We start from the raw sequence: 55,721 nt of genomic DNA on the forward strand, positions 1-55,721 counted from the left end.
GGCCAAGGACGCCTGGCGGCGGAGGCTGCTTGGGGTGTGGGATGAAGCGCCGATTCCCTTCCGCCACCAGAACGGCGGCGATTACCCGGACGGCCACACTTTGGGCGAGCAGGTCGCCGCCTGCGCCAGCGGCCTGACGGCGCATATCGCCGGCTGACGGCAGCTACAAACGCCAGCCCAGCCGCATGCCTTCATAGATGGCTTCTTCCGCGGTGCGCGGCGCCAGGCAATCGCCTATCGCGTGCAGTTCGGCGCCGCAGTCGCTCAATTCCTCCAATAAACCATCCTCGGCCTGGTGCCCCTGACACAGCACCAGGCAGTCCACATCGCTTTCCACCATGGCTTCCTCGCTGGCGGTGTGCAGCAGATACACGCTGTCGTCGTCGTGACCGTACAGCCGCGCGTACGGCGTTACCGCCACGCCGGCGCGCTGCAGTTGGCCGGCCAGGTGGTCGCGCACATACATTTGCAGCGCTTCGCCGGCGTGGGTGCCGTTGACCGCCAGCCTCACCTGATGGCCGGCGGCGGCCAGCCGCAGCGCGATGCCGGGGCCAATCCAGTCGCAGCGCCAGTCCGCCACCAGTACCTTGCCTCCCCTCACCGCTTCGCCGCGCAGCACTTGCCAGGCGTCCAGCACTTGCATGGCGCCGCCGCCTTCCAGCGCCGGCCAGCGCGGCCGCGCGCCGGTGGCCACCACTACCGCGTCCGGGGCCAGCCGCCGCACTAGTTCGCGGTCCACCCTAACGTTGCGCCTCACTTCCACGCCAGCCAGTTGCAGCTCCCGTTCCAGATTGGTGATCAGGCCGCCGAACTCGGCTCGGCCGGGCAGCAGTTGCGCCAGCAGCGCCTGGCCGCCCAGTTGCGGGCCCGCTTCGTACAGGCTGACCTGATGGCCGCGCTGCGCCGCGATCACCGCCGCCTTCATGCCGGCCGGGCCGCCGCCGGCCACCAGCACTCGCCGCGGCGCGGCGGCCGGCCGCAGTTCGCCGTATTCCAGTTCGCGGCCGCTTTGCGGGTGTTGGATGCAGGAGATGGGCAGGCCGCGGTGGAAGCGGCCGATACAGGCCTGGTTGCAGCCTATGCAGGCGCGGATGTCGTCATGCCGGCCCTGCTCGGCCTTGGCCGGCAGTTCCGGGTCGCAGATCAGCGCGCGGGTCATGCCGCAGCCGTCGGCCTGCCCGCCGGCCAATAGTTGTTCTGCTTCCTGCGGCTGGTTGATGCGCCCGGCCAGCAACACCGGGATGCTCAGCGCGCGCTTGAAGCGCGCCGCTTGCGCGGCCAGGTAGGCGGCCGGCAACGCCATCGGCGGCGCGATGTGGATGGCCGCGCCCAGGGTGGCGGAGCTGCCGGCCACCAGGCTGACGTAGTCCAGTTCGCTCTCCTGCGCCCGCGTCGCCGCCAGCGCCAGCTCGGCGTCCATCCCCTCGCCTTCTTCCTCGCCGGCGGAAATGCGCAGACCCACCACAAAGCCAGGCCCGCCGCCGGCACGGGCGGCGGCCACCGCTTCGCGCAGGAAGCGCAGCCGGCCGGCGTCGTCGCCGCCATAGCCGTCTTGGCGGCGGTTGACTTGGGGGTTGAGGAATTGCGCCGGTAAATAGCCGTGACTGGCGACGATCTCGGCGCCGTCCACGCCGGCGGCGCGCAGCCGCCGCGCCGCCGCTCCGTAGCCAGCGATGATTTCGTCTATCATTTCGCGGCTCAGCGCGCGCGGCTGCACGTGGAAGCGCTCGCTGGGCGTCGCCGACGGCGCGTAGGCCACGCTCAGCAGGCCGTCGGCGCTTTCCATGATTTCGCGGCCGGGGTGGAACAGCTGGGCAAACAGCTTGCAGCCTTCGGCGTGCACGGCCTCGGCCAGTTGGCGGTAGCCGGGCACGCAGCTGTCGTCGGTGGCCATCAAGGCGTGCGAGGTGTAGCGCGCGGTTTCGTGAACGCCGGAGACTTGCAGCACGATCAGGCCGACGCCGCCGCGCGCCCGCGCCCGGTGGTAGGCCACCAGCGCCGGGCTGACCCGGCCATCCTCCGGCAGCACGGTGTCGTGGCCGGTGGACATGATACGATTCTTCAGCAGCGCCGGGCCGATGCGCAGCGGGGAGAACAGCAAGGGGAACAAGGTGCTCATCGCGTGGACCTTTGATCGGGTTGGCGGACGCCATCGCAGTGGCGCTTTGATTTTGCTTAAATTAAAATTTATTGCAAATTTTTTTAATAAAATTCAAGCATGAACCGCGGCCAAGCGCCGTCGCACAGGATTTCATCGTGAGCAAAAACGCAACATCCGCCGCCGAGGCCCCGCTGCAGCTGGGCGCCCGCATCCGCCAACTACGCAAGCGCCAGGGCCTGACGCTGAGCCGGCTGGCCGCAACCAGCGGCCTGTCCGTGGGCCACATCAGCCTGATAGAACGCGAGCTGGCCCAGCCGTCCATCAATGCGCTGGTCAATATCGCGCGCAGCCTGGGGGTGACGGTGCAATGGTTTTTCAATGACTCCGCCGAGCAAGCCGAGGATGAGAAGGACTACATCGTGCGCCGCGAGCAGCGGCCGCGGCTGGACTACCAGAGCGGCTTCGTCGATCACTTGCTGACGCCCCGGAACCAGCGCCAACTGGAGATGATCCATTGCCTGATCCCGCCCGGCGCCAGCTGCGACGAGGGCTATAGCCACAACGGCGAGGAAGCCGGCTTTGTGCTCAAGGGCTCGCTGGAGTTGTTTGTGGGCGAGCGCCAGTTCCATCTGGAACAGGGCGACAGCTTCGCCTATTCCAGCAGCGAGCCGCACCGCTACCGCAACCCGGGCAGCGGTGAGACCATTGTGATATGGGTGATTACTCCGCCCAGCTTCTGAGGACCTGTTCAAAGTCTGCTGCGCTGCCTCGCTCTTGATCGCTAGATCGTAAACACGTTCCCAAAGCCTGTTGAATCTCCGCTGCGCCTCGTAAAGCGTCCACGGCGAGTGCCGCTTCGACAGACTCACCCCCCAGCAAAGCCGCTCGCTCAGCGGCTTTCGCCTTCTCCCGCGCTGGCTTGCGCAGCGCCTGTCCCGCTCAAAGCCGGCCAGTGCCGCAACAAATTTTTAATAAAATCAAAAATAAAATTTACAGTTTTTTGATCGCTTCCTAGACTGTTCAATCCGGCAAGGCTAAAAGCCGCTAACAAAACCACGCAGAGAACCTGAGCCAAGGCGCGCCGACGCAGAAAACGAAGTTTCTGCGAAGCTACAGTACAAGTCGTACGACAAGTCGGCGCAACGCAGGATCAGGGGTTGGGTTAGCGGATCTAAGCCGGCTCCGCAGCACAAGAGGAGATTGGTCATGAAACTGACGTATCTGAGCATCGCCGCCAGCCTGCTGGCCGGCGGCGTCGCCTCCGCCAGCGAACTGGTGGTAGTGTCCTATGGCGGCGAGAACCAGGCGGCGCAGTCGCGCGCCTATTACGCGCCCTATCAACGCCAAAGCGGGGTACGCATCGTCGCGGACGCCTGGAACGGCGAGTTCGCCAAAATCAAGGCGATGGCGGCCACCGGCCGTGCGCGCTGGGACGCGGTGGAGGTGGACGCCGCGGCGCAGGGACGCGGCTGTGAGGAGGGCCTGCTGGAAAAGCTGGATTACAAACGGATAGGCGACAAGGCCGACTTCGTGCCGGGCGCGGCCCAGCCTTGCGCCATCGGCATGTTTCTGGCCTCCATGGTGCTGGCTTACAACGAAGACAAGCTGAAAACCGCGCCGCAAAGCTGGCGCGATTTCTGGGATGTGAAGCGCTTCCCCGGCAAGCGGGCTTTGCGCCGCGGCGCGGCCTACACGCTGGAGATCGCGCTGCTGGCGGACGGCGTGCCGCCCGCCCAGGTCTACAAAACCCTATCCACGCCGGCCGGAGTGGACCGCGCCTTTCGCAAGCTGGATCAGCTCAAGCCTTATATCCAATGGTGGGAAAGCGGCGCGCAGCCGCCGCAATACTTATTGTCCGGCGACGTGGTGATGAGTTCTTCCTACAACGGCCGCATCAGCCTGGCGCGGCGAGAGGGCCGCAAGCTGCGGATGGTATGGCTCAACAACATCAGCGAGTTCAGCTACTGGGCTATTCCCAAGGGCTCGCCCAACAAGGACGAGGCCTTGAAGTTCATCGCCTTCGCCAGCCGGCCGGAACAGCAAAAGCTGTATTCGGAGCAGATGCCTTACGGCCCCAGCAATCGCAAGGCGCTTAGCCTGCTGCCGGCCGCGGTCCAGGCGGACTTGCCCAGCCACCCGGCCAATATGGCCGGTTCGCTGGCAATGGACGCCGCGTTCTGGACCGATAACGGCGAGGCGCTGGAGCAGCGCTTCGCCAGTTGGGCGGCCAAGCGGCCGTAAACGGCGCCGCTCATCCCGCAAACCTTAATCGGCCCGCCGCCGCAACGGCGGGTCCGTCAGGCTCAACTCAGGCCAGACCCCAGGGCGTAAAAGCCACGCCCGGCGTCCAGCGGGGTTGGACCGATAAGCTTGCCGGCAGCGGTAAAGCAGGCCCTGATAGCTGACGCCGTCGCCCACTTGCCAAGCGTACTCGTTCAGCCGCTCAGAACCTGTTTACGATCTGCTACGCGTCGTGAAACGCGGCTCGGTGAGTGCAACTTCAAAATGCTTCCGTTCATGGTCTAGCGGCTTGGCCAAGCGCCACAGCGCCTGGTCCAGCCGCGCGCTGTCTCCACGAGGCGTTGGCAGCGCCGGCGCGGGTTCCGCCGCCGCCAGTTGTTGTTCGATGAAAGCATGGATCCGCGGGCGGCGCGGTCCGCGCATGGACTCGCCGCAGGCGATCTTCACCGCCAACAGGCGGTTGATCTCAACCGCCAGCTCGGCATCGTCCACAACCCCGGCAGCCAGTTGGGCGAAGCGCGTCGGCGGCATGCCTCGCCCGGCGTCCAGCCAGCGCACGGCCAGCAAAGCCCTCAGCACGTACAGGTATTTTTTCAGACAGATACTGTCGCCCTGCAGGTGAGCGTTGAAGTTCTTGCGCGCCATCGCCAGGTAGTGCCAGCGACACTTGAGGTCCGAGCGGAAGTCCGGCGCCAGCCCGCGCAGCAGGCGCAGGGCCTGCGGGTCCGCCCGGTACACCAGCGGCGATTGCAGCCATTCGCACAGCGTGGGATTGGAGCCTTGCAGCAGACGCAGCGCTTTGCGCAGCTCCCAACCGCTGATGTCCAGCTCATCGTTGATCGGCAGTTCGATCACGTCGCGCTGCGGCATCACGCGCAGATACCATTCCGGCTCGTGCACGTAGATGAAGCGCACGTCGTAATCGCTGTCGGGCGACGGAAAGCCCCAGGCGCGGCTGCCGGATTCGCAGGCATAAAGCACCCTCACCCGATGCCGTCGTTCCAGCGTGTCCAGTTCACGCCCCACCCGCTCGCGCATCGCGTCTTCCAGCGGGTGCTGAAATAAAAAATCTTGCATTGTCTCTGTCTCCAGGCAGCCGCAGAGCTTCCAACCCTGTTGGCGCCTTTCTTTAGAACCTGTTTCCGATCCGCTCCGCGCAGGGAGATGTCACACAGCGAACGCCGCCGCGAAATGCCGATACACCACTTGAACATTCCGCTTTTTCCCTGGTTTCGCCTTGTTTCGCCCTTGCTCGCAAGATCGCAAACACGCTCTTTGAACCTGTTCAATGTCCGCCGCGCACCCGCCAAACGGCTAGCAAAGGACGTTAAAAAACGCGCGCGCCGGGCCGGGAATGGGCCTTCATCCTTTCACGCAGACCACCTGGCGCAAGGTATGCACCACTTCCACCAGGCTGGACTGCGCCGCCATCACCGCGTCGATGTCTTTGTAAGCCATCGGGATTTCGTCGATCACGTCGGCGTCCTTGCGGCATTCCACATGGGCGGTAGCGCGCCGCTGGTCTTCCAGATCGAAACGGCGCTTGGCTTCGGTGCGGCTCATCGCGCGGCCGGCTCCGTGGCTGCAGGAACAGAAGGCCTCCTCATTGCCCAGGCCGCGCACGATGAAGCTCTTGGCGCCCATGGAACCGGGGATGATGCCCAGCTGGCCCTTGTGGGCGGCCACCGCGCCCTTGCGCGTCACTAGCACGTCTCGGCCAAAGTGGGTCTCGCGCTGCACGTAGTTGTGGTGGCAGTTCACCGCTTCCACTTCGGCGTCGAAGGGCTTGGCGATCACGCCGCGCGCGGCGTCCACCACATGGCGCATCATCAGTTGACGGTTTTGACGCGCATAGTCCTGAGCCCACCCCACGGCTTCCACGTAGTCGTTGAAATGAGAGCTGCCTTCTTCGAAATAAGCCAGTTCGCGGTGCGGCAAGTTGGCGATGTGCCGGCGCATATCCGCCTGGGCCAGTTCAATAAACAGGTTGCCGATGGCGTTGCCCACGCCGCGCGAACCAGAGTGCAGCATGAACCAGACCCGATCCGCCTCGTCCAGGCACACTTCGACGAAGTGATTGCCAGTGCCTAGCGTGCCCAGGTGGAGGTAGTTATTGGTTTTCGCCAGCTTGGGATATTTGGCCGCGATGGCGTCAAAGCCCGGCAGCAGCCGCGCCCAGGCGGCGTCCACGCCGGCCGGCGGCCGCTGCCAGGCGCCCTTGTCGCGCCCGGAGCGGGGGGAACTGCGGCCATGCGGCACCGCGGCTTCGATGGCGCCGCGCAAGCCGCCCAGTTGGTCCGGCAAATCCGCGGCGCTCAGCGTGGTACGCGCAGCCATCATTCCGCAGCCAATATCCACGCCCACCGCCGCAGGAATAACGGCACCCACGGTGGGGATCACGCTGCCGATGGTGGAGCCCTTACCCAGATGGACGTCCGGCATCACCGCCAGGTGCCGGAAGATAAAAGGCAGCTGCGCGGTTTGCAGCAGTTGCTCGCGGGCGGCGTCCTCCACCGGGACGCCTTGCGTCCACATCTTGATTGGCGCGCCATTGGGCGCTTGCAGGGTTTGGTAGGGATTCACGGTCATATTTTTGTCTTTCTTTGTGCATATCTGTTTTTAGAGCGGCTAACAAAACCCCTGATGCTGCGTTGCGCCTCCTTGCCGTACTCAATGTACTGTCTGCGTCGGCGCGCCTTGCCTCTGCCGTAAAACTGAGTTTTGTTAGCCACTCTTAGAGCCGCTAACAGAACCGCGCAGCGTACCTGAGCCAAGGCGCGCCGACGCAGAAAACAAAGTTTCTGCGAAGCTACAGTACAAGTCGTACGACAAGGAGGCGCAACGCAGCATCAGGGGTTCTGTTAACGGGTCTTAGAGCCTGTTCACGATCTCGCGAGCAAGAGCGAGACAAGGCGAAAACGAGCGAAAAAGCGGAATGTACTCGTGGTACATGAGCATTTTGAGCTTGTACTCACCGTGCAACGCTTCACGACGCGCAGCAGATCGTGAACAGGTTCTTAGCGCGCTGCCGGCGCGCTTCGCCCCAAGGGCGGACAGGCTTGCGCCTCCGCACCCATTTCGCTTATTGCCAGAATCGTGCCAGCTTGATGACAACTCAAAATAGAACCAACAAGCCATTGATTAAACAATAACAAACCTTCCACGAGGCAACCAATCTCCGGATTTTGAAGAAACACAGCCAAGTCTTTTTTGATAAAATATTCTATTCAATTATCCAAATAGATAAGATATGCGCGAAAGAGTGGCGATTGGTTTCCTGGGTACGGTGCTGGACCGGCGCGGCCACGGCGCCGAGCGCTGGAAAAAATGGCGGCCCTCGGTGGGCATTTGCGCCCAGCCCGAAATGCCGCTGCGGCGGCTGGAATTGCTGCACGACAACCATCATTCTCGGCTGGCTCAGCTGACGGCGCAGGATATCGCCGCGGTGTCTCCGAGTACCGAAGTGCGGCTGCATGCAGTGAATCTGCAAGACCCGTGGGATTTCGAGGAGATGTACGCGGCGCTGCACGATTTCGCCTTGCGCTACGCCTTCGACACCGAACGCGAGGATTACCTGGTCCACATCACCACCGGCACCCATGTGGCGCAGATTTGCTGGTTTCTACTCACCGAATCCCGTCACCTGCCGGCGCGGCTGCTGCAAAGCTCGCCGGCGCGCCAGGGCCAGCGGCTGGCCGGCGAGGTCAGCCTCATCGACCTGGATCTGTCGCGCTACGACCAGATCGCGCAACGTTTCCGCCAGGAGAGCGACGACACCGTGTCCTTTCTCAAGTCCGGCATCGCCACCCGCAACCCCCGCTTCAACCGCCTGATCGAGCAAATCGAGCGGGTGGCAGTGCGCTCCGACGCGCCCATCCTGCTCAGCGGCCCCACCGGCGCGGGCAAGAGCCAGCTGGCGCGCCGGCTCTACCAGCTGAAAAAAACGCGTCATCGGCTGGATGGCCGCTTTGTTGAAGTCAATTGCGCCACCCTGCGCGGCGACAGCGCGATGTCTGCCCTGTTCGGTCATGTGAAGGGCGCCTTCACCGGCGCGCACGCGGAACGCTTCGGTCTGTTGCGCAGCGCGGATGGCGGCATGCTGTTTCTGGACGAGATAGGCGAACTGGGACTGGACGAACAGGCGATGCTGCTCAAGGCCATAGAAGAAAAGCGCTTCTTCCCCTTTGGCAGCGATTGCGAGGTGCACAGCAATTTCCAGTTGATTTGCGGCACGGTGCGGGACTTGCGCCAATGGGTGCGCGCCGGCCGTTTCCGCGAGGATTTGTACGCGCGCATCAATCTATGGAGCTTCGACTTGCCCGGCCTGGCCGAACGCCGCGAGGACATCGAACCCAATCTGGAGTTCGAACTGGCGCGCCACGCCGAGCAACATGGCCAACGCGCCCGCTTCAACGCCGAGGCGCGCCGCGCCTACCTCGCCTTCGCCGCGTCTCCGCAAGCGCGCTGGCAAGGCAATTTCCGCGAACTGTCCGCCTCGGTCACGCGGATGGCCACGCTGGCCGACGCCGGCCGCATTGACGAGGAAGGCGTCAACGAGGAAATCGCGCGGCTGCGCCACGGTTGGCAAGAGCAAGCGTCGGACGAGGCCCTGGCGGCGCTGGACCCGGAGCGTCTGACGCGGCTAGACCTGTTCGACCGCATGCAATTGGAAGGCGTGCTGCGCGTCTGCCGCGACGCCGCCTCGCTGTCCGAGGCCGGCCGCCGGCTGTTCGCCGCCTCGCGTCAGCTCAAAAGCCAGCCCAACGACGCGGACCGGCTGCGCAAATATCTGGCGCGCTTCGGCCTGGATTGGAAGCAGGTGCGCCGCCGCGATTTAGGCTGAACGGCCTATTGCCCGTCCGCCGCCGCCAGCGTAGCATTCATAAGGTGTAAAAAATATATACCTTAAAAGGCGACCACCATGCCGGACCCGCTCTCAACCGAACAGCAACAGGAAGTGGACTTGGCGCGCAACTTGCTGCGCCAGGTCATAGACCCGGAAATCGGCGTCAACATCATCGACCTTGGCCTGGTCTATCGCATCGACCCGCAAGCCGAACATTTGTTGATCGAGATGACCATGACCTCGCCCGCCTGCCCCATGGGCGAAATGATCATGGATGAAGTGGAATTCGCGCTCACTCACGGTCTGCCGCCGCAGCGTCGCATCCATGTCAACCTGGTTTGGGAGCCGGCCTGGTCGCCGGAAAGGATGAGCGAGGACAGCCGCCGTCATTTCGGCTGGCGGGCATGAGCGCCCGGCAGCCCTGGCTGGGCCTGGCCGCGCTGTCCCTGTTCTGCGGCGCGCTGGCCGGCCTGGCGCGCCTGGGCTGGGCAGTCCCCGCCGCGACCGCTGCGCTGGCCGGTTGGCACGGCGCGCTGATGATAGGCGCGTTTTTCGGCGGGGTAATCAGCCTGGAGCGGGCAGTGGCCTTGAACCGCCGGTGGGCCTTGCTTGCGCCGGCGGCCGCGGGACTGTCCGGCCTGAGCCTGATCACCGGCCTGCCGCCGCTGACGGCGCAGTTGCTGCAGACGCTGGCCGCGGTTGTCTTGCTGGCCGGAGGTGTCCAGGTGCTGAGGCGTCAGGCCGCCGCTTTCACTCTGACCCTGGCCGCCGCCGCGCTGTGCTGGCTGATCGGCAACCTCGCCTGGCTGCTGGGCAGCGATTTGCAAGCGGCCATCCCCTGGTGGCTGGCCTTCCTGATTCTGACCATTGCCGGCGAACGGCTGGAGCTGACCCGCTTACTGCCGCTTGCGCCCTCGGCCCGGCGCGGCTTCGCGCTAGCGGCCTTGGCGCTGGGCGGCGGCGCGGCGCTGTCCCTATGGCAGCCGGACGCCGGTCTGAGATTGTACGCGGCGGCCTTGTTGGCGCTAGCCGTCTGGTTGCTGCGACACGACATCGCCCGGCGCAACGCGCGCCAGCGCGGGCTGACCCGCTACATCGCCGTCGCCCTGCTCTGCGGCTACGGCTGGCTGGCGGTAGCCGGCGCCTTGGGCCTGGCCGGCGCGCTGCTGCCCGGCCACCCTTGGCGAGACGCGGCCTTGCACGCGGTGGGCCTGGGCTTTGTGTTTTCCATGGTATTCGGCCACGCGCCCATCATCATCCCCGCGCTGACACGGCTGAAGCTGCCTTACCGCCCGCTGTTCTACGCGCCGCTGGCGGCCCTGCACCTGTCCTTGCTTCTGCGGCTGTACAGCATGCTGGACGGCGCTTTCGGCTGGCGGCGCGCGGCAGGCCTGCTCAATGCGCTGACCCTGCTGTTTTTCGTCGTCCTGCTGTTAAGCAGCTTGCGACGCGGCCGCCCCCCGGGGGATAGACTCCGGAAAGAAACCACATCATGAGGCGACACCCCGCCTTGCAGGAATTGTCCCGCGAACACCACCTTGCCTTGAAAATGGCTCGCCAGGCCCGGCTGGCCGTCGAGTCCGACAATCCGGAACGGCAAGCACAATTAGGCGTCGCGCTGGCCCGCACTAAAATCGCCCATTTGTCATCAAACAGGGGCTTTTGTCTGGCAAACTGCCATGCAGTGAACCATCACGCATAACGGACAAAAAATGGTCATACCGGGGACTCTCATCCGCCCGCTGCTGGCGGCGCTTGGCGTATGCTGGGCGCTGTCCGCCGCGGCGGCCGACATCAACGCCTATACCGAGGATTTACCGCCGCTCAGCTATGTGGAAAACGGCCGGGTCAAGGGCTATGCCGCGGAGGCCTTGCGCCTGGTCGCGGCGGAGGCCGGGCTCAGCCTGGAAATTGAAGTTCAGCCCTGGCTGCGCGCATACGCCACGGTGCGGAAGACGCCGGACGCGCTGTTGTTCGCCATGGTGCGCACGCCGGAGCGGGAAACACAGTTCCAATGGGTGGGGCCGATAGGCCCGCGCCGCGTCTTCCTGTACCGGCTGTCCGCCCGCCGCGATATCCGCCTGGGCAGCGCGGCCGACGCGCGGCGCTACCGGGTGGGCGCGCTGGCCGGCTCCGCCGCCTTCAACCGGCTGGCGGCGCTAGACCCACGGCGCGAAGGGCTGGACGCCGGCCAGGACGACGCGGCCAATCTGAACAAGCTGCTGCTGGACCGCGTCGATCTGGTGGCGATGCTGGATTGGGCAATGCGCTGGCATCTGGACAAGCTGAAGCTGCCGCCGCGCACGGCCGCGCCGGCTTATTTGCTGGACGGCGGGGGGCAATACTGGTTCGCGCTCAATCCGGACACGCCGCCGCAGCGCGTCCTGCGTTTGCAGAAAGCCTTGAACCGCGTTGTCGCGGATGGCCGGCTGCGGCTGTTGCGCCGGCGCTATCTGGGCGATTAAGAGCCGCGAACAAAAACCTCGCAGAGAACCTGAGCCCAGTACCCGTAGCACGCCAAGGAGGCGCAACGCAGGATCAAGGGTCTTGTTAGAACCTGTTTACGATCCGCTGTGCGTCGTGGAGCGGGTGAGTACGGCTTCGAAATGCTCATGTACCGTGTGTACACTCCGCTTTCTCAGCCGTTTTCGTCTTGTCCCGCCTTAGCTCGCGAGATCGTAAACACGTTCTTAGCGGGTCTAAGCCGGGTCGAAGCCCGGCGGCGCCAGCTTGTCGCTGCTGGACCTGGCCGCGTCCTTCGCCCTGCTCTACCACGGGCTGTCGGCCAGATTGGGATGGAGGAGGAAGTGGAGTCGCAGCACTTCGCCTATAGCACGCTGTGCGCCGACGCGGCCGCCTGGGCCGTGTCGCTGGCCTTGCTTGCGGCTGCCTTTGTTCGGCGGCGGGCGATTCAAGCGGGCGGCGGCAACCGCGTCACGGTTTCGATACGGGCGATGCCGCCCTCGTCGCAATGGTGGACCACCGCCACTTTGGCGGCCTGGCCCTCGCGCAGCTCGTCCGGCGGCAAGCCCAGGTCTTCCGCCAATTTCTCCAAAGCGACGTTGGGGATCGGGCTGCGTTTCTGCTTGCCGGTGAAGCGCCAGTAATTGATGCGCGACCAAAGTAGCAGGCATAAGCCAATCAGCGCGATCTCTAAGCCGTAGTCGCGCAGCTTGTCCAGATGTTCCGGAGCGTCCTCCGCGCGGAGCGCCGCCGGCAATACGTCCCGGCCCCAGATCAGGTAGCCGACATAGGCCAGGGCCGGCAGCCACAGATAAAGCCACGCCAGCCAGCACACCAGGGTCATCAGCCAGGACAGCAGCCGCTGCAAGGCGCTCATATTGTGCGAGGCCTGGATAATCAGGCCGTCTCCCAGCCGGCTCATGCCCTCACTCCCCGGTCCGGGCTGACCCAGCGGGCGCGCTTGCCCTTTTTGCGAAACACGGCCTGCGGGAAAGCCACGATCGTGGTGCAGACGTTCAGCAGCCAGTAGACCAGCGGATACCACACCATCCAATAGTAGTTCTTGCCCAGTTTGGCGTCGTACTGGCTATCCATCATCTTGCTGATCATGAACTGCAACATGCAAGTGCCGCCCAGCACCATGCCGTGCCAGCGCGGGATCAGCGGCGTGCCGATCTGGGGCAGCCAGTCGCCCAACACCAGGCTCAGCAGCCAGTACGCGATGATCCCGGCCATGGTGTAGGACCACACCACGCTGAGGAAGTATTCGGAGTATACCGGCCACATATGGCGGTGCCGCCAGGTGCGCAACACCCAGGCGTTGCGCATCAGCGCCTGCGTGCCGCCCTTGGCCCAGCGCAGCCGCTGCTTCCACAGCCCGCGCAGGGTTTCCGGCATCAATATCCACACCAGCGCGCGCGGTTCGAAGCGCACGTTCCAGTGCTTGAGCTGGAGTTTCCAGCTGATGTCGATATCCTCGGTCAGCATGTCCTCGCTCCAGTAACCCGCCTGGTAAACCGCGGTCTTGCGAAAGGCGGTGATCACGCCGGACACGGTGAACAATCTGCCGTAAGTGCGCTGCGCGCGCTTGATCAAGCCAATGATGGCGGTGAACTCCCCCACTTGCAGCCGCCCCAGCAAGGTGGTGCGGTTGCGGATGCGGGGATTGCCGGTGACCGCGCCCACGCGAGGCGAGGTCAGGAAATGGCGCATCAGCCATTTGCCCGCGTACGGGTCCAGCAGCGCGTCGCCGTCTATGCACAGCAGGTATTCGTGGCGTGCCAGCGCCAGCGCGGTGTTGAGCCCCACCGCCTTGCCCTGATTGGTGGCCTGGTGCACTACGCGCAGCCTTGGATGCGCGGCGGCCAATTCGTCCAGGATGGCTCCGGTGGCGTCCCGGCTGCCGTCGTTGACCGCGATCACTTCGAAGTCCGGATAGTCCAGCGCCAGCGCGTAAGCCAAAGTCTCGCGCACGTTGTCTTCCTCGTTGTAGCAAGGCACCACCACGCTCAGGGGCGGATAATCCAGCACTGGCGGCTGGTTCAGCGGCGGATCTTTTCTTTCGTAGTGGAGGTAGTAATGCACCGCCCCCACCATCCACAAATACGCCATGAACAACGGATAAAAAAAGGCATATGCCAGCAGCAATATCAATGCCAGGTCCACAACACGTCTCCTCGCCCCTTGATGCGATGAATCATCAATCGCCTAATGGTTCCACCGCCTCATGGGCGGGGCCCGCCTCCAGCCGCGGCGCGCCTTGTAGCAGGCGCTTGGCCCCCGCCGGAGGCCTTTATTCTTCCGGATGCGCCGTCATCGAAAATACCCGCCTGAACGCTTTCAGCCTGGGTTGATCGTGGAACAAGTCGTCCGGGTAGTAGGCGATATGCCGCGCCCCCAGAGTGTTGAGTTCTCGCACCGTGGCGGCCAGCTCCGCGGTGGGGATAGGCTTGCGGCTGCGCCAGTCCACCGCCTGTAGCTCGAACACGGTTTTTTCCAGCGCGCCCGGCTTGGCCGCCACTTTGTCGAACAGGCGCCGCATCCAGGCCTTGGGATCGGCCGCGTTTTCCATATAAGGCATCGCCATCACCGCCACCCGGTCGTAGCGTTTCAGCGCGCTGTCGAAGGACTGAGCGAACCAGGTTTCCGAATCCGGGTTGAGCACCACCTCGGCGTAAAGATTGCGCGCGGTGCGCAAGTCCGGCTGGTATTGGCGCACCACGGCCGCCAATTCCATGCTGAAGTCGTCCAGCAAGGCGGTTTTGGCTCGCGTCCAGCGCGCCATTTGTTCCGGATCGGCGCGCACTTCGGCCACACCGGCAGCCAGGCCCTGCCCTTGCCGCGCCAGACGGGCCGCCTGGCCGGCGTCTTCGAAATCGGACAGAGTGGCATCGTCATGGAACAACAGGCCGCCAAAGCGGGAGCTGCGCGCCAGGTCTTCGTAAATCTCGCGAATCAGCTGGCGCACCGGCGGGGAATACGGAGTCAACCGCGCATAGCCCTGTGTCTTGGCCTGAGCGCCTCCGGCCTGCTCCGCCAGCACCCGCTCGCCTGCCAGCGGATGGCCCGCCGGCAGTACGAAGCCCAAAAGCGGCATCCAGGCGTAGACCCTGACGTTGGCCCGGGTCTGCAATTGCCAGGCGGCGCGGTTGAAGAGGTCCGCGCGCATCGGCAGATGGCGGTTGGGGAAATACAGCGCCTGCGCCACGCCGTCGCCGTCGGGATCGGCGAAAGCCTGCAGGTAGACGGTGCTCACGCCCATCGCCTTGACCCGGTCCAGCAGCCGGCCCAGGTTTTCGTCCTGCCGCTTGGGGTCGGGATCATAGATATAGTCCAGGTCCACGTGCATGATGCGGCTGGGTTCGGGCCGGATGCCGTCCGGCCAGCCGTTCAGCTGCTTGAATTGATAAGCCAGATCGGCCAGGTCCATATTGGCGTCCAGCAGCACCCGGCGCAGCGAGGACAGCGGTGTATCCCGGTCGTTGATGCCCGCGCCCAGCCCCATGGTCACCGGCATGCCCTCCTTCGCCGCCACCTTCGCCGCCTGCGGCGAATAGCTGCCGTAAGGCCACACCATCGCTCTGGGCGCAACGCCCAGCCGCGCCTTGAGCAGCGCGCTGTTGCGGCGCAAATCGTCCTGGATGCGCGCCAGATAAGCCGATTCGCTTTCATAACCGCCAGCGCGGTAGGCGCGGGCAGTCAAGGCCGGCTCAAGATTGCCCTGGGGATTGGCCAGCACGCCCAGGTGAGAGGCATAGCTGTGGCTGGCCACTTCCACCAGGCCGCTGGCCCGCATTTCGCGGATTTGCTCCCAGCTCAGGAATTTGCTCCGCCCCGCCATGCCGTCGCCATAGCTGACTTGGCTACCCTCGGGCGCTTCCAGCCAACTGCCCACCAGCGCAATCACGGCCGGCGCCTGGAACAGCTTCAGCACCGGATAGACATTGGTGTACACGCTGCGATAGCCGTCGTCGAAAGTCAGCAGCACCGCCTTGTCCGGCAAGGGCTTGCCGCCGGCGCGGTCATCCAGCACCTGCTGCAAGCTGACAAAGCTGTAGCCCTGGCCCCGCATCCATTCCATCTGTTTCACCAGCGCGCGGGCGTCCACCGCGAATGGGTCCGACGCGCCGCTGTCGGTCTTGTCCACCTCGTGGTAGCACAGGATCACCAACCGCCCGGCCGCCGCTTGCGCCCAGCCGCTCCACAACAGGCAGGCCGTCATCAGGGCCGCCAGCCATTGTTTCATTTTCATCAGAAGCGCCAATCCAGATTGAGATAAACCTTGTTGCCGGTTTCAGCCTTGCCGTCATAGGGATGACGCACTCGGGTGAAGCCGTAGCGCAGGCTGCCGCGGCTGCCCCAGCGCCACTCTTGTTCCAGCAGCAGACCCCATACGCCGCCGGCGCCGAAATCGCGCTGGGTATAGCTGCCCAGCGTCAAGCCCAGGCGCTGATGCCAGGTGGTTTCGTATTCGCCCCACAGCTTCCATTCCTGCATCGCCGTCACCGAAGCCTCGCCATCGGCGCGCGGGTTGAAGTAGCGGGCGGACGGCACCGCGTCGTTGGCGCTGGCCGCCAGCGTCAGAATGGTGTTGAGCTTGTAGCGCGGGCCGCTGACCCAGCGCTGGTCCCAGTTGGCCGACACCGCGCGGCGCAGATTGCCGTCGGACAAGGACAGCGCTTCGGCTTGCAAGGCGTAGCTGCGATAGTCGTCGGCTCGGTATTGCAGGCTCAGTTGGGACCGGTTGCCGCGCACATCGTCCAAGCGGCCTTTCAACGGCGCTTCGGCGCTGTTCAGCTCGAAGCGAGCGCCCAGCGTCCAATAGTCGTCCGGCGTCCAGTCGTAGCCGGCGAAAGCGCCGCCGCGCCGCCCGCCGTCTATCTGGCCGGTAAGGCCGAATTCGCCGCGCCCTTGTTCGCCGCGCCATTCCGCGCCCATGCCCAGCGCCTCGTAACGGGCCGAGGCCGTCTCGTTCACATAGCTGGCGCGTTGCAACTGGTGCAGACCAAACAAGCGCCAGTGGCCGAACGGCGAGGAATACAGCCGCGCCGAGCTTTCCCAGGCGTTTTGTTCGCCCGCGCCCTGGCCGCCGCTCAAATCCTTCTTCCCCTCCAGCACCAGCTCCGGCCTCCGTTCCAGCCGGGCCCGTTCCCTCAGCTGGCGCACGCCGGCGTTGTCCACATCCAGCTCGTTCAGCCTCAGCAGCTGGCGGTCCGCCTCGTCCAGCTCCTGCAAGTCCAGCGCGGCGCCGGCCAAGCCGGTTGCCGCCGCTTCCGGCTGGTCCGGTTCGTCCACGCTCAGCCGAGTGAATACGCCTCGCGCCAGCCGCGGCCAGCCGCGCATCAGAGCCAGGCTGCCCTGGTTCTGTCGCAATTCGGGATTAAATGACGCTTCGTCCAGCAAAGCCTCCATCTTCTTCCAGCCCCCGCGGGTGTCCTCTTGGTAGGCGGTCACCATCGCGTCCAGCAAGGCCACGCGCTGGAACGCCGGATTGAACACGCGCCGGCCGCTGGCGCGGTCGGTTTTCAGCCGGGGAGCGGCGGCTTGCAACGCGGCCAGCTCCCGGCGGCAGGCGGCGTGCTGGCCGGACTCCAACAAGGCGTAAACCAGGCCGATGCGCCAATCCAGCGCCTCGTCCGCCTGCGGCGCGTCGCGCAGCGCCGAGCGGTACAGCTCCTCTGCGCGCAGCGGCTGGCGCTGGTTGAGATAAGCGTCGGCCAAGGCCGCTCGGGCATACGGCGACCACGCCTGGCCGGCCCGCTGCCGGTCCAGGGCGATGGCCTGCGCCGACAAGCCGCGCTGCTGCAACATTTGCACGCGGTCGTCCGCCGCCAGCGCGGCGAACGGCGGCCGCGCGGCTTCAGGCCGCGCCGTGATGTCCTGATTAAGCTTCAGCGCCGCGTCGGTTTGCGCGTGCCGGCCAGGTCCGCTGTCCTGGCTTTCCTGGATGCGTCCCCAACGGCTCAAAGTCGCCGCGCGGTCAAAATCAACCTGCAAGGCCAGCCGGGGATCCGCGATGGACGCCTGACCTGCCTGCCACGGCGCGCCCAAACGGAGCAAGCAGCCCAGATAACTGCGCTCCAGCTCCGGGTCTCCGGGAAAGCGCGCCCGCGCGCGGATCAGATAGTCCAGCGCCCGGGTCAGGTCCCCGCTTTGCAGCAAGACGTATGCACGCGCTCGGGTCAACTCCAGTTCGTCGGCCGACGAGCCGGCCGGCGCGGCGTCCAGAGTGGCCAGCGCCGCCGCGCCGTGTCCGGCCTCGGATTGGGCCATCGCCAGCCCGGCGCGGTAGCCCGCCGCCGGCTGACGCGCCAACAACAAACGGTACAACCGTTCGGCCTCCGCGGCATCGCGTTGGTCGCGCGCAACACGCGCCAGCCGTGCCAGCGTGTCCGCCGACATGTCGGCTTCGTGGCCAGGCAGCACCCGCAGAGCCTCCGCGCCGCGCCCGCTCCAGCACAGCAGGGTCAAATAATCGTCCAGCAAAGGCGCAGCCAGCGGTCCGCGCGCGCGCTCCCGCTCCAGCATCGCCAGCGCCGGCGCGGTCTGCCCCGCCCTAGCCTGGACGATGGCCGCCGCGTACTCCGGCTGTTTCCAGACCGGCGTCTCCGCGCCCACCGCAGCGCCGGCCAACAACAAACCAGCGGTCAGGCTGGTGAATAGATTTCGCGTCATGCTTGACCCGTCATGGTCTCTATCAACATCAAGTTATAAGTTATTAAACGAATACTAAATTCCACCCAATTAGATAGCAAATTTTTTTTTCTATTTAAATTTATTATTTAAAACAGTCCGCATGAAAACCTACCCCACTCGCATGAGGCCAATATAGCCGCTGGCGCGCGGCTTGCTGGCTCGACTGACCAATTCAGCTCTCCCAAAAATTACGCTTGACGTATAGTTTGCATAACGTACTATATGACGACAGGCGGCCGCCTCACCTCATCCCTTTAAGGAATCGAACTATGGCTATCGAAGTATTGGAATTGCACCATCAAGGCTTGCGCATGCCGCTGAACCTGGTTGAGGCCATGGGCGCGTTTTACCGCGACGTGCTGGGCCTGGATGCCGACGGCGGCCGCTGGCACATCCCCGGAGTGCCCGGATTTTTCCTGGACCTGGGCAACGACTGCCAGATTCATCTGCTAGGCAACGACGGCGCATCCCCGTATGCGCAGGGCGCGGATCAGGACCCAGTAGACAATCACGTGGCGCTGGCGGTAAGGGACATCGTCCAAGCGGAGGCGGAACTGCTGCGGCAAGGCATCGCTCACTGGAAACAGGCCAACGTCGCCGCGCCGGAACTGACGCAATTATTCCTGCGCGACCCCGCTGGCCACTTGATAGAACTGCATCAGATCGGCCATTGCCGCTGCAAAGCCAGCGACCGCGCCCGCGCCGACGCGCTGGCGGCGGCGGGTTCACAGCCCAGCGCGCCGCGCTGAAAAACGGGTTCAGTCCGCTTTCAATCTACTCCACACCTTGGCGAGCAAGGACCAAAGCGCCGCGCATTCGCTCTCGTCCAGCGCCTCGGTCAGGCGCTGGCAAGCGCGCCAGAAACCCGGCAGCGCTTGCCGCAGCAGTTCCCGGCCGGCCTCGGTCAGGCTCAGCTCCAGGCTGCGGCGGTCTTCGTCTCGCAATTGTCTTTGCAGCAGGCCGCGTCGTTCCAGCCAATCCAACTGGCCGGTGACAGTGGAGCGGGTCACCCCTAGATAGTCGGCAATCGCCGACGGGGTGAGCGGCCCGTTCCGCCACCAACCCCGCTCTTGCAGCGAAAACAGCATCAACACGTTCAGCTTGCTTTCGGTCACATCCAAGGACCGCAAATCCGCGTTCACCGCGCCCAGCACGTCGTCGCTCAACCACAGCAGCAGCAGGCCGAGCCCGGCGTGGGTCTGGCTCACCTCCTCGCCGGCGCTATGCGTCAGCAATTGCAAATGTGGGGCGATGGCCGGCTCCAGCGCGCGCGTGGCGGCGGAAGCATCAGATGGAGGAAAGGAGGTGGCGGCGGCGTCGGACATGGCTTCAAGACAAGAGGAGGAATCAAACCCGCAGCAGGCTTCGCCTACCGCGGAAACGAGGGCAGCGCGCGGGGCTCCCGCGGCTATCATAGTGGCCGGCCCGGCGCGACGCAAACGTCCGAGGGCCCGATCGCTCAGCCCGCCGGCTCCCTGGCGGATTTGCAAGCGCCCTTCTTGAAGATCTCGCGGTTGCGGTCCGTAGCCGGCGGTTAAGAATCGACGAGGATGGCACGCGTCCAGTGGCCATCGGTGGGATTGGATATCAGAATGAATGGCGGCCCTGATCCATCAGCCGCGCGCGCTCACAAGCTCATCAATGATTGAATCAAGCCTCTCAGAAGGTGTTTACGATCTCGCGAGCAAGACAAAGCGAAAACCATTGAGAAAGCGGAATGGTCATACGGGATATGAGCATTTCGAAGCGGTACTCACCGTGTCGAGTCTCACGAGGCGCAGCAGACTTTGAACAGGCTCTCAGCGCCGGACTGGCGCGACAAACCAGACATAATCGGCCTGCCCCGCATCCAGCTTCATGCCCTCTTCCGCCAGGATCAACACCCGCAGCGGCGCTTGCGGCTGCAAGTCGCGCACATGCAGCGGCACGCCGATGTCGGCGGCGGCATGGTAGGCGCCGGCAATCAGCAAAGCCGGCGCCGGCGCGGCCAACAGCCTCTCGGCCATGCGCCGGTCGCGCGCCTGCTGCACCGCCAGCATCGAGGCCAGGTGCTCGGCCGTGAGCTGTCCACCGTGCTCCTCGCGGATCAGTTCGCTCAGTTTGACGCGCACCTCGGGCCGCGTGGACGCCCGCCCCGACAATTGCGCTTGGCTGCGGTATACCGTCCGCATCTCGCTCTTGTCCAGATTGGCTGCCAGCAAGGGATAAGGCGCGCTCAACGCATGCTCGGCCAGCTTGCCGTACAAGGGCCACGGCCAACCCGGCTGCCAATCCACCGCCTGCGCCAACGCCTTGCCGGACAATGGCTTGCCAGCGCGCAGCGCCGCCTGAGTCTGTTCCACCTTGGCTTGTTGCGACGGCGTCAGCATTTCCAGCAGCACGCTGCCTTGCGGCCGGCGCGCCGCCAGTTCCGCCGCCAGCCAGCGCTCGATGCGGTGGTGCTCGGGATTGTCGTGCTTTTCCCCCACCAACAAACGCGGCGCCGGAGCCAGGCGCTGCAACAATTGCGCCGGCTGCAAGGCTTCGCCGCTGCGCAAGTCCACGATGCGGCCAGGCGGATCGGTCTCCTGAGGCAAGGCGGCGCAGCCGCTCAGCAGCACAATGCCCAGCAGCTTCCAAATTGACTTCATAACGGCTCCCTATCGCATCGGCGCTGACGTAAGATTCAGCATCTTAATTGCAATTGATTCTTATTATTAACAATAAAATACTATAGAGCCTGTTCACGATCTCGCGAGCAAGAGCGAGACAAGGCGAAAACGAGCGAAAAGCGGAATGTACGCGTGGTACATGAGCATTTTGAGCTTGTACTCACCGTGCAACGCTTCACGACGCGCAGCAGATCGTGAACAGGTTCTAAGGAGATTGCATTCAAGCCCGCAAGCCGCCCGCCCGCGCATCGCGGGCACGATGTCTCCCGCAAAGGTGGATAAATTTCTTGAAACTAGACGACCGGTCTAGTAGAATTCAATCCATGTCACGTCCCAACCAGTTTTCTGATACTCGCGAACACCTGCTGGCCACCGGCGAAGCCATCATTCTAGGCAAGAGCTTCTCCGCCGTGGGCCTGGCGGAAATCCTCGGCGCGGCCGGCGTGCCCAAGGGTTCGTTCTACCATTACTTCCGCAGCAAGGAAGGCTATGGCGTGGAACTGCTGCGCCGTTATTTTGAGAAATACGACGGCAAACTGGTTAGCTTTCTGTCCAAGGACGCCGGCAGCGCCCGCGATTGCCTATTGCATTATTTCGACGGCTGGCTGGAAACCCATCGCTGCGACGAGCCGCAACGCTGTTGTCTGGCGGTGAAGCTGGCGGCCGAGGTGTCCGACTTGTCCGAGCCGATGCGCGAAGCGCTGGCCGAGGGCATGGGCTTTGTGGTGCGCAATCTGGCCGCTTGCATCCGCCGCGGCCAACAGGAAGGGTCGCTGGACGCGGACCTGCTGCCGGACGAAACCGCCAGCGCGCTGTATAGCCTGTGGGTGGGCAGCGCTTTGCTGTTCAAAACCCAACATTCGCGCGCGCCGCTGCTGGCGGCTATGGCGCACACGCAACAGATTCTGCGCGCGCCTTAGCCTTCAGAACCCGCCAAGGCAAGGCCGCTCACTCCCCGCTCCCCGGAGCGGGTTATTTTGAAATTACAACTAGACGACTGGTCTACTTCAAGGAGCCTAAAGCATGAATCAAACACTGGAACTGATGCAAGAGCACCGCAGCGTGCGCAGCTACCAAGACAAGCCCATTCCCGCCGAGGTGTTGGATGCAGTGCTGGACGCCGCCTGGAAAGGCCCCACCTCCATCAACGGCCAGCAAGTGACGCTGGTGGTGGTTCAGGATGCTGAACGCCGCCGGAAAATCGCCGAGATCGCCGGCGGTCAGCCGTGGATCGCCCAAGCGCCGGTCTTTGTCGCCATTGTTCCCGACTTCTACAAAACCCGGATCGGCGTGGAAAAAGCCGGTTCCGAGCAAGTGATACACAATAGCGTGGAAGCCTTCGCCGTCGGCGCGGTGGACGCCGGCATCGCGCTGGGCAACATCATGACCGCGGCCCGCTCCGCCGGCCTCAGCGTGGTGCCCATCGGCGGCATCCGCCGCGATCCGCAGGCCATGGTGGAGCTGCTGGAACTGCCGGAACTGACCTTTCCGCTGGTGGGTGTGGTGCTGGGCTACGCCGATCAGGACAGCGCGATCAAGCCGCGGCTGCCGCGCGCCAGCTTCGTGCATCGTGAACGCTACCAAGCGGCGGAACTGCCTGCAATGATCGCGCAGTACGACGCCGCCATCATGGATTACTGGAAGAGCATTCAGCGCGCAGACGGCCAGCCCTGGTCCGCCAACACCGCGCAGTACTACCGCAACGTGTATTTCCCGCAGGTCGCGCCGGTGGCGCGCAAACAGGGTTTCGGCTTCGATCAGTGATCGCGGCCGCCCCATTTTCTCCCGCTTAGAGCCAAGGAAACCGCAATGCAAGCCGACAAACTGTTCACCCCGCTGCGCGTAGGCGCCGTGACCCTTAAAAACCGAGTGGCGATGGCGCCGCTGACCCGGCTGCGCAACACCGAGCCGGGCGACGTGCCCACCGCGCTGGCGGAAACCTATTACGCCCAACGCGCCGGCGCCGGCCTGATCGTGGCCGAAGGCACCCACATCTCCCCCACCGCCAAGGGCTACGCCGGCGCGCCAGGCATCTACAGCGAAGCGCAAGTGGCGGCCTGGACCAAGGTCAACGCCGCGGTGCACGCCAAGGGCGGTCTGATCGCGCTGCAGCTGTGGCACACCGGCCGCATCTCGCATCGCTCGCTGCAACCGGACGGCGAAGCGCCGGTGGCGCCGTCGGCGATCCAGGCCGACAGCCGCACCAATATCCGCGCCGCCGACGGCAGCCTGGTGCGCGAACAATGCGACACCCCGCGCGCGCTGGAAGTCTCCGAACTGGCCGACATCCTGGAAGACTACCGCCGCGCCACCGACAACGCGCGCCGCGCCGGTTTCGACCTGGTGGAGATCCACGGCGCCCACGGCTATCTGCTGGACCAGTTCCTGTCGCCCCAGGCCAATGTCCGCACCGACGAATACGGCGGCAGCGTGGAAAACCGCGCGCGCTTCCTGCTGGAGGTTGTGGACGCGGTGGTGTCGGAATGGGACGCCGATCACGTGGGCATCCGCATCTCGCCGCTGGGCATCTTCAACGGCATCAGCAACACCGACCAACTGGACATGGCGCTCTACCTGGCCGAAGAGCTGGCCAAACGCAAATTGGCCTTCCTGCACATTTCCGAGCCGGACTGGGCCGGCGGCCCGGTGCTGGACGAGGGCTTCCGCCAGGCGCTGCGCCAACGCTACCCGGGGGTGATCATAGGCGCCGGCGCCTATACCGCCGAGAAGGCCGAAACCCTGATCCGCCAAGGCTATATCGACGCCGCCGCCTTCGGCCGCAGCTATATCGCCAATCCGGATCTGGCCGAGCGCCTGCAAAGCGGCGCGCCGCTGAACCCGCCGGACCCGGCCACCTTCTACGGCGGCGACGCGCGCGGTTATACCGACTACCCGGCGATGAATCACTAAGCCCAGCGCTAACCGCCAAACACGCGGCGCGTCTCCCCTCCCGAGGGCACGCGCCGTTTTGCCATTGCCTCACCCATCCGGGCTTGCCGGCCGGCTATTTTCCGCCCAGAGCCGATACCGACCGCGTAAGCAAGCATTGACGGGCTTTTAACGCCCGGCCTGCGCCTTGACCCGGCAGCTGGCAACTGTGCACAATCGCTGCCGTGCCGTTCCTCGCGGCACCGGACTTGGCCGTCCGGCGAACTACACTGCGAACAAGCGCTTGAGTCTTGCGTTTGGATCGCTGCACTCGTGCGCGCTCACAATGGCGGGCCGGGTGGGGACACCTTAGCGGGTGTGCCGGAGTCGTGTAGTCCGGTCGGCCAACCCTGTTCGGTCTGCCACCTCCGCTTGGCCGTGGGGGTGGCAATGAAAAACCGCTACACGGAGGTGATCATGTCGATCAAAACCCCATCCCGCCGCCATTACCGTCCAGACCCGGACCCAACATCCCGCGCGGAATTGCCGTTTGCCGGCAACGCGTCCAACCGGCGCGGCGTCCATTGCTGGCAAGTTCCGCCCATAGACGACCAACACGCCGCACATTTGCTGGGCCGCGAATTCGCAGGACATTTCATCAAGTATTTGCAGGACAACCCCGAAGACGGTCTGCACAATCTGCTCGCTCAAATCGCCGCGGACATCGACTTTAGCGACAACAGCGCCGCCAAAGGCTATTGGGAAGGCTTCTTCAGCCTGCTGGAGCAAGTGCTGGCGCTGACCACCTCTCTTTTGGATGTATTCGACTACATCGACCGTCTCAACGCACGGGAGGCAGCCGAACGCGCGCTAAAGTCCGCGGCAGCGCCCGGTACTTAACAATTTCAGCAAGCGCCGAGGCGCCCCAGCATGAAAAAAGGAAGCCGAATGGCTTCCTTTTTTTGCTCCCGGCGCGGTGCGCGGAAAATCAGTTGCGGCCGCAGCAGGCCTTGTACTTCTTGCCGCTGCCGCAGGGGCAGATATCGTTGCGGCCCACTTTATCGCCTTCGCGACGCACGGTGCTGGGCGCCTGCTCCTTGGCGCGCCAGTAAGTGTAAACCGCGGCCAAGGCCTCCAGCAGTTCTTCCTTGTAGCCTTCCACTTCCTCGTCGCTGAAGGTCAGCAGATCTTCGCCGTCCTCTTGCTCGAAAGCGCCGCCCAACACCAGCATAGGCATCATCAGGCTTTCAAAACCCTCGTCCTCGTCGGCCACTTCGAACCAGTCGGTGTCCACCACGTCCAGCGCGTAGAGGAAGGCATTGGCCCAAGGCCAGTAGTCCGGCTCGTCGCTGTCGCTATCGTCTTCAGCGTACAGGATCAGATCCAGTTCCTTGCCGCTCGCCAGCGCGGCGGTGGTGGCGTCGTACAGCTTTTGCAGCAGGGTTTTCAGTTCAGCCGCGTCGTCCTCGCTCTCAAAGGCCGGCGCGTCGCCCAGCACTTCCTCCAGCCAGAAATCGGCGTCCACCGCGTCCGGACCGCACGCCAGAGCGGCGAAAAAGCCCTGCACTTCGTCCGGGCGCATGGTACTGCCGCTGGCGGACAAGGGGGTCAGCAGGTTTTCCAGACGCAGCAGATCGGCGTCGTTGAATACGGTAGTCATGATGGATTCCTCAGCTTAAAGATCAGTCTGGCGGCATTGTAAGCCAAAAAGCCCCGGCAAGCCGGGGCTTTTGTTCCCATCGCTTGCGGCGAGTCAGGCGGTTTTGCCGTCCGCCAGCCCCAACTTCTCCTTCATCTTCTCGCGCATGACGAATTTCTGGATCTTGCCGGTAATCGTCATCGGGAAACTATCGACGAATTCGATGTAACGCGGGATCTTGTAATGCGCGATTTGCCCCTGGCAAAAAGCACGGATATCGTCGGCGCTGGCGCTTTCGCCGTCGCGCAACCGGATCCAGGCGCACAATTCCTCGCCGAATCTATCGTCCGGCACTCCAATCACCTGCACGTCCTGAATCTTGGGATGGCGGTAGAGAAACTCCTCCACCTCGCGCGGGTAAATGTTCTCGCCGCCGCGGATCACCATGTCCTTGACCCTGCCCACAATATTGACGTAACCGTCGGCGTCCATCTCCGCCAGGTCACCGGTGCGCATCCAGCCGGCGGCGTCTATCGCCTCGGCGGTCTTGGCCGGATCGCCCCAATAGCCCGGCATCACCGAATAACCGCGGGTGTGCAGTTCCCCGCTCTGGCCACGCGGCACGATGCGCCCTTCCACGTCCACTATCTTCACTTCCACGTGCGGGTGAATGCGCCCCACCGTGGCCACGCGCTTGTCCAGCGGCGTGTCGGTGGCGCTCTGAAAGCTCAGCGGGCTGGTTTCCGTCATGCCGTAGCCTATGGTGACCTGGCTCATGTTGAGCTGGCTGGTCACCCGCTTCATCACCTCGATGGGACACGGGCTGCCGGCCATGATGCCGGTGCGCAGCGTGGACACGTCGTAATCGGAAAAATCCGGGCGGTCCAGCACCGAGATGAACATTGTCGGCACCCCGTGCAAGCCGGTGCACCCCTCTTCCTGCACCGCGCGCAGCACCTCCTGAGCATCGAAGCTCTCCGCCGGAAACACCATGGTCGCGCCGTGGGTCAGGCACAGCAAGGTGCCCAGCACCATGCCGAAGCAGTGGTAAAGCGGCACGGGAATGCATAGCCGGTCGTCCGGGCCGAACGCCATCGCCGCGCCGGCGAAGTAGGCGTTGTTCAGAATGTTGTGATGGGTGAGGGTGGCGCCCTTGGGGCTGCCGGTGGTGCCGGAGGTGAACTGAATATTGATCACATCGTCGAACTGCAGCGTCTCGCCCAAGCGCTGCAACCCGGCTTTCTCCTCCGCCGACGGCACGGCCATCAAATCGGCGAAATTGAGCATGCCCGGCGTGCGCTGCTGGCCCAGGCGGACCACGATCTCCAGCTGCGGCATGGCGGCGGACTTAAGCCGGCTCGGCTCGCAAACGGCGAGCTCCGGCAGCAGATCAGCCGCCATCGCCAGGTAGTCGCTGCTCTTGAAGCTGGGCGACAGAACCAGCGCGCGACAGCCCACCTTGCTCAGCGCGTACTCCAACTCGGAGCGGCGATAGGCCGGGTTGATGTTGACCATGATCAGCCCGGCCTTGGCGGTGGCGAACTGGGTCAGCACCCATTCGGCGTTGTTCTGCGACCAGATGCCGATGCGGTCGCCTGGCTTGAGCCCCAGCCGGATCAGGCCGCAGGCCAGCCGGTCCACATGCTCTCGCAGCTCCTCGTAGCTCCAACGTATCTGCTGGTGGCGCACCACCAAGGCTTCGCTGCGCGCATGCTCGCGGCAGGTCTGGTCAAACAACTGGCCTATGGTCTGACCGATCAAGGGCTGCGGGCTGGCGCCGTGGACATAGCTGGGCAGGGTCATCGAATCTCTCTCTCCTGGTAGACGGTACGTATCCTCTCCTGGTAGACGGTACGTATCGCTTTTGTTTTTTTCATTCATCCCACAAGTTGACGATTACGTAAACGTAAATCATGCTAGAACTGAGAACGCGTTAAAAAAAAGCTACAATCGCCGCTTGCCTTGGAACACACCATGACCGAACCCGAATTCTTCAGCATCTCCGACCTGGCGCGCGATTTCGACGTCACCCTGCGCACCATCCGCTTCTACGAAGAACAAGGCCTGATAGAACCCCAGCGCGACGGCCGCCAGCGGGTATTCAACCGTCGCGACCGCGCCCGGCTCAAGCTGATACTGCGCGGTAAGCGCATCGGTCTATCCTTGTCCGACATCCGCGAAATCCTGGACATGTATGAACTGGCCCACGACGAGGCCAGCCAGTCGCAAAAACTGCTGGACTTGGTACTGGAGCGCCGCCGCCAGCTGGAAGAGCAACGCCGCGACATCGACGCGGTGCTGGAAGAAATCACCCGCCTGGAAAACCACTGCCGCACGGTGCTGGCGCAGCCGCCAGCCGCGCGCAGCGCCTGATAGCGGCGGACTTAGCGTCCGGCTCTCAAAACCAGCTCACGATCTTTCGATTAAGAGTGGTAAAGCGTCGCTAGATACATAGGAAACCACGTATCCGATGCCCCCGGGTCCCTTCAAGCCTGCCGGCGGGTGGCAGGCCCGAGGTTTTAGCTACGCAGAAACCTCGCTACGCTCGTTTTAAGCGGCTGCTTGTTCGAGCACCGCGACGTTAGCGCGCTATCACTGAGAGAATCTTTGATTCGCTCAGTTGATAGGGGAATTTGGCCGCGCAAATTCCCCTTTCCGTTCGCGGGGCGGAGCCGGCCCTAAATCATCATCCGCGTAGCGGACTCAATGCCTTAACAATAATTCCGATCAAAAAATATCGTAAACAGACCATCAAGCCCACACCATCACCTCGGCCACCGGCCGGCGCGGCTTCTGCGGCCAATTGCCGCCCGCCGCCCGCCCCACCGTCACCAGCATCACCGGCAACTCGTCCCCGCCCAGGCCAAACTCCCGCGCCACCGCGGCCGCGTCGAAACCGCCCATCGCGCAACTGGCCAGGCCGCGCTCCTCCGCCGCCAGCAGCAAAACCATCGTCGCCAATGAGGCGGAACGGATCGCCTCGTCGCGCTGCGCGCGCGCGTCGTCCCGGAGGGCCTTCTCTGCTGCGCGCAGCCAGCTGTCGCTAACCTCCGGCGGCAGGATGCCGGCGTCCACAGCTGGCCGCAGCGACGCCTCCAGCCCGCGATGCGCGTTCAACGTGCCGCAGCAGATGAAGGTCACCGCCGCGTCCGCCACTTTTTGCTGGCCGTAGCTGGCTGCCTGCAAACGACGCTTGGCCTCGGCGCTGCGCACCGCGACGAACTTCCAGTTCTGCAAGTGGTAGGCCGACGGCGCGCGGGTGGCGGCGTTCAGCAACTGCTCGATCTCCGTGTCCGCCAACACATGGGAGGGATCAAAGTGATTGGCCGACACACGCTGGTCCAGCAGGGTTTGCAAAGCGCTCTTCATGAACAGACTCCTTATCTGATTGTTTCTGATTGATTCCATTACCGCTCAAGACCGCGCGCGCGCCGCGCCGGCCATGATCTGCTTCTCCGCCGGCGGCGGCGCGGCCATGCTACGCTGCACCGCCAGCACGCTGGCCAGCACCGTGGCCAGGCCCGCCAGCTGCAAGGGCCCCAAGGCCTGCCCCAGCAGCAGCCAGCCCAACAGCACCGCCGTCAGCGGGCTGAGCAGGCCCAGCGAGGACACCGCCACCGGCGACAGCCGCGCCAGCCCGCGAAACCACAATAAATAGGCCAGCAAGGCGCCGAACAGGCAGAGATAGCCGTAACCCAGCCACTGCGTCGCGCCCAGCGCCGGCAAGGCCGGGTCCAGCACCCAGGCCAGCGGCGCCAGCATCAGCCCACCCAAGGCCAGTTGCCAGCCGGTCAAGGCGGCGAGCGGCGCGCTCGGCCGCCAGCGCCGGGTCAGATAAGTGCCGCTGGCCATCGCCACCGCGCCGCCCAGCGCCGCCAACATGCCTACGCCGTCCCAAACAGCGCCCGGCGACAACAGCAAGGCCGCCATGCCCGCCACCCCGGCGATGCCGGCCCAGGCGGCCACCCGCGCCGGGCGGCGGCTGTCCAGCCCCCAGGCCAGGCCCATCACCAACAGCGGCTGGGTGGCACCCAGCACCGCGGCCAGGCCGCCCGGCAAACGGTAGGCGGCCACGAACAACAGCGCCTGGAACACGCCGATATTCAAGGCGGACAAAACCAGCAGACGCCCCCACTCGCCGCGCCGCGGTAGGTGGCGGCCGGCCAGGATCAACAACAGGCCGGCCGGCAACACCCGCAGCAAGGCGGCGGTGAACGGCCGGTCCGGTGGCAGCAACTGGGTGGTGACGATATAGGTGGAGCCCCAGATCGCCGGAGCCAGCGCAGTCAACAATACATCGCTCCAACGGGAGGCCATCAGGCGCGCAGACATGGGCATTCCTTTCGCAATCGCTTATAATCGCATCGAAAACTAACTTGAATTCAAGATAACATTGCCTTGAATTCAAGACAAATAAAATCTTGAATTCAAGATAAAGGAATACGTATGACGCAACAGAACGCCGGCGACGCCGTGGACGCCATCCTGGCGCAGTGGCACCGAGAACGGCCGGACCTGGACGTGGCGCCGATGGGCCTGATCGGCCGGCTGCGCCGCTGCTCCGCGCTGCTGCAGCACAGGCTGGACGCCACTTTTGAGCAATTCGGGCTCAGCGGATGGGAGTTCGACGTGCTGGCCACGCTCAGACGCGCCGGCGCGCCGCACAGCCTGGCGCCCACCGCGCTGTTCTCCTCGCTGATGATCAGCTCCGGCACCATGACCCACCGGCTGAAAGTGCTGGAAAGCAAGGGCTGGATCGAACGCGCCGCCTGCGCCGAGGACGCGCGCAGCACCCTGGTGCGCTTGACCGAGAGCGGGCTGGAACTGATAGACCGCGCCGTCACCGCCCACGTGGCCAATGAGCACGCCATCCTGTCCGGCCTCAACCAGCGCAGCCAGGACGCGCTGGACCGCAAGCTGGCGGAATTGCTGGCGGTCTTGGAGCCTCCAGCGGCATGACGCCCGCCTAATCTGCGCCCACCTGCGGTCAAAGTGTCCCGCATGGCTTAAAATCAGGGCTTGAGGCTGGCCCGACCGGGCGCGGCCGCCCCGCTCCCGACGCCATGATAGAAAACCAAACCATGCTGCTGGCGGTGTTCGAACGGGCGGCGCTGATGTTGATGGCGCTGTTCTTCCTTACCCGCACCCGCCCGTTTCAACATCTGCTGCGCAAACAAGACCACAGTCCGGCCGAACTGGCGGCGGTATCGCTGCTGTTCTGCCTGTTCGCCGTGTTCAGCACCTATACCGGCATTCCGGTGGACGGCTCGCTGGTCAATGTGCGCATCATCGCCATCCTCTCCGGCGGCATTCTGTTCGGCCCCTGGGTGGGCATACCGGCCGGTATCGTCTCAGGCCTGCACCGCTACCTGATAGACATCAACGGCTACACCTCGCTGCCCTGCCTGATCTCCAGCGTCTGCGCCGGCCTGCTGGCCACCTGGATACACTTCCGCGCCGGCAGGAGCCGGCTGTGGCTGTACGGCATTTTGGCCGGCATGTTGTGCGAGGGGCTGACCATGGGCCTGATCCTGCTGTTGACCGATCCAGCGGTGAGCGTGCCCATCGTCCGCCACATTGCCTTCCCGATGATCTTCGGCACCGTGTGCGTCGGCCTGATCATCAAGCTGGTGCAAGACGTCAACGACGAAAAAGAGCTGCTGGCCGCGCGCCAGGCCAAGCTGGCGCTGACCATCGCCAACCGCACCCTGCCCTATTTCCAGAATCTGGACCGCGACGCCATGGTCCAGGTCTGCACCGTGATCCGGGACCAGTTGGACGCCGACGCGGTGGCCATTACCAACACCTCGGACGTGTTGGCCTATGTGGGCCTGGGCAAGGACTACTACGAGATGGACGAGCACTCCGCCATCGGCGCCATCACCCGTCAGGCCATCGCCGGCGACCAGATCATCATCGAAAACAATCTGCAGCAATACCACCTGGCGGACTTCCACTCAGTGATCATCATCCCGCTGCGCGAAAAAGCCGGCGTCAGCGGCACCCTGAAAATCTTCTACCGCAAGAGCCACGGCATCAGCACGCCGTTGCGCGAAGTGGCAGTGGGCCTGTCCCAGTTGATCTCCACCCAGATGGAAGTGTCGCGGGTCAAACAACTGGAAGAGATGGCGCGCAAGGCGGAATTCAGCGCGCTGCAAAGCAAAATCAACCCGCACTTCCTGTTCAACGCCCTAAATGCCATCTCCTCGCTGATCCGCATTCAGCCGCAGCAGGCGCGCCAGCTGATCTCCAACCTGGCGGACTACCTGCGCTACAACCTGTCGCTGGGCGACCGGCTCATCGACATCCAGGAAGAACTGCAACAAGTGCGCGACTACGTGGCGATAGAACAGGCGCGCTTCGGCGCCAAGCTGACGGTGGAATTCGATATCGACGACGTGCACGTGCGCATCCCCAGCCTGCTGTTGCAGCCGCTGGTGGAAAACGCCATCCTGCACGGCATCCAGCCGCGCAAGGAGCCGGGCCGGGTCAGCATCGCGGTCAAGCGCGACGGCGCCAAGGTCCATGTCTGCGTGCGCGACACCGGCTACGGCGTCAGCCAGGAAGTGCTGGACGGCGTGGCCGCCGGCACGCTGTCCAGCCGCAGCATAGGCCTGAGCAATGTCAACCAGCGGCTCAAACTACTGTACGGAGAAGGTCTACGGCTGACCCGGCTGGAGCCCGGCACCGCCGTTTGTTTCGACCTGCCCGCCGCCGAGGAGCCGACATGCTGAAAGCCCTGATCGTGGAAGACGAGTACCTGGCGCGCGAGGAGCTGGCCTATTTGATCCGCGAGCACAGCCGCATCGACATCGTCGCTAGCGTGGAGGACGGGCTGGAGGCGTTCAAATTCCTGCAGGAACACGAAGTGGACGTGGTGTTCCTGGACATCAACATCCCATCCATAGACGGCTTGCTGCTGGCCAAGAACCTGCACAAATCGTCGCGGCCGCCGCGCATCGTCTTCGTCACCGCTTACAAGGAATTCGCGGTGGAAGCGTTTGAAGTGGAGGCTTTCGACTACATCCTCAAGCCCTACAACGAAGCCCGCATTATCAATCTACTGGCCAAACTGGAAGCGCAAACCCCACCGGCCGCCGCCGCGCCGGCCGAGGCCCCAACCGCCAGCCGCACCGTCAATCTGGTCAAGGGCGACAGCATCATCGTCACTCCCTGCGAACAGATCTATTACGCCGAGGCCGATGAGAAAGTCACCCTGGTCTACACCGCGCACGACCGCTATGTGATGTCGATGAGCATCAGCGAATTCGTCGCCCGCCTGCCGGCCGACAGCTTCTTCCGCTGCCACCGCTCCTACTGCGTCAACATCCACAAAATCCGCGAAATCGCGCCCTGGCTCAATAGCACCTACATCATCAAGCTCTACGACCTGAAGGCGGAGATTCCGGTCAGCCGCAGCAATATCAAGGCTTTCCGGCAGTTGATGCATCTTTGAACAAGACGCCCGAGCGCCCGTTCTAGAGAGCGGGCCAGATCTGGGACTTATTACGCCGAACGGCGTGAAAAAACGCATCCATACGGACCGCGGCGGCGGCATGCTTGTCCAAAAGGCCATCCACGGCGGCGGGAAAGATTCTACGATATCCCCGCAAATAATCGTCCAACGACTCGACCCAATCGCCGACGCCAAACCAGTCATGCCGTCCATAGGCATGGGCGATAAGACAATGAACCAAGCTAAGAGACGCGCAGGCGGCGTCATAGCCGCGATGGGCGGCGAGAAAATCCGCCTCATCGCCACTCAATACGAAACGATCCGACAACGCCAGACCAAAGTCGCTTAAATAAATCCGCTCGCCATCCGTCAGCAAATTAGCGAAATGCAAATCAAAATGCGCCACCCCCATCTCGCGCAGATCAGCACACAACGCCTCTAACTGCCGCTCTATCTGTAGGATGGCCGAGGCGGCGGACTCCCCCTGCCCCACTTTGCTGCCCAGCCACTGAAACAACGTCTGCGGAACATACTCCATGAACAAGAACAAAGACGAGGAGCTGTCCTGAATCGCCATCACTCTGCGCCGGATCGCCTCATCCCCATCCCAATACGCGCAGTATGTCTCCAGGCTTTCCCAAGCAGCCAGGCTGATGCCGGTCGGTTCATCTCGCAAAACGCGCCAATGGTATAGCAGCGGGCAGCACGGAGTGTCGCCCCGCCGCGCCTGTTCGCTGACCAAGCGGTGAGCAGCCAGCTCCCGCCATGCGCCAAAACCGACGGAACCGATGCCGTATTGGTAACGCAGCGGCAATTCAAAGTGATTTTCCGTCGACAAACATCGGGAAGGCTCTAGCTCCAGATCCGTCAGCGCTATCCGTTTGACGAACACCGGCCTTCCATCCAGCCGTACCAACGCCCCCCGGCCTCCCATCCCGACATGAACCGGATCGCCGTTGGCCACCACGCGTTTGATTGTTTCATCGGACATCCGCCCCAAGCCGTCCGATAGGGCGTCGAACCCCTGCCGTCTCTTATCGGCCTTAACCATAATGCTCTTCAATGCCTTCCAAGAAATCAGGCAAGGTAGATCATCCCGCCAGCCATTAAGTTCACCCCTTGAACCCGCCGCGATCCCACCGCAGCAGCACAGCCCTGCGAACAGGCGAAAATCCCCTTTCCAAGCCCAGTCATTGACGCCTCCGAATCTGCACTTCATTCCGCGCCGCCTGCATCTCATGCCGCCGCCACGCCCCCTACATAAGCACAGGCTTATAGTCACACTAACAGTAATGACTTTAAGCGAGCAGCGCCATGAACGCCTCAAACTCTATCCGCTACCGTACCCTGGCCGGCACCGTCCTCACCCAGTTCGCCCTAGGCTCCGTTTATACCTGGAGCCTGTTCAACGCCCAACTCTCCGCCAAGCTGTCCGAGCCGGTCAGCCAAGTGGCTTTCGCCTTCGGCCTGCTGAGCCTGGCGCTGGCGGTGGCCTCCTCGCTGGCCGGCAAATTGCAGGAACGCTTCGGCGTGCAGCGCGTCACCCTGGGCGCCGGCCTGATGCTGGGCCTGGGCTTCTTCCTCACCGCCCAGGCCAATAATCTGGTCATGCTTTACCTTTGCGCCGGCGTGCTGGTGGGCCTGGCCGACGGCGCCGGCTACCTGCTGACGCTGTCCAACTGCGTCAAATGGTTCCCGGAACGCAAGGGCCTGGTGTCCGCCTGCGCCATCGGCGCTTACGGCCTGGGCAGCCTGGGCTTCAAATACATCAATCTGGCGTTGCTGGCCCGCTTCAGCCTGGAAACCACTTTTGAACTGTGGGGCCTGATCGCCATGACCATGGTGGTGGCCGGCAGCCTGCTGATGCGGGACGCGCCGCAGCAACAAGCCGCCGCGCAGCAGAACGCCAGCCATGACTACACGCTGGCCGAGGCGATGCGCCAGCCGCAGTACTGGATGCTGGCGCTGATGTTCCTGACCGTGTGCATGAGCGGCCTGTACGTGATCGGCGTGGCCAAGGACATCGGCGAAAGCTATGTGCACCTGCCGACGCTGACCGCCGCCAACGCCGTGGCGGTCATCGCGGTGGCTAATCTGTCCGGCCGCCTGGTGCTGGGCATCCTCTCCGACAAGATGCCGCGCATCCGGGTCATCACCATCGCCCAGATTGCCGCGCTGGCCGGCATGCTGACCTTGTTGTTCGTGCCCTTGAACGCCACCCTGTTCTTCCTGGCCATCGCCTGCGTCGCCTTCAGCTTCGGCGGCACCATCACCGTCTATCCGTCGCTAGTCAGCGATTTCTTCGGCCTCAACAACCTGACCAAGAACTACGGCGTGATCTATCTGGGCTTCGGCATCGGCAGCATCGTCGGCTCCATCGTCGCCTCGCTGTTCGGTGGTTTCCTGGCCACCTTCCACCTGATCCTGGCGCTGTTGATCGTCGCGCTGTTGTTCTCGCTGACCATTCGTCAGCCGGGCGCCGCCAAGGACGAGGCATTCGAAGCCGAGCCGCATCTGGGCAAAGCCTGATTCCCGCGCCGCTCTCTGCAACGCCCCCGCTTGGGGGCGTTGTTGTTGGGGAACCGGGAGGAATCCCTGGCAGGGATCGCCTGCGGCGCCCCACTCCTCCACAACAGCTGCCGCCTCAGCCCCGCCGCTTGGCCAGCCAGATATCCAACTGATGGGCGAAAGCCTGGCGGTCCGCCTGACTCAAGGGCGGCGGGCCTTCGGTCTGCACACCGCTGGCGCGCAGCGTGTCCATGAAATCCCGCATCGTCAGCTGCGCGGCGATGGTGTCCGGCGAATACACGTCGCCGCGCCAGTTCAGCGCCTGCGCGCCCTTGCCCAAGGCCTCGGACGCCAAGGGGATGTCCCCGGTGATCAAGAGATCGTTCGCCGCAATGCGGCGGACAATCTCGTTGTCCGCCACGTCAAAACCCTTGGGAACCTGCAAGGCGCGGATGTTGGGCGCTTTCGGCACCGCCAATAGCTGATTGGCGACAAACACCAGCTCCACGCCGGTGCGCTGCGCCGCCCGGCACAATGTTTCGCGGATCACCTTGGGACAGGCGTCCGCGTCCACCCATATCGTCATTGTCTGTTCTCTGCATGCAAACCAGGCCATGATAACGGTTTCGCGCCGGTTTCCGTCGCCGCCATGTTGACGCTTACGTAAACGTAAGCAATGATAGAGCATATCACGCGAAATACGCGCGCCCATCAGAGGAGAGAAACCATGTACAGCAGCCTGCGCTTCGCCTTTGGCGACACCTACGACATGTTGCGCGAAACCGCGCGCGACTTCGCCCAAAGCGAAATCGCCCCGCGCGCCGCCGACATCGACCGCGACAACCTGTTCCCGGCCGACCTGTGGCGCAAGTTCGGCGATCTGGGCCTGCTGGGCATGACGGTGGACGAGCAATACGGCGGCACCCAAATGGGCTATCTGGCCCATATGATCGCCATGGAAGAAATCAGCCGCGCCTCCGCCTCGGTGGGCCTGTCCTATGGCGCGCACTCCAATCTCTGCGTCAACCAAATCCACAAAAACGGCAACGACGAGCAAAAAAGCCGGCTACTGCCCAAGCTAGTGTCCGGCGAGCATGTCGGCGCGCTGGCGATGTCAGAGCCCAACGCCGGCTCCGACGTGGTCAGCATGAAGCTGAAGGCGGACAAGGCCGACGGCGGCTACCTGCTCAACGGCAGCAAAATGTGGATCACCAACGGCGGCGACGCGGATGTGATGGTGGTGTACGCCAAGACCGACGTCAACGCCGGCGCCAAGGGCATCACCGCCTTCATCGTGGAGCGCGGCTTCGCCGGCTTCAGCCATGGCAGCAAGCTGGACAAGCTGGGCATGCGCGGCTCCAACACCTACCCCATCTTCTTCGACAACTGTTTCGTGCCGGAGTCCAATGTGCTGGGCGGCGAAGGCAACGGCGTCAAGGTGCTGATGAGCGGCCTGGACTACGAACGCGCGGTGCTGGCCGCCGGCCCGCTGGGCATCATGCAGGCCTGCATGGATATCGCGGTGCCGTATCTGAACGACCGCAAGCAGTTTGGCCAGGCCATCGGCGATTTCCAGCTGATGCAGGGCAAACTGGCGGATATGTACGTCAAGCTGTCCGCCAGCCGCGCCTATGTCTACGCGGTGGGCCAGGCGCTGGACCGCGGCGAAACCGGCCGCCAGACCCGCAAGGACGCCGCCGGCGCCATCCTGTACGCGGCGGAAGGCGCCACCCAGATGGCGCTGGACGCCATCCAGTGCCTGGGCGGCAACGGCTACATCAATGAATACGCCACTGGCCGCCTGCTGCGCGACGCCAAGCTGTACGAGATCGGCGCCGGCACCAGCGAGATTCGGCGTTGGTTGATTGGGCGCGAGCTGATGGCGGAAACCCGGTAGTCGCGGCGGATAAAATGCCTGATGCCTCGTTGCGCAGCCTTGCCTCAGGCCTTTTCTCCCGCCGCACTCGGCCGCACTCCAGCAAGACTTGACAGTGCGCCTCGTCGATAGCGAATGACAAGGTAAAACGATATGCCCATCCTCGAATCCAAACTCTCGCCGCGCGCGGCGGATTTCCAGGCCAACGCCGACAAGATGCGCGCGCTGGTAGCCGATCTGCGCGACAAGGTGGCCAAGGCCGCGCTGGGCGGCGGCGACAAGGCGCGCGCCAAGCACGCCGCCCGCGGCAAGCTGCTGCCGCGCGAACGCATCGATCTGCTGCTGGACCCCGGCGCGCCTTTTCTGGAACTGTCCCAGCTGGCCGCCTTCGGCATGTACGACGACGACGCGCCCGGCGCGGGCCTGATCAGCGGCATCGGCCGCATCGCCGGCGTGGATTGCCTGATCATCGCCAACGACGCCACGGTGAAGGGCGGCACCTATTACCCGATGACGGTGAAGAAGCATTTGCGCGCCCAGGAAATCGCGCGCGACAACCGTCTTCCCTGCGTGTATCTAGTTGATTCCGGCGGCGCCTTCCTGCCCTTGCAGGACGAGGTGTTTCCGGACCGCGAGCACTTCGGGCGCATCTTCTACAACCAGGCCAATCTATCCGCCGCCGGCATTCCGCAAATTGCGGTGGTAATGGGCAGTTGCACCGCCGGCGGCGCTTATGTCCCGGCAATGTCAGATGAAACCGTCATCGTCAAGGAACAAGGCACCATCTTCCTGGGGGGCCCGCCGCTGGTGAAGGCGGCCACCGGCGAAGTGGTGACGGCCGAAGAACTGGGCGGCGGCGATGTGCACGCCCGCGTGTCCGGCGTGGCCGACCACCTGGCGCAAAACGACGCCCACGCACTATCCATCGCCCGCCGCATCGTGTCCAGCCTCAACTGGCGCAAACAGGGCGAGCTGGACCGTGCCGAACCGCGTCCGCCGCGCTACGCCGCCGAGGAGATCTACGGCGTGATCCCGGCGGACCCAAAAAAACCCTTCGACGTGCGCGAAATCATCGCCCGGCTGGTGGACGATTCCGAGTTCGACGAGTTCAAGCAGAACTACGGCGCCACCCTGGTCACCGGCTTCGCCCGCCTCAACGGCTACCGCGTCGGCGTCATCGCCAACAACGGCATCCTGTTTTCCGAATCCGCGCTCAAGGGCGCGCACTTCGTCGAGCTGTGCTGCCAGCGCGGCATTCCGCTGCTGTTCCTGCAGAACATCACCGGCTTCATGGTGGGCAAGAAGTACGAGAACGGCGGCATCGCCAAGGACGGCGCCAAGCTGGTCACCGCCGTGGCCTGCGCCCGCGTGCCCAAGTTCACCGTGCTGATAGGCGGCAGCTTCGGCGCCGGCAACTACGGCATGTGCGGCCGCGCTTATTCGCCGCGCTTCCTGTGGATGTGGCCCAATAGCCGCATCTCGGTGATGGGTGGCGAACAGGCGGCCGGCGTGCTGGCCCAGGTGAAGAAAGAACAACTGGGCGACGCCTTCGGCCCCGAGCAGGAACAAGCGCTGAAAGGACCGGTGCGCGAACAATACGAACGCCAGGGCCACCCCTATTACGCCAGCGCGCGGCTGTGGGACGACGGGGTGATAGACCCGGCGCAAACCCGCGAAGTGCTGAGTCTGGCGCTGGAGGCGGCCCTGTCCGCCCCGGTGGAAAGCACGCGCTTCGGCGTGTTCCGGATGTGACGGCGAGAGGCGATACCGATGAGCTACACCACGCTTGAAATCGAACACAGCGGCAAGACCGCGACGATCTGGATGAACCGGCCGGACATCCACAACGCGATGAACGAAACCCTGATCGCCGAGCTGACCGCCGCCTTCACCCATCTGCAATTGCAGGCGGACTGCCGCGTCATCGTGCTGGCCGGCCGCGGCAAGAGCTTTTCCGCCGGCGCGGATCTGGACTGGATGCGCCGCGCCGCCGGTTACAGCGAGGAGCAGAACCTGGCCGACGCTCAGCGGCTGGCCGCCATGCTCAAGAGCGTCTACCGCAGCAAAAAGCCGGTGATCGCCCGCATCCACGGCGCGGCGCTGGCCGGCGGCACCGGCCTGGCGGCGGTCTGCGACGTGGCCATCGCCACCGAGGCCGCCAAGTTTGGCCTGACCGAGGTGAGGCTGGGCCTGGTGCCGGCCACCATCGGCCCCTATGTGGCCGACGCGATAGGCTGGCGTCAGGCGCGGCGTTATTTCCTGTCCGCCGAGCGCATAGACGCCGCCACGGCGCTGCGCATCGGCCTGGTGCACGAGGTGGTGCCAGCCGAGGCGCTGGACGCGCGCGTGGCCGACATTGCCGAGGCGCTGGCCCAGGGCGCGCCGCAGGCGCTGTCCTCGGCCAAGGACTTGCTTGCCATGCTGCGCGAGGGCTCGCCCTGGGACGATCAATTGCTGGAGGACACCGCCGGTCAGATCGCCAGCGTTCGCGCCGGCGCCGAGGCGCGCGAGGGCCTGGCCGCTTTCTTCGACAAACGGCCGCCCAACTGGTCATGACGCGAACAAGAAACAAGGGACGGACCATGTTCAATAAAATACTGATCGCCAACCGCGGCGAGATAGCATGCAGGGTGATCAAGACCGCGCGCGCGCTCGGCATCGCCACCGTCGCCGTTCATTCCGACGCCGACGCCGACGCCCGCTTCGTCAAACTGGCCGACGAAGCCTACCGGCTGGGCCCCGCTCCGGCGGCGAACTCCTATCTGCGCGGCGACTTGATCCTGGACATCGCCCGCCGCAGCGGCGCGCAAGCCATCCACCCCGGCTACGGCTTCTTGTCCGAGAACGAGGACTTCGCCGCAGCCTGCGAAGCCGCGGGCATCGCCTTCATCGGCCCGCCCGCCTCCGCCATCGCCGCGATGGGCAGCAAATCCGCGGCCAAGGCGCTGATGGAACAGGCCCGGGTGCCGCTGGTGCCCGGCTATCACGGCGAGCGCCAGGAACCGGACTTCCTGCGCGGCCAGGCCGACGCCATCGGCTACCCGGTGCTGATCAAGGCCAGCGCCGGCGGCGGCGGCAAGGGCATGCGCATCGTGGACGCTTCCGCGGACTTCGAAGCGGCGTTGGCCTCCTGCCAGCGCGAAGCGCGCGCCAGCTTCGGCGACGACAAAGTGCTGGTGGAGAAATACCTGCCGCGCTCCCGCCATGTGGAAATCCAGGTGTTCGCCGACCGCCAGGGCCAATGCGTGTATCTGTTCGAGCGCGATTGCTCCGTGCAACGCCGCCATCAGAAAGTGCTGGAGGAAGCGCCTGCGCCGGACTTGCCGCCGGCCACCCGCGAAGCAATGGGCGCGGCCGCCTGCGCCGCCGCGCGCGCGGTGGGCTATGTCGGCGCCGGCACCGTGGAATTCATCATGGAAGTGCTGGCCGACGGCAGCCCCGGCCGCTTCTTCTTCATGGAAATGAACACCCGGCTGCAGGTGGAACACCCGGTCACCGAGATGGTCACCGGGCAAGACCTGGTGGCCTGGCAACTGGCCGTCGCCAGCGGCCTGCCGCTGCCCTTGAGCCAAGAGCAGCTGCGCATCAACGGCCACGCCATCGAGGCGCGCATCTACGCCGAAGACCCGGACAAGGGTTTCCTGCCCGCCACCGGCACCCTCTATCACTTGCGCGCGCCGGCGGAATCCGACGTCGTGCGCATCGACACCGGCGTGGCCGCCGGCGACAGCATCTCGCCCTTCTACGACCCGATGATCGCCAAGCTCATCGTCTGGGGCGAGGACCGCGTCCAGGCGCTGCAGCGGCTGGACGCGGCCTTGGCCGACTACCAAGTGGCCGGCGTCACCACTAATATTCCCTTCCTGCGCCGCATCGTGCAGCACGCCAGCTTCGCCGGCGGCCAGGTGGACACCGGCCTGATTGCCCGCCATCACGACGCGCTGCTGCCGCCGCCAAGCGCGCCCGACGCCGAACAACTGGCGCTGCTGGCCCTGGCCGAAGCGCTGCCCGCGCCCGACGGCTACCCGGTGGCCGCCGGCTGGCGGCTCAACGGCGCGCTCAGCCGCAAGCTCGTTTTCCACATCGACGGCCAAGACTACCCTGCGACGCTGTGCCATCAGGGCGACAGCTTCGAGATCCTAGCCGCCGGCCGCCACTTCTCCGCCGCCGGCCGCCTGGACGGTGGAACGCTGCGCGCGCGGCTGGACGGCAAACAACTGGAAGCCGCCGTCGCCCGCAACGGTCAACAACGAGTGCTGTTCGCCGCCGGCCGCCGGCTAGAGGCGCAGTGGCTGGACCCGCTGGCGGTGGCCGCCGAGGAGGTACACGGCGAAACCCATTTGAAAGCGCCAATGCCGGGCCGCATCGTCGCCCTATTGGCCGCCACCGGCACTAAGCTCAACAAGGGCGACCCGCTGCTGATCCTGGAGGCGATGAAGATGGAGCACACCATCCCCGCGCCGGCGGACGGCGTGGTCAAGGCTTTCTATTTCGGCACCGGCGAGCAGGTCAACGACGGCGACGAACTGGTCGACTTCGAAGCGGAGTGAACCTCATGGACCCCATCATCATCAATCACCCCGGCTTGAACCTCGCCGGCTACAGCATCGCCACCCGGATGGAGAACGGCGACAACCTGCGCCAGATCCCCGAGTTCTGGGGTGAATACGCGGCCACGCTGCGCCAGCCGCTGCTGGCGGCGCTGGGCCGCGCCGACGCCGTCGAATACGGGCTGATCCACGACTTCGACCCGGACACGGGCCGCTTCGGCTATATGATAGGGATGGAATGCGCGCAGCCTTTGCCGCTGCCACCCGGCTGCGAGCAGCGGCGCACGCCGCCGGCCAAGTGCGCGGTGTTCACCACCCAGCCGGCCGGCAGCGACGCCGAGTTCGGCCAGGCGATCCAGGCCGCCTGGCGCTACATCATGCAGGACTGGCTGCCGGCGTCTAAACAATGGGAACAAGCGCCGCTGGGCACCTTCGAGCGCTACGACGGACGCTGCGCGCCGGACCAGCCTCAACGCCAGATGGATATCTACATCCCGGTGCAGCCGCGCCGCCGCTAACGGAGAGCCGAAGTGCCGCATGTGAAGATTGTGGAAGTGGGTCCGCGCGACGGACTGCAAAACGAAAAACAGCCGCTGTCCACCGCGGTCAAGCTGGAGCTGATCCGCCGCCTGGCCGCCAGCGGCCTGCGCAGCATAGAAGCCGGCGCCTTCGTCTCGCCCAAATGGGTGCCGCAGATGGCCGGCAGCGCCGAGGTGCTGGCCGGCCTGGACCTGGCCGGGCCGGTTTCCTACCCCGTGCTGGTGCCCAATGAACAGGGGATGGAGGCCGCCTTGGACGCCGGCGCGCGTGAAATCGCCGTGTTCGGCGCCGCCAGCGAAAGCTTCAGCCGGCGGAATATCAACGCCAGCATCGCCGAAAGCCTGCAACGCTTCGCCCCGGTCATGGCGCGCGCGCAGGCGGCCGGCGTGCCGGTGCGCGGCTATGTGTCTTGCGTAGTCGGCTGTCCTTACGAAGGCCGCATCGCGCCGGCCAAGGTGGCGGAAGTGGCCGCGCGCCTGCTGGACATGGGCTGTTATGAAATATCGCTGGGCGACACCATAGGCGTGGGCACGCCGTCCAGCGTGCTGGCGATGCTGGACGCAGTGAGCAAGGCTGTGCCAATCACACAGCTTGCCGGCCACTTTCACGACACTTACGGCATGGCGATCAGCAATATTCATGCGTGTTTGAACGCGGGAATGATGACATTCGATTCTTCTGTTGCCGGCCTTGGCGGCTGCCCTTATGCTCAGGGAGCTTCCGGCAACGTCGCCACCGAAGACGTGGTTTACCTGCTGCACGGCGAGGGCCACGATACCGGCGTCGATTTGGCCGCGCTGGTGGATACGGCCTGGTTCATCGCCGACGCGCTGGGCAAACCGCCGGCCTCCAAGCTGGCTTACGCCTTTGCCGACAAACGCGCCGCCAAACCGGAGCAATAACAAGCCGCCGCCCGTCCATGGGCCGGCGCGCGGAGAAAATATCAGGAGAAAGCATGACCCCCGACACGCCCATCTGGACCCCCTCCGCCGGCCGCCTGGCCGGCGCCCACCTGACCGCCTTCACCAAGCTGGCCGAGCTGGCCTATGACCGCAAGCTAAACGGCTACGCCGAGCTGTGGCGCGCCAGCGTGGCCGATCCGGCCCGCTTCTGGTCGTTGGTCTGGGATTACTGCGGCGTGATCGGCGACAAGGGTTCAACGGCGCTGAGCGACGGCGACAATATGCTGGCCGCCCGTTTCTTTCCGGAAGCGCGGCTGAGCTACGCCGAAAACCTGCTGCGCCGCAACGACGACGGCGACGCGTTGGTGTTCTGGGGCGAGGACAAGCTGCAACGGCGCTGGAGCTGGCGCGAGCTGCGCGCCCAAGTGTCGCTGCTGCAGCAAGCCATGCGCGGCGCCGGCATCCAGGCAGGCGACCGCGTGGCGGGCTTCATGCCCAATATGCCGGAAACCATCGCCGCCATGCTGGCCGCCAACAGCCTGGGTGCGGTGTGGACCAGCTGTTCTCCGGACTTTGGCGTGGACGGCGCAGTGGAACGCTTCGGCCAGACCGAGCCCAAGCTGTTGTTCTGCCCGGACGGCTACTGGTACGCCGGCAAGGCGGTGGACATCCGCTCCAAGATGGCGTCGCTGGCGGAGGCGCTGCCCTCGGTTCGGCAAATCATCGTGGTGCCGTATCTGGGCGAAACCGGCGTGTTCGCGGAAAACGTGCCCAAGGCCGTTACCCTGACGGATTTCACCGCCGCGTATCAAGCGCAAGCGCTGCACTTTGAACGGCTGCCGTTCAGGCACCCGCTGTTCATCCTGTATTCCAGCGGCACCACCGGCAAACCCAAGTGCATCGTCCACGGCGCCGGCGGCACCCTGCTGCAGCATCTGAAGGAACAGCAGCTGCACGGCGACGTGCACCACGGCGACCGCCTGTTCTACTTCACCACCTGCGGCTGGATGATGTGGAACTGGCTGGCGTCCGGCCTGGCTTCCGGCGCGGCGCTGATGTTGTTCGACGGCTCGCCCTTCGTCGGCGAAGGCCGCACGCTGTGGGACTATGCCGAGCGGCAACGCTTCACGCACTTCGGCACCTCGGCCAAATACATAGACGGCCTGCGCAAGAGCGGCATCGTGCCGGCCAGGGAATGGAAGCTGGATTCGCTGCGCGCAGTGTTCTCCACCGGCTCGCCGCTGGTGGCGGAAAGCTTTGACTGGGTCTACGCCAACATCAAGACCGACATCAATCTGGCCTCGGTGTCCGGCGGCACCGACATCGTGTCCTGCTTCGCGCTGGGCTGCGCCAGCCTGCCGGTCTATCGCGGCGAGTTGCAATGCCGCGGCCTGGGCATGGCGGTGGACATCTACAACGAGTACGGCCGCCCGGTGCGCGGCGAGAAGGGCGAACTGGTGTGCACCCGCCCCTTCCCGTCAATGCCGGTGGGCTTCTGGAACGACGCCGACGGCGGCAAGTACCGCCAAGCTTATTTCGGCCGTTTCGACAATATCTGGTGCCACGGCGACTACGCCGAACTCACCGCCCACGACGGCATGATCATCTACGGCCGCTCCGACGCAGTGCTCAACCCCGGCGGCGTGCGCATCGGCACTGCCGAAATTTACCGCCAGGTGGAGGCTTTCGACGAGGTGCTGGAGAGCATCGCCGTCGGCCAGCAATGGCAGGACGACGAGCGCGTGTTGCTGTTTGTGCGTCTGCGCGCCGGCGCGCGGCTGGACGAAGACCTGCAGCAGCGGATCAAGGCACAGATCAAAACCGGCGCCAGCCCGCGCCACGTGCCGGCCAAGATCATCGCCGTCTCCGACATTCCCAAAACCATCAGCGGCAAGATCGTCGAACTGGCGGTGAAAAACGTGATCCACGGCCAACCGGTCAGCAACGTCACCGCGCTGGCCAACCCGGAAGCGCTGAAGCTGTTCGAGAACCTGGAAGAACTGCAAAGCTGAACCGGCGCGCAGTCAATGAAAAACCCCCGCATTCATGAATAAATGCGGGGGTTTTCTTGCTAATGCGGATGAATACGCCGCAACAGCGCAAACATCATGTTCTGCTCGCGCGGCCGGGAGCCGTACCACAATACCTCCCAGCCCGGCTCGGCAATGCCCTCGTCCTCAGAGCGCACCACCAGTTGGTAGTCGCAAGGCGAGGCGTTGCCCGCTGGATAGGGCACCAGATCCAGGCCGGCGTAATAGCGCCAACTGATCAGCGCCAGCTGATTGCGGCTCTCGGTCGCCACGCAGGCGGCGTTGGCCGGCAGCGCCTTCATCATCCGCTCCACCACCGGCCGGTAGCTCTTGGCGGCGTCGAACCAAGGCAGCCACAAGGTCATGCCCAAGCCCCACAGCAGGGTCAGGCCCGCCGCCCAGTTGCTGATGGCCTGACGGCCGCGCAAATGTTTGCGCGTCAACGCCCACAGCCACACCAGGGTGGCGATCACCGCGCACACCGCAGCCAAGCTGGAGACATGGGCTTGGTAATACGGGCTGAAGTACTGGGCGCGCCCGGCCAGGCCCCGCGGCCAGCCAAAGTTCATCGCCGCCCAGCCCGACCACACCAGCAGGGCGAAGAAGCCGAAGGTCATCAGGCCGAACCAGTTGAGGAAGGCCGCCGCGCCGCGCTTGAGGTTGTCCAGCTCCACCGCCGCCAGCAAGGACAGCGGCAGCAGCAGCGGCATAGCGTAGGTCATATTGGGCCGGCTGGACAAGGTCAGCAGAATCAGCACCACGGCGAAGAACATCAGCGGCAGTTGCAAGCGCGCCTGATCCAGCCTCTCCCGGTTGCGGTACAGGGTCCAGCCGGCCAGCGGCCAGGCCGGGAACGCGAACCACAGGGCGTTCAGGCTGTAGTAGCCGAAGTCGTGAAACAGCTGCACCCGGCCGAAGCCGTTGAGCTGTCCCAGCGAGTAGTCGTTCCACCAGAGGCTGAATGCGTCCGGATGGCTCTTGGCCAGCGCCAGCGGCCACACCAAGGAAGTGGGCGCGGCGATCAACAGCGCCAGCAGCACGGTGATTGCATACTGCTTGCTGCGCCAGGCGGAGAAGGCCGGCAGCAGCAACACCACCATCCACAGCAACATCAGCTCCATCAGGCTGGCGCTGAGGAAGATCGCCGCGCTGGCCGCGCCCAGTAAAGCGCCGGCCATGCCGGGCGACCTCAGGGTTAAGGACAAGGCGTAGAAGGCGGCCGCGAAACCGGCGAAGCCGGCCACCACCGAGGTGAGCTGATGGCCGGTTTCCACCAGGCCTACGCAACCTATCAGCACCATCACCACGCTGCGGCCGTGACGGCGGCCGATCAGGTCGCGGCCGGCCATGCCGGCCAGCAGCAAGGCCAGGGCCATGAACAAGGGCGTGGCCAGCCGCGCCGCGTCGTGCGGCGCCAACAACCAGGGAGACAGCAGCTTGACCATGATGGCCGCCACCCAATAGTACAAGGGCGGGCTATCCAGATAGGGCGCGCCTTGCACCGTGGGCAACAGCCAATTGCCGGTGTCCAGCATGCCCTGCACCGCCGCCAGCACGAAGGGTTCGTCCGGCTTCCATGGGTCGTGGCCTATGATGCCCGGCCACAGCCAGACAAAACACAACAGCAGCAAGATCCACGGTTTTTCCGTGGGCTTGGCCAGAGTTTGGGATTGTTCCGAATAAGTGAGCATGAGTCTCGTTCAAACGGTTTCAATCGGCCGACGGCAATGCGCCGCGCAGCCGGGCGATCAGAATGCGCCAATCCACCTTGCGCTTGGAAATGGAATTGCGCAGTTTGTTGCGGCGGCGCTGGCGCTTATGTTCGGGATCGGCCTGTATCGTCTTCAAGCGCGACTCGTCCCAGGCGAATTCGCCGCAGTACTCGGCCTGACGCGCCACGTCCCATCCCGGTTCCATGCCGGCGAACACCTCCGCCAAGTAGAGCGGCGCCTCGTAACTGTAGTTCCAGTAGTGGTGCAGCGCATCCCCCAGCGCCAGCGGCTCGCGGCCGTCGCAGGCCACCAGCGACCAGGCCAGCTGCTCGGTCCAGTTGCGCGCTTCCACGCGCGGCAGAAGGAAGTCGTTGACGCGCAAGGCGGTTTCGAAGAAGGGCACCATGTCGGCGGAAGCGCCGACCACGCCGGCGTTCCACATCGCCAGGCCCCGGACGTCGGCCACCCCCATCTTGCGCAGCTCGGCGCCGTGCTTGTCCACCGCGGCAAGATAGTCCGGGAAGAAGCCGGGACCAAACACGCCTTCGTTGACGTGCATGCAGCTGGCCTTCCCCTCTTCCAGCCGGGCGAACAACTCGTCCGGCACGCGCAGCCAGCGGGTGTCACAGTCCACGTACAGCACGGCGGTGCCTAGTTCGCGCGCCGCCTTCAACATCACTTCCAGCTTGATGCGGTGCACATAGTCGAACTGGCCGCGATAAGCTTGCAATTGCGCCCGGCTCAAGGTCTCCGTGCGGACCAGCGGGTGCGCGGGCACGCTGTCCGGCGCGTCGGTGTACACCATGATCTTCACGTCCTGCCGCTGCTGCTTCAGCAGCAAGTGCAACAGGCTCAACACGGAAAAGCGGGTCTGGTCGTAGTATTTCTTGCCGCCGTGGGACAGATAAACGATGTGGATCGCCATGGCCTCAACCTTGCAGATGTGGATACGCGCGCGGCCGGCGGGGATCTGCCAGGATCCTGCGCCGCCGGCGCGCCGGAATCATAGAGCCGGTTTACAATCCGCTGCGCGTCGGCGATAGGCCGTTGAAAACGCCTTCGAAATGCTCATGTACCGTGTGTACATTCCGCTTTCTCAGTCGTTTTCGCCTTGTCTCGCTCTTGCTCGCTAGACCGTCAACAGACTCTTATAGAAAAAAGGCAGCCTGGGCTGCCTTTTTCTGGGTGTCCAACTCGCTCCGCGCTTAGCGCTTGAAGAAGCCGCCGAACTTTTGGTTGAACTTGTCAACGCGACCGGCGGTGTCGACGATCTTCTGCTTGCCGGTGTAGAACGGGTGGCAGTTGGAGCAAACTTCAATGCCGAACGCGTCCTTGGACATGGTCGACTTGGTCACGAACTGGCTACCGCAGGAGCAGGTAACGGTCAGATCTTTGTAATTCGGGTGAATATCGGTTTTCATGTGTCTTCCTTTCAAATCGGGTACAGGGGATTTGCCTGTACTGCTTGCGAAACTATCGATTATCCGCGCTTTGCCGCCGCTTGACAAGTGCCAAATCCACTGTCAACCACGGCGGCGACCACTCAGGCGCGACGCCAGATGGTACCCTGCGCGCCGTCCTCCAGCACAATGCCCTTGGCGATCAATTCATCGCGGATACGGTCGGATTCGGCCCAGTTTTTGGCCGCGCGCGCGTCCTTGCGCGCCTGGATCAACGCCTCCACCTCCTCGGCCGTCAACTCGCCGGCGCTGACGCCGCCCTTGAGGAAATCTTCCGGGTCGCGCTGCAGCAAGCCCAAAACCAAACCCAAACGGCACAATACATAACCCCACTCGGCTTGAGTACGCCCCTGCGAACTAAACACTTTAGAGGCGCATTCAAACAAAACTGCCACTGCATTGGATGTATTGAAATCATCATCCATAGCCTTAATAAACCGTTGAACATACTCTTTCATATGCTCTCGTGCAGGCAGAGAAACAGTCTCATTACCATCACCACGCCGTCCTACCAAATCACTAAGGGCCTTTGGCTCAGCATCCAATCCAAAGCAATCAACCTCCGTCAATAACTCTTGAATTTTCCACGTATGGGATAGTTTTTTGACAACACCCTCGTTATAAATCCGACCGACCTTAGACAAAGCAAGGTAAAGCTTTGTCAGCCCATGTTTGGCATCTGCGAGAATGCTATCGGTGTAGTTCACCGGGCTGCGGTAATGGCTGCGCACGATGAAGAAGCGGATCACCTCGCCGTCGAAATGGCCCAGCACGTCGCGAATGGTGAAGAAGTTGCCCAGCGATTTGGACATTTTCTCGCCGTCGACGTTGATGAAGCCGTTGTGCAGCCAGTAATTGACGTACTGATGACCGTGAGCGCCCTCGGACTGGGCGATTTCGTTCTCATGGTGCGGGAACTGCAGGTCCTCGCCGCCGCCGTGGATGTCGAAATGCTCGCCCAGATGGTGGCAGCTCATCACCGAGCACTCGATGTGCCAACCCGGACGCCCCGGCCCCCACGGGCTCTCCCAGGACGGCTCGCCCGGCTTGGCGGCCTTCCACAGCACGAAGTCCAGCGGGTCGCGCTTGTGCGGGTCCACATCCACTCGCTCGCCGGCGCGCAGCTTGTCCAGGGTGCGGCCGGACAGTTTGCCGTAGCCCTCGAACTCGCGCACAGCGTAATACACGTCGCCGTTGTCGGCGGCGTAGGCCTTGCCGTTGGCGATCAGCTTTTCAATCAAGGCCACCATGCCCGGCACGTGATGGGTGGCGCGCGGTTCGAAGGTGGGCGGCAACAGGCCCAGCGCCGCGGCGTCCTGATGCATCTCGGCGATGGTCTCTTCCACCAGTTGCTGCGGCAGAATGCCGCGCTCGGCGGCGCGCTTGATGATTTTGTCCTCGATATCGGTGATGTTGCGCACGTAAGTGACGTCGTAGCCGGACGCGTTCAGCCAGCGGTAGATCACGTCGAAGGCCGTCAGCATGCGCGCATGACCTATATGACAGAGGTCGTACACCGTCATGCCGCACACGTACATACACACCTTGCCGGGCTCGATGGGTTTGAACTCTTCTTTCTGGCGGGTCAGGGTGTTATACACGGTCAACATGATGGAAACCTATTAGAGGTTGGGTCAAAAAAGAACAATTGTAACAGAGCCGTCAAGCCCTCCGCATCGCGATTGTAAAGCGCCGCGCGGCTGGCGATGCGCTTCGCCGCCAGATGGCGGATAATGGGCTTTTTCCCCCTAGCCCTGGTCCGCCATGAGCCATACCCCGCTTTCCGACGCCGACTACCAACGCCTGGCCGCCATCTTGAACCGCTTTCTGCCGCAGCAGGGCATGAATCTGGAACGCCTGGACGGCTTTTTCGCCGCCCTGCTCAGCGGTCCGGAACCAATCAAGCCAACCGAATGCCTGCCCATCATCATCGGCGAAGCCTTCGACGACGACTCCGCCTTTCCCAGCGACAAAGCGCTGGAACAGTTCGCCAAGCTATTGATGGGGCATTGGCTGGACATCTCCGCCGCGCTGCGCGAGAACGACGCCTTCCAACCCTGGCTGGAACAGGATGCCGCCGGCGAGCTGCACGGCAATGATTGGGCCGAGGGCTTCTCCGAAGGCATGCAGTTGCTGAACGAGGACTGGGGCCTGCTGTTCGATGACCCGGAACACGCGCCGCTGTTGGAGCCCATCCTGACCCTGGCTTTCGAACGCAATCCGGACCCGGAAGTGCAAGTTCCCGCGCTGACGCCGACGCAACGCGAGCAGTGCCTGTCCGCACTGTCAGAATCCGTGCATGGCATTCACCGCTTCTTCGCCGCCATCCGCCGGCGTCTGGAGGAAGAGGAGCAGGAACTGGAGCGCCGGCAGCAGCACTGAGAGCCCGTTCAAAGTCGCGCGCAAGAGCGAGGCAAGGCCTTGTAGGCTTTGGACAGGTTCGGATCCGGTCAACCAGTCCGCGGCGGCTACGTTGATAAGCAGGCCGGCTCTAGCCGCTCACCCACCGCCACAGGACCCGTCATGAACCCTATCGAAGCCCTGCTGTTCGCCATCATCCAAGGCGTCAGCGAACTTTTTCCCATCAGCAGCCTGGGGCACGGCGTGCTGATTCCAGACTGGCTGCACTGGTCCATCAACCGCACAAGCCCGGACTTTCTGCCCTTCATGGTGGTACTGCATTTGGGCACCGCCGCCGCTCTGCTGCTCTATTTCCGCCGCGATTGGCTGAGGTTGATAGGCGGCTTCCTCAAGGCCGGAGGCAAAGCCAACAACCCGGAAGCCCGGCTCATGTGGCTGTTGATCGCGGGCACCATTCCCGCCGGCCTGCTGGGCCTGCTGTTGGAGAAACAACTACGCGCGCTGTTCGCCAGCGCCACCGCGGTGCTGATCTTCCTCAGCCTGAACGGCCTGCTTCTGCTGTGGGGAGATCGCCTGAAACGGAAACAATCCCACCTTGACCTGGACAAGCTGAGCTTGTCCGGCGCCATCAAGATCGGAGCCGGACAAGCCCTGGCGTTGCTGCCCGGCTTCTCCCGCTCGGGCGCCACCCTGGTGGCCGGCCTCGCTCACGGCCTGGATTACGCCTCGTCCGCGCGCTTCTCTTTTCTGCTGGCCACCCCCATCATCGCCGCCGCCGGCGTGCTGGAAGTGCCCAAACTGGCGCACAGCCAAGCTTCGGCGGGGCTGCTGCTGGGCTGCGGCCTGTTGTCCGGCGCATGCGCTTACGCCAGCACGGCTTTTTTGATGCGCTATTTCAAAAAAAGCGAGATCGAATCCTTGCGGCCATTTGGCTACTACTGCCTACTGGTGGGTCTGGGCGGCCTGCTGATCAAGCTGATTTAAGAGCCTGTTTACGATCTGTTGCGCTGTAGCGATACCGCAATACGTGGCTCACCGAGTGCGGCTTGCCTCCACTTAAGCAGCAAGATAGCAAGCACGCGCCAAATACTTCAATCCTGTTTTCCAAAACGAATACTATTGCAAAAAATTGCATTCTGATCATATATTTGAACAAATTATGAGCACAGCTTATTGGACTGATCGGTCTAGTGCTTTAGAATCGGATAAATAAGATCCAGGGCCACTCTCGATAGTGGCCCTAACTAATTTTTTTTGAAGAATGAGTGTTTTGGAAGAAAAAAGAAACGAGCGCCTGCCCGCGGACTTGGCCAGGCGCGCAACCGCCATTATCGAACTACCCGATGGCGTGCTGGTCACTGCGGCCAAAGGCGGCCGCTACAATCTTCCTGGCGGCAAGGCCGCCCGCGGCGAACTGCGCTCCCAGGCGCTGATCCGTGAAGTGCGGGAAGAAACCGGCTTGCGCATCAACTCCATGCTGTACCTGTTCGATCACATCACCCCGTTCAACGCGCACAAGGTTTACCTCTGCATTGCGCAGGGCCAGCCGCGCCCGCAGGGAGAGATCGAACGCATCGCGCTGGTATCGTCGCCGGACACCGATATGGATTTGTTCATCGAAGGCCGCGCCATCCTGCGCCGCTACGCTCGGCTACGCGGCGAGGTCACCGCCAAGGGCGACGCGCTGCGCGCGCTGCTGGGGCTGGCCCGCTATATCGCCAAGGTGGATTGAACCGCCTGAACGCATCGCGCCATGCAAAACAGGACATGCCAAGGCATGTCCTGTTGCTTTTCCAAGCCATCTTTCAGATTCAGATGTCGGTTGTAGGCGCCGAGCCCTCTACTCCGCGCGCGGTGTCGGCCACGCCGGCAGGCAAATCCACCCAGCCCGCCGCAGAACCCAGCGACAAAGCCCCGGCCAGCAGTACCATGGCCACCGGCGCGAACAACAATACGCCCAACGCCACCCGCAGCCGATGAATGCCGGACACCACGGCCAGCGCGTTGACCAGCACCAGGATGCCGAAGATGGACAGCACCGCGTTGACCGCCAGCGCCGCGTCGTCCGGCAACCAGCTGGTCAGCGGTTCAATGAACTGCAGACCGCTGGCCACCGCCACCAGGCCGAACAGCGAGCCATGACCGTCCCATTTGGCAAAACGCAGCCATAAACCGATGAAGCTGGCGAAACACAGGGTTTCCGCCAAGGTGAACAGCACCATGAACAGCATGCGCCCGGTCAGGTTGTTGCCCAGCTCGGCCGTGTCCGCGCTGGCCACCAGGCCCAGCGCGATCAGAAACAGCAGGGTCTGCCAGCGCGGATACTGATACTCGTCCAGGGGCTTGACCCGGAAGCGAAGCAAATCCACCACATCGTCAATCAGCAGGCGCATGTCCGCTCTCAGTCAAAGACTACCGTCTTGTTGTTATAGGACAGCACGCGGTTATCCATATGCCAGCGCACGGCGCGCGACAGCACCACCTTCTCCAGATCGCGGCCTTTCTGGATCAAGTCGTCCACCTCGTCGCGATGAGAAATGCGGGTGACTTCCTGCTCAATGATCGGGCCTTCGTCCAGATCCTCGGTCACATAGTGGCTGGTGGCGCCGATCAGCTTGACCCCGCGCGCAAAAGCGCGGTGGTAGGGCTTGGCTCCGTCGAAGGCGGGCAGGAAACTGTGATGGATGTTGATCACCCGGTCCGGATACCGCTCGACGAACTTGTGCGACAGAATCTGCATATAACGAGCCAGCACGATGAAGTCCACGCCGGCCTCTTCCAGCAAGCGGAACTGCTCGGCCTCGGCCTCGGCCTTATTGTCCTTGGTGACCTTGATCACATGGAAAGGGATGCCGTTGAACTCCACCAGCCTGCGGCAGGTTTCGTGGTTGGAAATCACCAGTGGAATCTCGCAGTCCAGTTCGCCGATGCGCCAGCGGTGCATCAGGTCCACCAGACAGTGCTCGTACTGCGACACGAAGATGGCCATCCGCGGCTTGCGGGTGGACAGCGATACTTTCCAGTTCATCGCGTGCTCGTCGGCAATCGGCTGGAAGGCGGCGGCGAAATTCTCCATCGGCAGGGTGAAACCGTTCACATCCCACTGCACCCGCATCAGGAACAGGTTTTCGCTGGTGTCCTGATGCTGGTCCGCGTGCATGATGTTGGCGTTGTAGGTCATCAGGAAATTGGCGATCGCCGCCACTAGGCCCTTCTTGTCCGGCGCGCTGATCAACAGCGTGGCCGACTGCTTGTCTTGACTCATGATCGGATTCTGCTTACTACGAACTAAAACCGTCGATTTTACGATAGCCGGGCCGCCATCGTCTCGCTTTGTTTGCAAGCATTTGCCATCAAGCACGCCGATAAAACAAAAACGCCGCCGCCACGGCTGCGGCGACGGCGTTTTCGGCTGAACGAACGCGCCGTTCAAGCATGCATATTGGCGGAATCCAAGGTGTTTTGCAGCAAGGTGGCCACCGTCATCGGCCCCACGCCGCCCGGCACCGGGGTGATGAAGCCGGCGCGTTCGGCCGCCGAGGAGAATTCCACGTCGCCGCACAGCTTGCCGCTGTCCAGCCGGTTGATGCCCACGTCGATCACCACCGCGCCCGGCTTGATCCATTCGCCCTTGACGAAGTTAGGAATGCCCACCGCCGCCACAACGATGTCGGCCGCGGCCACTTCAGCGGCCAGATCGGCGGTGGCACTGTGACACACCGTCACCGTGGCGCGCGCCAGCAGCATTTCCAAGGCTTGGGGACGGCCAACGATATTGGAGGCGCCGACGATCACCGCCTTCTTGCCCTTGGGATCAATGCCGTACTCTTCCAGCAGCGTCATCACGCCGCGAGGAGTGCACGGCCGCAGCAAGGGCATCTTGATCGCCAGCCGGCCCATATTGTAGGGATGGAAGCCGTCAACATCCTTTTTAGGATCGATGCGCTCGATCACCGCCTGCGGATCAATCTGCTTGGGCAGCGGCAGCTGCACCAGAATACCGTCGACATCCGCGTCGGCGTTCAAGCGATCGATGATATCCAGCAGTTCCTGTTGGCTGGTGCCGGCCGGCAAGTCGTAGGCCAAGGAACGGATGCCGGCTTTCTCGCAGGAGCGCTTCTTGCTGCCCACGTACACCGCGGACGCCGGGTCCTCGCCCACCAGAATCACCGCCAGCGCCGGGGCGCGCTTGCCCGCGGCCAGGCGCGCCTGCACGCCCTCGCCCACCTGGGCGATCAGTTTTTCCGCTACCGCTTTGCCGTCAATCAGTTGTGCTGCCATGGGCCGGTTCCATAAAGAAGCTGAAAAAGAAGGCGCATATTCTCGCATTTTTCGGCCACTTCCGAAATGCCGCTGCGCAACAAAACTTACTTAACATCAAGATAAATAAAGGGAACTACCACCTCCTCCGCCACGCGGCCAATATTGCGCCCCAGAACGGCCGCAATTTAATTGCAAACAGGTGTTGACAGCCTAAATCGCCATCCGTATAGTTGCGGTCTCTGTCGTCGGGGCGTAGCGCAGCCTGGTAGCGCACCTGATTTGGGATCAGGGGGTCGCGAGTTCGAATCCCGCCGCCCCGACCAGACGAGGCAAAACCCGACCTGAGCGCCCGTAGCTCAACCGGATAGAGCACCGGCCTTCTAAGCCGGGGGTTACAGGTTCGAGTCCTGTCGGGCGCGCCAAAGTAGTTGTGGTACAATGCAGTCGTTTTTCAGTGGTGGATGTAGCTCAGTTGGTAGAGTCCAGGATTGTGATTCCTGTTGTCGTGGGTTCGAGCCCCATCATCCACCCCACCCTATTTTAAGTTGCCGCCTCATG

At 63.8% G+C, this 55,721-nt stretch carries 50 protein-coding genes and 3 tRNA genes (1 of these 53 only partly in view); 31 read left to right on the forward strand and 22 right to left on the reverse strand.

Features of this window, described 5'->3' with window-relative positions:
- Window positions 1–157, forward strand: the end of a protein-coding gene (locus DXT74_RS19345; RefSeq protein WP_194426795.1) for an NAD(P)H-dependent oxidoreductase. 617 nt of this gene lie to the left of the window's left edge; 157 of the gene's 774 nt are visible here — the last part of the coding sequence; its start codon lies beyond the left edge, outside the window; its stop codon occupies window positions 155–157.
- A gap of 6 nt (window positions 158–163) precedes the next feature.
- Here the strand turns inward: DXT74_RS19345 and DXT74_RS19350 are convergent, their stop codons facing one another.
- The gene (locus DXT74_RS19350; protein ID WP_194426796.1) at window positions 164–2,119 is read right to left on the reverse strand and encodes an FAD-dependent oxidoreductase; all 1,956 of its coding nucleotides are present in this window, start codon (window positions 2,117–2,119) and stop codon (window positions 164–166) included.
- 137 nt (window positions 2,120–2,256) lie between these two features.
- Here DXT74_RS19350 and DXT74_RS19355 point away from each other — a divergent pair, with 137 nt between their 5' ends.
- Entirely contained in the window at window positions 2,257–2,841 is a 585-nt protein-coding gene (locus DXT74_RS19355; protein WP_231138225.1) for a cupin domain-containing protein, read from the forward strand.
- A 466-nt stretch (window positions 2,842–3,307) separates the two neighbouring features.
- Window positions 3,308–4,342 (forward strand): ABC transporter substrate-binding protein, encoded by a 1,035-nt coding sequence (locus DXT74_RS19360; RefSeq protein WP_081556609.1) that lies wholly within the window; start codon window positions 3,308–3,310, stop codon window positions 4,340–4,342.
- A gap of 213 nt (window positions 4,343–4,555) precedes the next feature.
- Here the strand turns inward: DXT74_RS19360 and DXT74_RS19365 are convergent, their stop codons facing one another.
- Both DXT74_RS19365 and DXT74_RS19370 read right to left on the reverse strand, forming a co-directional pair.
- Window positions 4,556–5,419, reverse strand: a complete 864-nt coding sequence (locus tag DXT74_RS19365) for a nucleotidyltransferase domain-containing protein (RefSeq protein ID WP_194426797.1) — start codon at window positions 5,417–5,419, stop codon at window positions 4,556–4,558.
- 285 nt (window positions 5,420–5,704) lie between these two features.
- The gene (locus tag DXT74_RS19370) at window positions 5,705–6,931 is read right to left on the reverse strand and encodes an RtcB family protein (protein ID WP_194426798.1); all 1,227 of its coding nucleotides are present in this window, start codon (window positions 6,929–6,931) and stop codon (window positions 5,705–5,707) included.
- A gap of 661 nt (window positions 6,932–7,592) precedes the next feature.
- Between DXT74_RS19370 and rtcR the strand changes: the two genes are divergently transcribed.
- The 5 genes from rtcR to DXT74_RS19395 all read left to right on the forward strand — a co-directional run bounded on the left by rtcR (window position 7,593) and on the right by DXT74_RS19395 (window position 11,653).
- Window positions 7,593–9,185, forward strand: coding sequence for an RNA repair transcriptional activator RtcR (gene rtcR / locus DXT74_RS19375; RefSeq protein ID WP_194426799.1), 1,593 nt, complete (start codon window positions 7,593–7,595; stop codon window positions 9,183–9,185).
- Window positions 9,186–9,263: 78 nt separating this feature from the next.
- The gene (locus tag DXT74_RS19380) at window positions 9,264–9,596 is read left to right on the forward strand and encodes a metal-sulfur cluster assembly factor (protein ID WP_019102060.1); all 333 of its coding nucleotides are present in this window, start codon (window positions 9,264–9,266) and stop codon (window positions 9,594–9,596) included.
- Window positions 9,593–10,684: a hypothetical protein gene (locus tag DXT74_RS19385; protein ID WP_194426800.1), complete on the forward strand. Its 1,092-nt coding sequence runs from the start codon at window positions 9,593–9,595 to the stop codon at window positions 10,682–10,684. Before DXT74_RS19380 ends, DXT74_RS19385 begins: the two co-directional genes overlap by 4 nt.
- Window positions 10,681–10,890, forward strand: coding sequence for a hypothetical protein (locus DXT74_RS22730; protein WP_196783790.1), 210 nt, complete (start codon window positions 10,681–10,683; stop codon window positions 10,888–10,890). Before DXT74_RS19385 ends, DXT74_RS22730 begins: the two co-directional genes overlap by 4 nt.
- A gap of 10 nt (window positions 10,891–10,900) precedes the next feature.
- Window positions 10,901–11,653 (forward strand): ABC transporter substrate-binding protein, encoded by a 753-nt coding sequence (locus DXT74_RS19395; RefSeq protein WP_081556013.1) that lies wholly within the window; start codon window positions 10,901–10,903, stop codon window positions 11,651–11,653.
- Window positions 11,654–12,099: 446 nt separating this feature from the next.
- Here the strand turns inward: DXT74_RS19395 and pgaD are convergent, their stop codons facing one another.
- From pgaD to pgaA, 4 genes are all read right to left on the reverse strand, one after another.
- Entirely contained in the window at window positions 12,100–12,573 is a 474-nt protein-coding gene (gene pgaD, locus DXT74_RS19400) for a poly-beta-1,6-N-acetyl-D-glucosamine biosynthesis protein PgaD (protein ID WP_114155287.1), read from the reverse strand.
- Window positions 12,570–13,817: a poly-beta-1,6-N-acetyl-D-glucosamine synthase gene (gene pgaC, locus DXT74_RS19405; RefSeq protein ID WP_043634213.1), complete on the reverse strand. Its 1,248-nt coding sequence runs from the start codon at window positions 13,815–13,817 to the stop codon at window positions 12,570–12,572. The genes pgaD and pgaC overlap by 4 nt, the downstream gene beginning before the upstream one ends.
- A 127-nt stretch (window positions 13,818–13,944) precedes the next feature.
- Window positions 13,945–15,903, reverse strand: coding sequence for a poly-beta-1,6-N-acetyl-D-glucosamine N-deacetylase PgaB (gene pgaB / locus DXT74_RS19410; protein WP_194426801.1), 1,959 nt, complete (start codon window positions 15,901–15,903; stop codon window positions 13,945–13,947).
- On the reverse strand, window positions 15,903–18,326 hold the full coding sequence (gene pgaA, locus DXT74_RS19415; RefSeq protein ID WP_194426802.1) for a poly-beta-1,6 N-acetyl-D-glucosamine export porin PgaA: 2,424 nt from the start codon (window positions 18,324–18,326) through the stop codon (window positions 15,903–15,905). Before pgaA ends, pgaB begins: the two co-directional genes overlap by 1 nt.
- Before the next feature lie 290 nt (window positions 18,327–18,616).
- Between pgaA and DXT74_RS19420 the strand changes: the two genes are divergently transcribed.
- Window positions 18,617–19,096: a VOC family protein gene (locus DXT74_RS19420; RefSeq protein WP_194426803.1), complete on the forward strand. Its 480-nt coding sequence runs from the start codon at window positions 18,617–18,619 to the stop codon at window positions 19,094–19,096.
- 9 nt (window positions 19,097–19,105) lie between these two features.
- Here the strand turns inward: DXT74_RS19420 and DXT74_RS19425 are convergent, their stop codons facing one another.
- Window positions 19,106–19,672 (reverse strand): MarR family winged helix-turn-helix transcriptional regulator, encoded by a 567-nt coding sequence (locus DXT74_RS19425; RefSeq protein WP_043634222.1) that lies wholly within the window; start codon window positions 19,670–19,672, stop codon window positions 19,106–19,108.
- A gap of 474 nt (window positions 19,673–20,146) precedes the next feature.
- A complete protein-coding gene (locus tag DXT74_RS19430) occupies window positions 20,147–20,977 on the reverse strand; it encodes a ChaN family lipoprotein (protein ID WP_194426804.1) in 831 nt (276 codons plus the stop codon).
- Between the two features lie 344 nt (window positions 20,978–21,321).
- On the opposite strand from DXT74_RS19430, the gene DXT74_RS19435 reads away from it, so the two are divergent.
- From DXT74_RS19435 to DXT74_RS19450, 4 genes are all read left to right on the forward strand, one after another.
- Complete coding sequence (locus tag DXT74_RS19435; RefSeq protein WP_043634230.1) at window positions 21,322–21,918, forward strand: TetR/AcrR family transcriptional regulator; 597 nt, start codon at window positions 21,322–21,324, stop codon at window positions 21,916–21,918.
- 103 nt (window positions 21,919–22,021) lie between these two features.
- Window positions 22,022–22,762 carry an NADPH-dependent oxidoreductase gene (locus DXT74_RS19440; RefSeq protein WP_043634233.1) on the forward strand — a complete coding sequence of 247 codons (741 nt, stop codon included), beginning with the start codon at window positions 22,022–22,024 and terminating at the stop codon, window positions 22,760–22,762.
- A 45-nt stretch (window positions 22,763–22,807) separates the two neighbouring features.
- Window positions 22,808–23,908, forward strand: a complete 1,101-nt coding sequence (locus DXT74_RS19445) for an alkene reductase (RefSeq protein ID WP_043634242.1) — start codon at window positions 22,808–22,810, stop codon at window positions 23,906–23,908.
- Window positions 23,909–24,343: 435 nt separating this feature from the next.
- A complete protein-coding gene (locus DXT74_RS19450; protein ID WP_194426805.1) occupies window positions 24,344–24,766 on the forward strand; it encodes a hypothetical protein in 423 nt (140 codons plus the stop codon).
- Between the two features lie 88 nt (window positions 24,767–24,854).
- Here the strand turns inward: DXT74_RS19450 and DXT74_RS19455 are convergent, their stop codons facing one another.
- Window positions 24,855–25,526: a UPF0149 family protein gene (locus DXT74_RS19455; RefSeq protein ID WP_231138226.1), complete on the reverse strand. Its 672-nt coding sequence runs from the start codon at window positions 25,524–25,526 to the stop codon at window positions 24,855–24,857.
- A 93-nt stretch (window positions 25,527–25,619) separates the two neighbouring features.
- A complete protein-coding gene (locus DXT74_RS19460; protein ID WP_194426806.1) occupies window positions 25,620–27,308 on the reverse strand; it encodes an AMP-binding protein in 1,689 nt (562 codons plus the stop codon).
- Between the two features lie 171 nt (window positions 27,309–27,479).
- Between DXT74_RS19460 and DXT74_RS19465 the strand changes: the two genes are divergently transcribed.
- Window positions 27,480–27,878 carry a MerR family DNA-binding transcriptional regulator gene (locus DXT74_RS19465; protein WP_194426807.1) on the forward strand — a complete coding sequence of 133 codons (399 nt, stop codon included), beginning with the start codon at window positions 27,480–27,482 and terminating at the stop codon, window positions 27,876–27,878.
- A gap of 378 nt (window positions 27,879–28,256) precedes the next feature.
- Here the strand turns inward: DXT74_RS19465 and DXT74_RS19470 are convergent, their stop codons facing one another.
- Both DXT74_RS19470 and DXT74_RS19475 read right to left on the reverse strand, forming a co-directional pair.
- Window positions 28,257–28,874, reverse strand: a complete 618-nt coding sequence (locus DXT74_RS19470) for a nitroreductase family protein (RefSeq protein ID WP_194426808.1) — start codon at window positions 28,872–28,874, stop codon at window positions 28,257–28,259.
- Between the two features lie 45 nt (window positions 28,875–28,919).
- Window positions 28,920–29,822 carry an EamA family transporter gene (locus DXT74_RS19475; RefSeq protein WP_196783923.1) on the reverse strand — a complete coding sequence of 301 codons (903 nt, stop codon included), beginning with the start codon at window positions 29,820–29,822 and terminating at the stop codon, window positions 28,920–28,922.
- A 129-nt stretch (window positions 29,823–29,951) separates the two neighbouring features.
- Here DXT74_RS19475 and DXT74_RS19480 point away from each other — a divergent pair, with 129 nt between their 5' ends.
- The 3 genes from DXT74_RS19480 to DXT74_RS19490 all read left to right on the forward strand — a co-directional run bounded on the left by DXT74_RS19480 (window position 29,952) and on the right by DXT74_RS19490 (window position 32,961).
- Window positions 29,952–30,464: a MarR family winged helix-turn-helix transcriptional regulator gene (locus DXT74_RS19480; protein WP_081556026.1), complete on the forward strand. Its 513-nt coding sequence runs from the start codon at window positions 29,952–29,954 to the stop codon at window positions 30,462–30,464.
- A gap of 104 nt (window positions 30,465–30,568) precedes the next feature.
- The gene (locus DXT74_RS19485; protein WP_043634261.1) at window positions 30,569–32,239 is read left to right on the forward strand and encodes a sensor histidine kinase; all 1,671 of its coding nucleotides are present in this window, start codon (window positions 30,569–30,571) and stop codon (window positions 32,237–32,239) included.
- Entirely contained in the window at window positions 32,233–32,961 is a 729-nt protein-coding gene (locus DXT74_RS19490) for a LytTR family DNA-binding domain-containing protein (protein ID WP_194426810.1), read from the forward strand. The genes DXT74_RS19485 and DXT74_RS19490 overlap by 7 nt, the downstream gene beginning before the upstream one ends.
- 22 nt (window positions 32,962–32,983) lie before the next feature.
- On the opposite strand, the gene DXT74_RS19495 is transcribed toward DXT74_RS19490, so the two are convergent.
- Window positions 32,984–34,180 carry a protein kinase family protein gene (locus tag DXT74_RS19495; protein ID WP_194426811.1) on the reverse strand — a complete coding sequence of 399 codons (1,197 nt, stop codon included), beginning with the start codon at window positions 34,178–34,180 and terminating at the stop codon, window positions 32,984–32,986.
- A gap of 95 nt (window positions 34,181–34,275) precedes the next feature.
- Here DXT74_RS19495 and DXT74_RS19500 point away from each other — a divergent pair, with 95 nt between their 5' ends.
- On the forward strand, window positions 34,276–35,490 hold the full coding sequence (locus DXT74_RS19500) for an MFS transporter (RefSeq protein WP_081556030.1): 1,215 nt from the start codon (window positions 34,276–34,278) through the stop codon (window positions 35,488–35,490).
- Between the two features lie 115 nt (window positions 35,491–35,605).
- Here the strand turns inward: DXT74_RS19500 and DXT74_RS19505 are convergent, their stop codons facing one another.
- Window positions 35,606–36,055, reverse strand: a complete 450-nt coding sequence (locus DXT74_RS19505; protein WP_194426812.1) for a YaiI/YqxD family protein — start codon at window positions 36,053–36,055, stop codon at window positions 35,606–35,608.
- 141 nt (window positions 36,056–36,196) lie between these two features.
- On the opposite strand from DXT74_RS19505, the gene DXT74_RS19510 reads away from it, so the two are divergent.
- The 7 genes from DXT74_RS19510 to DXT74_RS19540 all read left to right on the forward strand — a co-directional run bounded on the left by DXT74_RS19510 (window position 36,197) and on the right by DXT74_RS19540 (window position 45,349).
- Window positions 36,197–37,366, forward strand: coding sequence for an isovaleryl-CoA dehydrogenase (locus DXT74_RS19510; protein ID WP_194426813.1), 1,170 nt, complete (start codon window positions 36,197–36,199; stop codon window positions 37,364–37,366).
- A 132-nt stretch (window positions 37,367–37,498) separates the two neighbouring features.
- Window positions 37,499–39,097, forward strand: a complete 1,599-nt coding sequence (locus DXT74_RS19515) for a carboxyl transferase domain-containing protein (protein ID WP_194426814.1) — start codon at window positions 37,499–37,501, stop codon at window positions 39,095–39,097.
- Window positions 39,098–39,115: 18 nt separating this feature from the next.
- Window positions 39,116–39,901 carry an enoyl-CoA hydratase/isomerase family protein gene (locus tag DXT74_RS19520; RefSeq protein ID WP_194426815.1) on the forward strand — a complete coding sequence of 262 codons (786 nt, stop codon included), beginning with the start codon at window positions 39,116–39,118 and terminating at the stop codon, window positions 39,899–39,901.
- A 26-nt stretch (window positions 39,902–39,927) separates the two neighbouring features.
- Window positions 39,928–41,895 carry an acetyl/propionyl/methylcrotonyl-CoA carboxylase subunit alpha gene (locus tag DXT74_RS19525; RefSeq protein WP_194426816.1) on the forward strand — a complete coding sequence of 656 codons (1,968 nt, stop codon included), beginning with the start codon at window positions 39,928–39,930 and terminating at the stop codon, window positions 41,893–41,895.
- 5 nt (window positions 41,896–41,900) lie between these two features.
- Window positions 41,901–42,413 carry a GyrI-like domain-containing protein gene (locus tag DXT74_RS19530; protein WP_194426817.1) on the forward strand — a complete coding sequence of 171 codons (513 nt, stop codon included), beginning with the start codon at window positions 41,901–41,903 and terminating at the stop codon, window positions 42,411–42,413.
- 12 nt (window positions 42,414–42,425) lie between these two features.
- The gene (locus DXT74_RS19535) at window positions 42,426–43,337 is read left to right on the forward strand and encodes a hydroxymethylglutaryl-CoA lyase (protein ID WP_043593852.1); all 912 of its coding nucleotides are present in this window, start codon (window positions 42,426–42,428) and stop codon (window positions 43,335–43,337) included.
- A 53-nt stretch (window positions 43,338–43,390) separates the two neighbouring features.
- Window positions 43,391–45,349 (forward strand): acetoacetate--CoA ligase, encoded by a 1,959-nt coding sequence (locus DXT74_RS19540; RefSeq protein ID WP_194426818.1) that lies wholly within the window; start codon window positions 43,391–43,393, stop codon window positions 45,347–45,349.
- A gap of 59 nt (window positions 45,350–45,408) precedes the next feature.
- Here DXT74_RS19540 and DXT74_RS19545 read toward each other — a convergent pair whose 3' ends face one another.
- The 4 genes from DXT74_RS19545 to cysS all read right to left on the reverse strand — a co-directional run bounded on the left by DXT74_RS19545 (window position 45,409) and on the right by cysS (window position 50,149).
- Window positions 45,409–47,058, reverse strand: a complete 1,650-nt coding sequence (locus DXT74_RS19545; RefSeq protein ID WP_194426819.1) for a glycosyltransferase family 39 protein — start codon at window positions 47,056–47,058, stop codon at window positions 45,409–45,411.
- A 19-nt stretch (window positions 47,059–47,077) separates the two neighbouring features.
- The gene (locus DXT74_RS19550) at window positions 47,078–48,004 is read right to left on the reverse strand and encodes a hypothetical protein (protein WP_043634309.1); all 927 of its coding nucleotides are present in this window, start codon (window positions 48,002–48,004) and stop codon (window positions 47,078–47,080) included.
- A gap of 280 nt (window positions 48,005–48,284) precedes the next feature.
- Window positions 48,285–48,500 carry a 50S ribosomal protein L31 gene (gene rpmE, locus DXT74_RS19555; protein ID WP_043634312.1) on the reverse strand — a complete coding sequence of 72 codons (216 nt, stop codon included), beginning with the start codon at window positions 48,498–48,500 and terminating at the stop codon, window positions 48,285–48,287.
- 122 nt (window positions 48,501–48,622) lie between these two features.
- On the reverse strand, window positions 48,623–50,149 hold the full coding sequence (gene cysS / locus DXT74_RS19560; protein ID WP_194426820.1) for a cysteine--tRNA ligase: 1,527 nt from the start codon (window positions 50,147–50,149) through the stop codon (window positions 48,623–48,625).
- 154 nt (window positions 50,150–50,303) lie between these two features.
- Between cysS and DXT74_RS19565 the strand changes: the two genes are divergently transcribed.
- The 3 genes from DXT74_RS19565 to DXT74_RS19575 all read left to right on the forward strand — a co-directional run bounded on the left by DXT74_RS19565 (window position 50,304) and on the right by DXT74_RS19575 (window position 52,632).
- Window positions 50,304–50,921, forward strand: a complete 618-nt coding sequence (locus DXT74_RS19565; protein WP_052370376.1) for a UPF0149 family protein — start codon at window positions 50,304–50,306, stop codon at window positions 50,919–50,921.
- Window positions 50,922–51,062: 141 nt separating this feature from the next.
- Complete coding sequence (locus tag DXT74_RS19570) at window positions 51,063–51,884, forward strand: undecaprenyl-diphosphate phosphatase (RefSeq protein ID WP_081556040.1); 822 nt, start codon at window positions 51,063–51,065, stop codon at window positions 51,882–51,884.
- A gap of 277 nt (window positions 51,885–52,161) precedes the next feature.
- A complete protein-coding gene (locus DXT74_RS19575; protein ID WP_048414591.1) occupies window positions 52,162–52,632 on the forward strand; it encodes an NUDIX hydrolase in 471 nt (156 codons plus the stop codon).
- A gap of 79 nt (window positions 52,633–52,711) precedes the next feature.
- Here DXT74_RS19575 and DXT74_RS19580 read toward each other — a convergent pair whose 3' ends face one another.
- From DXT74_RS19580 to folD, 3 genes are all read right to left on the reverse strand, one after another.
- Complete coding sequence (locus DXT74_RS19580; RefSeq protein WP_194426821.1) at window positions 52,712–53,293, reverse strand: hypothetical protein; 582 nt, start codon at window positions 53,291–53,293, stop codon at window positions 52,712–52,714.
- Window positions 53,294–53,301: 8 nt separating this feature from the next.
- Entirely contained in the window at window positions 53,302–54,165 is an 864-nt protein-coding gene (gene purU / locus DXT74_RS19585) for a formyltetrahydrofolate deformylase (RefSeq protein ID WP_019100234.1), read from the reverse strand.
- A gap of 164 nt (window positions 54,166–54,329) precedes the next feature.
- Window positions 54,330–55,181 (reverse strand): bifunctional methylenetetrahydrofolate dehydrogenase/methenyltetrahydrofolate cyclohydrolase FolD, encoded by an 852-nt coding sequence (gene folD, locus DXT74_RS19590; protein ID WP_043634333.1) that lies wholly within the window; start codon window positions 55,179–55,181, stop codon window positions 54,330–54,332.
- A gap of 228 nt (window positions 55,182–55,409) precedes the next feature.
- On the opposite strand from folD, the gene DXT74_RS19595 reads away from it, so the two are divergent.
- From DXT74_RS19595 to DXT74_RS19605, 3 genes are all read left to right on the forward strand, one after another.
- Window positions 55,410–55,486, forward strand: a tRNA-Pro gene (locus tag DXT74_RS19595).
- A gap of 22 nt (window positions 55,487–55,508) precedes the next feature.
- Window positions 55,509–55,585, forward strand: a tRNA-Arg gene (locus DXT74_RS19600).
- 35 nt (window positions 55,586–55,620) lie between these two features.
- A tRNA-His gene (locus tag DXT74_RS19605) sits at window positions 55,621–55,696 on the forward strand.
- Window positions 55,697–55,721: the final 25 nt, after the last annotated feature.

Source organism: Chromobacterium sp. Rain0013 (assembly GCF_015291765.1).
Taxonomy (GTDB): Bacteria; Pseudomonadota; Gammaproteobacteria; order Burkholderiales; family Chromobacteriaceae; genus Chromobacterium; species Chromobacterium haemolyticum.

What these genes read in the sequence shown, in the direction of transcription:
- DXT74_RS19350 (WP_194426796.1), bottom strand. Translation starts at nt 2,119, where the DNA reads ATGAGCACCTTGTTCCCCTTGCTGTTCTCCCCGCTGCGCATCGGCCCG.
- DXT74_RS19360 (WP_081556609.1), top strand. Translation starts at nt 3,308, where the DNA reads ATGAAACTGACGTATCTGAGCATCGCCGCCAGCCTGCTGGCCGGCGGC.
- DXT74_RS19365 (WP_194426797.1), bottom strand. Translation starts at nt 5,419, where the DNA reads ATGCAAGATTTTTTATTTCAGCACCCGCTGGAAGACGCGATGCGCGAG.
- DXT74_RS19370 (WP_194426798.1), bottom strand. Translation starts at nt 6,931, where the DNA reads ATGACCGTGAATCCCTACCAAACCCTGCAAGCGCCCAATGGCGCGCCA.
- rtcR (WP_194426799.1), top strand. Translation starts at nt 7,593, where the DNA reads ATGCGCGAAAGAGTGGCGATTGGTTTCCTGGGTACGGTGCTGGACCGG.
- DXT74_RS19380 (WP_019102060.1), top strand. Translation starts at nt 9,264, where the DNA reads ATGCCGGACCCGCTCTCAACCGAACAGCAACAGGAAGTGGACTTGGCG.
- DXT74_RS19385 (WP_194426800.1), top strand. Translation starts at nt 9,593, where the DNA reads ATGAGCGCCCGGCAGCCCTGGCTGGGCCTGGCCGCGCTGTCCCTGTTC.
- DXT74_RS22730 (WP_196783790.1), top strand. Translation starts at nt 10,681, where the DNA reads ATGAGGCGACACCCCGCCTTGCAGGAATTGTCCCGCGAACACCACCTT.
- DXT74_RS19395 (WP_081556013.1), top strand. Translation starts at nt 10,901, where the DNA reads ATGGTCATACCGGGGACTCTCATCCGCCCGCTGCTGGCGGCGCTTGGC.
- pgaD (WP_114155287.1), bottom strand. Translation starts at nt 12,573, where the DNA reads ATGAGCCGGCTGGGAGACGGCCTGATTATCCAGGCCTCGCACAATATG.
- pgaB (WP_194426801.1), bottom strand. Translation starts at nt 15,903, where the DNA reads ATGAAAATGAAACAATGGCTGGCGGCCCTGATGACGGCCTGCCTGTTG.
- pgaA (WP_194426802.1), bottom strand. Translation starts at nt 18,326, where the DNA reads ATGACGCGAAATCTATTCACCAGCCTGACCGCTGGTTTGTTGTTGGCC.
- DXT74_RS19420 (WP_194426803.1), top strand. Translation starts at nt 18,617, where the DNA reads ATGGCTATCGAAGTATTGGAATTGCACCATCAAGGCTTGCGCATGCCG.
- DXT74_RS19425 (WP_043634222.1), bottom strand. Translation starts at nt 19,672, where the DNA reads ATGTCCGACGCCGCCGCCACCTCCTTTCCTCCATCTGATGCTTCCGCC.
- DXT74_RS19430 (WP_194426804.1), bottom strand. Translation starts at nt 20,977, where the DNA reads ATGAAGTCAATTTGGAAGCTGCTGGGCATTGTGCTGCTGAGCGGCTGC.
- DXT74_RS19435 (WP_043634230.1), top strand. Translation starts at nt 21,322, where the DNA reads ATGTCACGTCCCAACCAGTTTTCTGATACTCGCGAACACCTGCTGGCC.
- DXT74_RS19440 (WP_043634233.1), top strand. Translation starts at nt 22,022, where the DNA reads ATGAATCAAACACTGGAACTGATGCAAGAGCACCGCAGCGTGCGCAGC.
- DXT74_RS19445 (WP_043634242.1), top strand. Translation starts at nt 22,808, where the DNA reads ATGCAAGCCGACAAACTGTTCACCCCGCTGCGCGTAGGCGCCGTGACC.
- DXT74_RS19450 (WP_194426805.1), top strand. Translation starts at nt 24,344, where the DNA reads ATGTCGATCAAAACCCCATCCCGCCGCCATTACCGTCCAGACCCGGAC.
- DXT74_RS19455 (WP_231138226.1), bottom strand. Translation starts at nt 25,526, where the DNA reads ATGACTACCGTATTCAACGACGCCGATCTGCTGCGTCTGGAAAACCTG.
- DXT74_RS19460 (WP_194426806.1), bottom strand. Translation starts at nt 27,308, where the DNA reads ATGACCCTGCCCAGCTATGTCCACGGCGCCAGCCCGCAGCCCTTGATC.
- DXT74_RS19465 (WP_194426807.1), top strand. Translation starts at nt 27,480, where the DNA reads ATGACCGAACCCGAATTCTTCAGCATCTCCGACCTGGCGCGCGATTTC.
- DXT74_RS19470 (WP_194426808.1), bottom strand. Translation starts at nt 28,874, where the DNA reads ATGAAGAGCGCTTTGCAAACCCTGCTGGACCAGCGTGTGTCGGCCAAT.
- DXT74_RS19475 (WP_196783923.1), bottom strand. Translation starts at nt 29,822, where the DNA reads ATGGCCTCCCGTTGGAGCGATGTATTGTTGACTGCGCTGGCTCCGGCG.
- DXT74_RS19480 (WP_081556026.1), top strand. Translation starts at nt 29,952, where the DNA reads ATGACGCAACAGAACGCCGGCGACGCCGTGGACGCCATCCTGGCGCAG.
- DXT74_RS19485 (WP_043634261.1), top strand. Translation starts at nt 30,569, where the DNA reads ATGATAGAAAACCAAACCATGCTGCTGGCGGTGTTCGAACGGGCGGCG.
- DXT74_RS19490 (WP_194426810.1), top strand. Translation starts at nt 32,233, where the DNA reads ATGCTGAAAGCCCTGATCGTGGAAGACGAGTACCTGGCGCGCGAGGAG.
- DXT74_RS19495 (WP_194426811.1), bottom strand. Translation starts at nt 34,180, where the DNA reads ATGAAGTGCAGATTCGGAGGCGTCAATGACTGGGCTTGGAAAGGGGAT.
- DXT74_RS19500 (WP_081556030.1), top strand. Translation starts at nt 34,276, where the DNA reads ATGAACGCCTCAAACTCTATCCGCTACCGTACCCTGGCCGGCACCGTC.
- DXT74_RS19505 (WP_194426812.1), bottom strand. Translation starts at nt 36,055, where the DNA reads ATGACGATATGGGTGGACGCGGACGCCTGTCCCAAGGTGATCCGCGAA.
- DXT74_RS19510 (WP_194426813.1), top strand. Translation starts at nt 36,197, where the DNA reads ATGTACAGCAGCCTGCGCTTCGCCTTTGGCGACACCTACGACATGTTG.
- DXT74_RS19515 (WP_194426814.1), top strand. Translation starts at nt 37,499, where the DNA reads ATGCCCATCCTCGAATCCAAACTCTCGCCGCGCGCGGCGGATTTCCAG.
- DXT74_RS19520 (WP_194426815.1), top strand. Translation starts at nt 39,116, where the DNA reads ATGAGCTACACCACGCTTGAAATCGAACACAGCGGCAAGACCGCGACG.
- DXT74_RS19525 (WP_194426816.1), top strand. Translation starts at nt 39,928, where the DNA reads ATGTTCAATAAAATACTGATCGCCAACCGCGGCGAGATAGCATGCAGG.
- DXT74_RS19530 (WP_194426817.1), top strand. Translation starts at nt 41,901, where the DNA reads ATGGACCCCATCATCATCAATCACCCCGGCTTGAACCTCGCCGGCTAC.
- DXT74_RS19540 (WP_194426818.1), top strand. Translation starts at nt 43,391, where the DNA reads ATGACCCCCGACACGCCCATCTGGACCCCCTCCGCCGGCCGCCTGGCC.
- DXT74_RS19545 (WP_194426819.1), bottom strand. Translation starts at nt 47,058, where the DNA reads ATGCTCACTTATTCGGAACAATCCCAAACTCTGGCCAAGCCCACGGAA.
- DXT74_RS19550 (WP_043634309.1), bottom strand. Translation starts at nt 48,004, where the DNA reads ATGGCGATCCACATCGTTTATCTGTCCCACGGCGGCAAGAAATACTAC.
- rpmE (WP_043634312.1), bottom strand. Translation starts at nt 48,500, where the DNA reads ATGAAAACCGATATTCACCCGAATTACAAAGATCTGACCGTTACCTGC.
- cysS (WP_194426820.1), bottom strand. Translation starts at nt 50,149, where the DNA reads ATGTTGACCGTGTATAACACCCTGACCCGCCAGAAAGAAGAGTTCAAA.
- DXT74_RS19565 (WP_052370376.1), top strand. Translation starts at nt 50,304, where the DNA reads ATGAGCCATACCCCGCTTTCCGACGCCGACTACCAACGCCTGGCCGCC.
- DXT74_RS19570 (WP_081556040.1), top strand. Translation starts at nt 51,063, where the DNA reads ATGAACCCTATCGAAGCCCTGCTGTTCGCCATCATCCAAGGCGTCAGC.
- DXT74_RS19575 (WP_048414591.1), top strand. Translation starts at nt 52,162, where the DNA reads ATGAGTGTTTTGGAAGAAAAAAGAAACGAGCGCCTGCCCGCGGACTTG.
- DXT74_RS19580 (WP_194426821.1), bottom strand. Translation starts at nt 53,293, where the DNA reads ATGCGCCTGCTGATTGACGATGTGGTGGATTTGCTTCGCTTCCGGGTC.
- purU (WP_019100234.1), bottom strand. Translation starts at nt 54,165, where the DNA reads ATGAGTCAAGACAAGCAGTCGGCCACGCTGTTGATCAGCGCGCCGGAC.
- folD (WP_043634333.1), bottom strand. Translation starts at nt 55,181, where the DNA reads ATGGCAGCACAACTGATTGACGGCAAAGCGGTAGCGGAAAAACTGATC.